Origin of the sequence: Streptomyces sp. NPDC004126 (assembly GCF_050275515.1) — a bacterium.
Lineage (GTDB): Bacteria > Actinomycetota > Actinomycetes > Streptomycetales > Streptomycetaceae > Streptomyces.
Genome location: NZ_JBNNPF010000062.1, coordinates 1 through 41,541 on the forward strand (window position 1 = coordinate 1; position 41,541 = coordinate 41,541).

Annotated in this window: 33 protein-coding genes and 1 pseudogene; 16 read left to right on the plus strand and 18 right to left on the minus strand. The window is 73.8% G+C overall.

All coding sequences use genetic code 11. The features are described from left to right. Positions 1–100 (plus strand): annotated as a pseudogene (locus ACQKM2_RS35365) (IS481 family transposase); the annotation flags it as partial. Here ACQKM2_RS35365 and ACQKM2_RS35370 read toward each other — a convergent pair. Together ACQKM2_RS35370 and ACQKM2_RS35375 are read right to left on the minus strand one after the other, a co-directional pair. After that, positions 97–504, minus strand: a complete 408-nt coding sequence (locus ACQKM2_RS35370; RefSeq protein ID WP_427717083.1) for a contact-dependent growth inhibition system immunity protein — start codon at positions 502–504, stop codon at positions 97–99. The pseudogene ACQKM2_RS35365 and the gene ACQKM2_RS35370 sit on opposite strands and share 4 nt — an antisense overlap. A gap of 24 nt (positions 505–528) precedes the next feature. After that, positions 529–1,512, minus strand: a complete 984-nt coding sequence (locus ACQKM2_RS35375; protein WP_427717085.1) for a GlxA family transcriptional regulator — start codon at positions 1,510–1,512, stop codon at positions 529–531. A gap of 114 nt (positions 1,513–1,626) precedes the next feature. On the opposite strand from ACQKM2_RS35375, the gene ACQKM2_RS35380 reads away from it, so the two are divergent. Then, positions 1,627–2,559: an NADP-dependent oxidoreductase gene (locus ACQKM2_RS35380; protein WP_427717087.1), complete on the plus strand. Its 933-nt coding sequence runs from the start codon at positions 1,627–1,629 to the stop codon at positions 2,557–2,559. A gap of 13 nt (positions 2,560–2,572) precedes the next feature. Here ACQKM2_RS35380 and ACQKM2_RS35385 read toward each other — a convergent pair whose 3' ends face one another. Then, positions 2,573–3,439 carry an alpha/beta fold hydrolase gene (locus tag ACQKM2_RS35385; RefSeq protein ID WP_427717089.1) on the minus strand — a complete coding sequence of 289 codons (867 nt, stop codon included), beginning with the start codon at positions 3,437–3,439 and terminating at the stop codon, positions 2,573–2,575. A 391-nt stretch (positions 3,440–3,830) separates the two neighbouring features. Further along, the gene (locus ACQKM2_RS35390; RefSeq protein ID WP_427717091.1) at positions 3,831–4,523 is read right to left on the minus strand and encodes a metal-dependent transcriptional regulator; all 693 of its coding nucleotides are present in this window, start codon (positions 4,521–4,523) and stop codon (positions 3,831–3,833) included. A gap of 255 nt (positions 4,524–4,778) precedes the next feature. Here ACQKM2_RS35390 and ACQKM2_RS35395 point away from each other — a divergent pair, with 255 nt between their 5' ends. Continuing rightward, positions 4,779–5,534, plus strand: coding sequence for an SIS domain-containing protein (locus tag ACQKM2_RS35395; protein ID WP_427717093.1), 756 nt, complete (start codon positions 4,779–4,781; stop codon positions 5,532–5,534). Between the two features lie 14 nt (positions 5,535–5,548). On the opposite strand, the gene ACQKM2_RS35400 is transcribed toward ACQKM2_RS35395, so the two are convergent. Together ACQKM2_RS35400 and pdxH are read right to left on the minus strand one after the other, a co-directional pair. Then, a complete protein-coding gene (locus ACQKM2_RS35400; protein WP_427717094.1) occupies positions 5,549–6,859 on the minus strand; it encodes a PAS domain-containing protein in 1,311 nt (436 codons plus the stop codon). 458 nt (positions 6,860–7,317) lie between these two features. Then, a complete protein-coding gene (pdxH, locus tag ACQKM2_RS35405; RefSeq protein WP_427717131.1) occupies positions 7,318–7,941 on the minus strand; it encodes a pyridoxamine 5'-phosphate oxidase in 624 nt (207 codons plus the stop codon). A gap of 238 nt (positions 7,942–8,179) precedes the next feature. Here pdxH and ACQKM2_RS35410 point away from each other — a divergent pair, with 238 nt between their 5' ends. Then, the gene (locus ACQKM2_RS35410; RefSeq protein WP_042801415.1) at positions 8,180–9,286 is read left to right on the plus strand and encodes a citrate synthase 2; all 1,107 of its coding nucleotides are present in this window, start codon (positions 8,180–8,182) and stop codon (positions 9,284–9,286) included. A 214-nt stretch (positions 9,287–9,500) separates the two neighbouring features. Here the strand turns inward: ACQKM2_RS35410 and ACQKM2_RS35415 are convergent, their stop codons facing one another. The 7 genes from ACQKM2_RS35415 to ACQKM2_RS35445 all read right to left on the minus strand — a co-directional run bounded on the left by ACQKM2_RS35415 (position 9,501) and on the right by ACQKM2_RS35445 (position 18,834). Continuing rightward, on the minus strand, positions 9,501–10,100 hold the full coding sequence (locus ACQKM2_RS35415) for a TetR/AcrR family transcriptional regulator (RefSeq protein WP_427717096.1): 600 nt from the start codon (positions 10,098–10,100) through the stop codon (positions 9,501–9,503). After that, entirely contained in the window at positions 10,088–10,831 is a 744-nt protein-coding gene (locus tag ACQKM2_RS35420) for an enoyl-CoA hydratase family protein (protein WP_427717098.1), read from the minus strand. Before ACQKM2_RS35420 ends, ACQKM2_RS35415 begins: the two co-directional genes overlap by 13 nt. Before the next feature lie 655 nt (positions 10,832–11,486). After that, complete coding sequence (locus ACQKM2_RS35425) at positions 11,487–12,668, minus strand: acyl-CoA dehydrogenase family protein (RefSeq protein WP_427717100.1); 1,182 nt, start codon at positions 12,666–12,668, stop codon at positions 11,487–11,489. Then, positions 12,665–14,623, minus strand: coding sequence for a biotin carboxylase N-terminal domain-containing protein (locus tag ACQKM2_RS35430; RefSeq protein ID WP_427717101.1), 1,959 nt, complete (start codon positions 14,621–14,623; stop codon positions 12,665–12,667). Before ACQKM2_RS35430 ends, ACQKM2_RS35425 begins: the two co-directional genes overlap by 4 nt. A gap of 7 nt (positions 14,624–14,630) precedes the next feature. Next, complete coding sequence (locus ACQKM2_RS35435) at positions 14,631–16,229, minus strand: acyl-CoA carboxylase subunit beta (RefSeq protein ID WP_427717102.1); 1,599 nt, start codon at positions 16,227–16,229, stop codon at positions 14,631–14,633. Beyond that, the gene (locus ACQKM2_RS35440) at positions 16,226–17,920 is read right to left on the minus strand and encodes an acyclic terpene utilization AtuA family protein (protein ID WP_427717132.1); all 1,695 of its coding nucleotides are present in this window, start codon (positions 17,918–17,920) and stop codon (positions 16,226–16,228) included. Before ACQKM2_RS35440 ends, ACQKM2_RS35435 begins: the two co-directional genes overlap by 4 nt. A 68-nt stretch (positions 17,921–17,988) precedes the next feature. Continuing rightward, positions 17,989–18,834: a TIGR03084 family metal-binding protein gene (locus ACQKM2_RS35445; RefSeq protein WP_427717103.1), complete on the minus strand. Its 846-nt coding sequence runs from the start codon at positions 18,832–18,834 to the stop codon at positions 17,989–17,991. 374 nt (positions 18,835–19,208) lie between these two features. Between ACQKM2_RS35445 and ACQKM2_RS35450 the strand changes: the two genes are divergently transcribed. The 4 genes from ACQKM2_RS35450 (at position 19,209) to nadE (ending at position 23,906) form a co-directional block, all read left to right on the plus strand. After that, positions 19,209–20,864 (plus strand): alpha/beta fold hydrolase, encoded by a 1,656-nt coding sequence (locus ACQKM2_RS35450; protein WP_427717105.1) that lies wholly within the window; start codon positions 19,209–19,211, stop codon positions 20,862–20,864. 194 nt (positions 20,865–21,058) lie between these two features. Continuing rightward, positions 21,059–21,850: an alpha/beta fold hydrolase gene (locus tag ACQKM2_RS35455; protein WP_427717107.1), complete on the plus strand. Its 792-nt coding sequence runs from the start codon at positions 21,059–21,061 to the stop codon at positions 21,848–21,850. A gap of 501 nt (positions 21,851–22,351) precedes the next feature. After that, positions 22,352–23,065 carry a hypothetical protein gene (locus ACQKM2_RS35460; RefSeq protein WP_427717109.1) on the plus strand — a complete coding sequence of 238 codons (714 nt, stop codon included), beginning with the start codon at positions 22,352–22,354 and terminating at the stop codon, positions 23,063–23,065. Positions 23,066–23,084: 19 nt separating this feature from the next. Further along, entirely contained in the window at positions 23,085–23,906 is an 822-nt protein-coding gene (nadE, locus tag ACQKM2_RS35465) for an ammonia-dependent NAD(+) synthetase (RefSeq protein WP_427717111.1), read from the plus strand. A gap of 522 nt (positions 23,907–24,428) precedes the next feature. Here the strand turns inward: nadE and ACQKM2_RS35470 are convergent. Both ACQKM2_RS35470 and ACQKM2_RS35475 read right to left on the minus strand, forming a co-directional pair. Then, positions 24,429–25,379 (minus strand): EamA family transporter, encoded by a 951-nt coding sequence (locus ACQKM2_RS35470; protein ID WP_427717113.1) that lies wholly within the window; start codon positions 25,377–25,379, stop codon positions 24,429–24,431. Between the two features lie 47 nt (positions 25,380–25,426). Further along, positions 25,427–28,168, minus strand: coding sequence for an FAD-binding and (Fe-S)-binding domain-containing protein (locus ACQKM2_RS35475; RefSeq protein ID WP_427717133.1), 2,742 nt, complete (start codon positions 28,166–28,168; stop codon positions 25,427–25,429). Between the two features lie 107 nt (positions 28,169–28,275). Here ACQKM2_RS35475 and ACQKM2_RS35480 point away from each other — a divergent pair, with 107 nt between their 5' ends. From ACQKM2_RS35480 to ACQKM2_RS35500, 5 genes are all read left to right on the plus strand, one after another. Continuing rightward, positions 28,276–28,659, plus strand: coding sequence for a hypothetical protein (locus tag ACQKM2_RS35480; RefSeq protein ID WP_427717115.1), 384 nt, complete (start codon positions 28,276–28,278; stop codon positions 28,657–28,659). A 114-nt stretch (positions 28,660–28,773) separates the two neighbouring features. Then, complete coding sequence (gene serC / locus ACQKM2_RS35485; protein ID WP_427717117.1) at positions 28,774–29,892, plus strand: phosphoserine transaminase; 1,119 nt, start codon at positions 28,774–28,776, stop codon at positions 29,890–29,892. A gap of 323 nt (positions 29,893–30,215) precedes the next feature. Further along, complete coding sequence (locus tag ACQKM2_RS35490; RefSeq protein WP_427717119.1) at positions 30,216–30,995, plus strand: hypothetical protein; 780 nt, start codon at positions 30,216–30,218, stop codon at positions 30,993–30,995. Beyond that, the gene (locus tag ACQKM2_RS35495) at positions 30,988–31,626 is read left to right on the plus strand and encodes a class F sortase (RefSeq protein WP_427717120.1); all 639 of its coding nucleotides are present in this window, start codon (positions 30,988–30,990) and stop codon (positions 31,624–31,626) included. The genes ACQKM2_RS35490 and ACQKM2_RS35495 overlap by 8 nt, the downstream gene beginning before the upstream one ends. A gap of 62 nt (positions 31,627–31,688) precedes the next feature. Continuing rightward, positions 31,689–34,799 (plus strand): sacsin N-terminal ATP-binding-like domain-containing protein, encoded by a 3,111-nt coding sequence (locus tag ACQKM2_RS35500; protein ID WP_427717122.1) that lies wholly within the window; start codon positions 31,689–31,691, stop codon positions 34,797–34,799. Positions 34,800–34,811: 12 nt separating this feature from the next. Here ACQKM2_RS35500 and ACQKM2_RS35505 read toward each other — a convergent pair whose 3' ends face one another. Together ACQKM2_RS35505 and ACQKM2_RS35510 are read right to left on the minus strand one after the other, a co-directional pair. Beyond that, entirely contained in the window at positions 34,812–37,268 is a 2,457-nt protein-coding gene (locus ACQKM2_RS35505) for an HAD-IC family P-type ATPase (protein WP_427717124.1), read from the minus strand. A gap of 97 nt (positions 37,269–37,365) precedes the next feature. Continuing rightward, entirely contained in the window at positions 37,366–37,650 is a 285-nt protein-coding gene (locus tag ACQKM2_RS35510; RefSeq protein WP_427717125.1) for a DUF2530 domain-containing protein, read from the minus strand. Between the two features lie 139 nt (positions 37,651–37,789). On the opposite strand from ACQKM2_RS35510, the gene ACQKM2_RS35515 reads away from it, so the two are divergent. Further along, positions 37,790–39,217: an NCS2 family permease gene (locus ACQKM2_RS35515; RefSeq protein ID WP_427717127.1), complete on the plus strand. Its 1,428-nt coding sequence runs from the start codon at positions 37,790–37,792 to the stop codon at positions 39,215–39,217. Here ACQKM2_RS35515 and ACQKM2_RS35520 read toward each other — a convergent pair. Then, on the minus strand, positions 39,210–39,392 hold the full coding sequence (locus tag ACQKM2_RS35520; protein ID WP_007265601.1) for a hypothetical protein: 183 nt from the start codon (positions 39,390–39,392) through the stop codon (positions 39,210–39,212). The two genes, ACQKM2_RS35515 and ACQKM2_RS35520, sit on opposite strands and share 8 nt — an antisense overlap. Before the next feature lie 150 nt (positions 39,393–39,542). Between ACQKM2_RS35520 and ACQKM2_RS35525 the strand changes: the two genes are divergently transcribed. Next, entirely contained in the window at positions 39,543–39,980 is a 438-nt protein-coding gene (locus ACQKM2_RS35525) for a MarR family winged helix-turn-helix transcriptional regulator (RefSeq protein WP_401248247.1), read from the plus strand. A gap of 25 nt (positions 39,981–40,005) precedes the next feature. Continuing rightward, positions 40,006–41,370, plus strand: a complete 1,365-nt coding sequence (locus tag ACQKM2_RS35530; protein WP_427717130.1) for an MFS transporter — start codon at positions 40,006–40,008, stop codon at positions 41,368–41,370. Positions 41,371–41,541: the final 171 nt, after the last annotated feature.

Here is a 41,541-nt window from a genome sequence, read left to right on the forward strand (position 1 = left end):
AGACTTCCTCCACACCTACAACCACCACCGCTGCCACACAGCACTGGGCGGAAACCCGCCCATCAGCCGCGTGAACAACGCTGCGGGTCAATACAGCTAGCCCGTGAAGGCGGCGCTGGCCTCCGCGGTGTCCCGGGGGAGGTCCGCCAGCGCCGACGCCGGCAGGGCGGTGATCGCCGCCCGGAGGGAGGCGTGCAGGTCCGGGAGCAGTGCCCAGGTGGTGGCGGGGGCACGCAGTACGGCGTGCAGCAGGTCGCCCCCGTAGAAGTGCGCGTCCAGCAGCGGATCCTCCAGCAGCAGGCGCACCGCGAGCGGGAGGACGTACCGCAGGGCCACCTGCTGGGAGACGAGCATGCGCAGGTCCGCCGGGCGGAGTTCCCCCAGCGGGACGGTCCGCAGCGCGTGCACCTTGCGTATCAGAGGCGTCGCGTCTGCGTCCGGGACGCCCCAGCGGGGCGGGTCGAGGTCGTCGAGCGTGCGGCCGAGGTGGAGGAGGCGGTCCATGGCCCGAACGGTAACGGGCACGCGTCAGGGTGTGGCCGCGGCCGCCCTGAAGGACTGGCGGTAGGTCGTCGGGGAGACTCCCAGGGTGGCCGACAGGTGCTGGCGCAGGGACGCCGAGGTGCCGAAGCCCGACTGGGCGGCTACCTGGTCCACCGGGAGGGCGGTGGTTTCCAGGAGGCGGCGGGCGTGGTCCACGCGGCGTTGGGCCAGCCACTGGCCCGGGGGCGTGCCGACCTCTTCCACGAAGCGGCGGCAGAAGGTGCGCACGCTCATGCGGGCGTGTTCCGCCAACTGCGCCAGGGTCAGGGGTTCGTTGAGGTGGCGCAGGGCCCAGGCGCGGGTCGCGGCCGTGGTGGCGGCTTCCGGTTCCGGCATGGGGCGTTCGATGTACTGGGCCTGGCCGCCCTCCCGCCACGGCGGGACCACGCACAGCCGGGCCACCCGGTTGGCGACCTCGCTGCCGTGGTCGCGGCGCACGAGGTGCAGGCACAGGTCGATCCCGGCGGCGACGCCGGCCGCCGTGAGGACCTGGCCGTCGTCGATGAAGAGGACGTTCTCGTCGACCTCGACCTCGGGGAAGGCCTGCTGGAAGTTCCGCGCCTCGTTCCAGTGCGTGGTGGCGCGCCGGCCGTCGAGGAGGCCCGCGGCGGCGAGTACGTACGAGGCCGTGCAGATCGAGACGATGCGGGCGCGGGGCGGGAGGAGGGCGAGGGCGGCGGCCAGTTCGGCGGGCAGCCAGTCGCGGGACCCTTCGACGCCGCAGGTGAACGGGGGGATGACCAGGGTGTCGGCGGTGCGCAGCGCCTCGCTTCCGTGGGCGACGGTGATGGTGAAGTCGGCGCTCGTGGTCACCGGGGCGCCGTCCAGGCTGCAGGTGAGGACCTCGTAGAGCGGTTCGCCGCCCGGACCTTCGGCCGTGCCGAAGATGCGTACCGGGATGGTCAGTTCGAAGGGGTAGACGCCCTCCAGGGCCAGGACCACGACTCGATGTACAGAGGGGGCAGGCATGGCAAGATTCTTTCAGATGGTGGCAGTCTTGCCACTCGTTCGGGTGGGTGGGGTGCGGAAACCTTGATCTTCGAAGGGGCCGACGGAGCCCCGCGGAGAACGGGGGACGGCAGCATGCGCGCAGTGGCTCAGGACGGGTTCGGCGGGCCCGAGGTGCTCGGGGTCGTGGAGGTGGAGCGGCCGGAGCCCGGGCCGGCCGAGGTGCTCGTACGGGTCCACGCGGCCGGGGTGAACCCGACCGACTCGTGGCACCGGGCCACCGGCGGGCTGGCCGGGGAGCCGGTACGGCTCGGCTGGGACGTGTCCGGGGTCGTCGAGGCGGTCGGGATCGGGGTCACCACCCTCGCCCCGGGCGACGAGGTGTTCGGCATGCCGCGCCATCCCGTACCGGCGGGCACGTACGCGGAGTACGTCACCTCCCCCGCCCGGCACCTGGTCCGCAAGCCCGCCGCACTGACCCACGTACAGGCCGCCGCGCTGCCGCTGGCCGCGCTCACCGCCTGGCAGGCGCTGGTGGACACCGCCGGTGTGCGCCCCGGGCAGCGGGTGCTGGTCCACGCCGCGGCGGGCGGGGTCGGGCACCTGGCCGTGCAGATCGCGAAGGCGCGCGGCGCGTACGTGATCGGCACCGCCCGCGCCGCCCACCACGAGTTCCTGCGCGGACTCGGCGCCGATGAGCTCGTCGACTACACGGCCGTCGATTTCGGGGGCGCGGTCGAGCCCGTCGACGTCGTGGTCGACGCCGTCGGCGGGGAGTACGGGCCGCGCTCGCTGCGCGTCCTGCGCCCCGGCGGGATCGTGGTGTCCCTGGCCTCCCCGGCCGAGGCCCGGCTGGCGGAGGCGGCGCGCCCGCTGGGGGTGCGCGCCGTCTTCATGGCCGTGGAGGCCGACCAGGCGGGGATGCGGGAGATCGCCGCGCTGGTGGAGGCCGGGCTGCTGCGGCCGGAGGTCGCCGCGGTGCTGCCGCTGGAGCTGGCCGGCAAGGCGCACGAGCTGAGCGACGGCCGCCGGACGCGCGGCAAGATCGTCCTCACGGTCGGGGACTGACGACGGCTGGTCGCTACGACACGGCGGCCCCTTCCAGGAAGGGCTCCAGGGCGGCGCGCAGGGCGGCCGGCTGGTCGTAGTGGACGTAGTGGCCGGCGTCCGGGATCTCGGCGTACTGGCCGGCCGGGAGGACGCGGACCATCTCCTGGGCCTCGGCGCGGCCCAGCTCGCCGTCCAGGCCGCGGACGACGAGGGTGGGGCAGCGGACCTGGGCCAGCTCCTCCCAGTGCGCGTCGTGCACCCAGGTCTCGCGGACGGTCAGCATCTGGCTGCGGGAGAAGAGCGGGCGCCAGCCGTCCGGCGCCCGGTGCATCACCTCGGCGAAGAAGGCGCCGCGGCCGGGGTCGGGGCGCTCGACCCGGGGGTCGTCCTCGCCGAACCAGCGGCGGGCGGCGTCCTGCGTGGGGAAGGGCAGTGGCCAGCGGCGGAACCATTCCTGCCACTCCTGCTGCGAGGCCTCGCCGAGCGCGGAGGCCCGCATGTCGCAGATGACGAGGGCCTGGACCAGATCGGGGCGCCGGGCGGCGAGCTGCCAGCCGGTGAGGGCGCCCATGGAGTGGCCGATGAGGATGACGGGGCCGAGCCCGAGCTGTTCGATGACGGTCTCGGCGTCGGCGACGAAGGCTTCGCGGCCCAGGCGCGCGTGCCGGTCGGGGCCGGGGGCGGGATGGCCGCTGTGGCCGTGGCCCCGCTGGTCGAGGGCGATGACGCGGCGGTGCTCGCCCAGCCAGCGCGCGGTACCGGCCCAGTGGAGGGCGCGGCCCATCAGACCGTGGAGTAACAGGACCGCCGGTTTCCGTGGCTCGGCGGGCGGGTCCCGGAACTCCCAGGCGGCCAGGCGTACGCCGTCGGCACCTGTGACATCGATGCGCTGTACCACCGAAGATGCACCCCCTTCGCTCCCGGCCAGACTATCGAACCCGCATTCGAAAACGGGCGTCTCGCCGACAACACCGCTCTTTCGAGTGACCTTGCTCAAGGATTGACCGCCGCTGCCGATGGAGATCCTTTCAGCAGGGAGGCGGGCCGCTCGGGGAAGACGGTCCGAAGGGGATGACCTTGAGAGCTCGGGGCTCCAGGTCAGCAAGGGGAGGATCGGTCCCGGCGCCGGAAGGCGCCGGGACCGCCTTGCTTCCGGCCGGCCGGCGGCGCCTGGCCGCCGGCCGTCAACACCCTCGGTACGTCAGCCAGACCGCTTCGGCTTCAGCCTCCGCATCGACCTCGGCATCGACTCCCGCTTCGGCTTCGGCTTCAGCTTCAGCGCTTGGCGCTTAGCGCTTGGCGACGAACACGTGCGAGGCGATCTCCGCGTCCAGCTCCGCCGCCTCGCCGCCGCTGCCGACCAGCACCCCGCCCGGGGACTCCGTCACGCTCACGACCGAACCGGGCTGCACGCCCGCCCGGCGCAGCGTGTACATCAGCTGTGCGTCGGTCTGGATCGGCTCGCCGATCCGGCGCACCACCACCGTCTTGCCCTCGGTGCCCGGGTCCAGGTCGGACAGGCTCAGCATGCCGTCCTCCAGGAACGGGTCCGCCTCGGCCTTCTCCCCCAGCTCCTCCAGGCCCGGGATCGGGTTCCCGTACGGGGACTCGGTCGGGTGGCGCAGCAGCTCCAGCACCCGCCGCTCCACCGCCTCGCTCATCACGTGCTCCCAGCGGCAGGCCTCCGCGTGCACCTGCTCCCACTCCAGGCCGATGACGTCGACGAGCAGGCACTCCGCGAGGCGGTGCTTGCGCATCACGCGCGTCGCGAGCTTGCGGCCCTCGTCCGTCAGCTCCAGGTGCCGGTCGCTGGCCACCGCGACCAGCCCGTCACGCTCCATGCGCGCCACGGTCTGGCTCACCGTCGGGCCGCTCTGGTCCAGCCGCTCGGCGATCCGGGCGCGCATGGGGACCACACCTTCCTCTTCCAGCTCCAGGATGGTGCGGAGATACATCTCCGTGGTGTCGATCAGTCCGGACATTCGTGCCCCTCGGATTGCGTGCGCTGGCCCTGTCCCCAATTCTGACGCATCGGGCCGACAACCGTCCCGCGTCGAGCGCCCCAGAACGTCAAGGCATGTACGGGACATCCCGCCGGAGCACGCCCGCACCCGGATTGACGGCCGTATTGACACGCCCTTGGTCCAGACCGCACGGTGAGCGGCGGACCACGGCGAACCACGGCGGCGCAGCCGCCGCACACCCGACACCCCACACCCTGGAAGGGCCTACGGCGTATGAGCGAGAGCAAGCTGGCCGGGCAGTTCTTCGACGCCGCCATCGGCCTGCTGGAGCGGGTGCGCGACGAGGAGGGCCCCCGGATCAACGAGGCCGGGACCGTGATCGCCGAGGCCGTCGCCTCCGGGAACCGGCTCTTCGCCTTCGGCGCCGGGCACTCCTCCCTGCCCGCGCAGGACGTGGTCTACCGGGCCGGCGGGCTCGCGCTGATGAACTTCCTCGCCGTCCCCGGCACGGCGGGCGTCGACGTCATGCCGGCGACGCTGGGCAGCGCGCTGGAACGTGTCGACGGGCTCGCCGGAGCGGTCCTGGACAGCAGCCCCGCCTCGGCCGGGGACGTCCTCGTCATCATCTCGCTGTCCGGGCGGAACGCCCTGCCGGTCGAGATGGCGATGAACGCGCGCGCGATCGGGCTGAAGGTCATCGGCGTGACGTCGGTGGCGTACGCGACGGGGACGAAGTCTCGGCACGTCTCGGGCACCTTCCTGAAGGACCACTGCGACGTCGTGCTCGACAGCAAGATCGCGGTCGGCGACGCCGAGCTGTCGCTGGACGGCATCGAAGCGCCGTTCGCCCCCGCGTCGACGGTGGTGACGAGCGCGATCATGCAGGCGGTGATGGCGGCCGCCGCCGGGGAACTGGCGGCCCGGGGGATGGAGCCGCCGCTGCTGAGGTCGGGGAACGTGGACGGCGGGCACGAATGGAACGGGCGCGTCATGCAGGAGTACGGGGACCGGATCTTCTTCCGGCACTAGGCCCCCGGCCCGGGTCAGGACGGGCGGCGGGCCAGGTCCAGGTCCGCGGCGACGCGGGCCGCCACCTCCTCCGCGTACAGGGCGTCCGCGCGGTCGAACGCCGGGCGGGACGGGCCGCGGAGGAAGGTCAGCGCGCCCAGGGTGCGGCCCCGGCTGCGCAGGACCGCGCACAGGGCGTGCGTCGCGCCCGGGGGCCACTGGCGGGCACGGGCCCACGCGTCGGCCGCCTCGCCGGCCGGGGCACTGGCCCGGACCGGGCCGATCCGGTCCAGGGCCTGGAGCGCCGGGTGCGCGGCCTCGTACCGCACCGGGATCGCCCCCGGCCCCGGCAGCAGCGGCGCCAGCCCCGACGGGGACACCGCCGAGCGGACCAGGCGCCCGCCCGCGCCCGGCTCCAGTACGTCGAGCAGCGCGTGCTCCGCGAACCCGGCCAGCGCGAAGTCCAGCCGTACGGCGGCCGCCTCCGCCGGGTCCTCGCACTCGGCGGCGGCCCGCCCCGCCCGGTACAGCTGGTTGGCCCGGAACCGCAGCTGCCCGGTGTCCAGCTCGGCCTGCCGGGCCTCGGTGACGTCCTGGAACAGCCAGCCCACCCCCAGCGGGACCGGCTCCTCCGCGAGCGGCGACCCCAGCCGCAGGAACCCGCACCGCCAGCACCGCCGCCGCACCCCCTCCGGGGTCCGCACCGACACCCACAGCTCCAGCGGCGCCGGCGGCGCCCCCTCGGCCAGTACGTGCTGGAGCGCGCCCTCCAGCTCCTCGACGCCCTGCTCCAGCAGGTCCCCGAGCGGCCGCCCGAGCAGCGCGCTGCGCCCGGCTCCGAAGGCGCGGGCGGCGTGCGCGTTGACCACCGCCGGGCGCAGGTCCACGTCGACGAGGACGACCCCCCAGGAGGCGTCGTCCATCAGCGCCTCGCTCAGGGCGATGGAGCGTTCCAGGTCGATCTGGGCGTGGACCTCGCTGAAGGCGCAGTAGACCCCGGCCGGTTTCCCGTCGGCGCCCGGCACCCCGGCGGACTGGGTCCGTACGAGGATCCGCCCGCCGTCCTTGGTCAGCAGGGCGAACTCGTGCACCTGCCGGCCCGGCGCGTCCTGCGCGGACATCAGCCGGTCCTGCACGTCGTCCGCGTCGGCGGCCCGGACCGCCCAGCCGGCGAACCCGCGCCGCCCCACCGCCTCGGCGGCGCTCCAGCCGAGGATCCGCTCGGCCTCGCGGTTCCAGTGGGTGATCACGCCGTCGGCGTCGAACGCGCACAGGGCGGCGTCCATCCCGTCGAGCAGCGCTGCGAGCAGATCGTCGGCGGTGTCACTACGCCCGGAAGCACTCACCTGGCACCCCCTGCAGGTGTTCGCGTGTGCGGCACGTCAGATCATTGAACTGGAACGTGACCCAGGCCACACCCGCTTCCCGGAATCCTCCCGGAAACCTCCCGGAATGTCCGCCGGGAAACCCGCGCATTAAATCGCTTGAGGGCGCCGGGACACCGATCTAGGCTCTGCCGTACACAAGAAGGGAGGTGGTTCCCGAAATGTACGGAAACCGGACGCGTGAGGTGGCTGCGGGCTAAGGGCCCGTCGTCAGCAACGCACCCAGTGCGGTGCCCGGCGGAAGCCGCCCGGCGCCAATCCCAAGCAGTCACCCGACCCGTGGTCTCGCCGGCACGTCCGGCCGGCTCCTCTCACTGCAGGAGAGGAACCCGAGACCGCGGGTCGCCTGCGTTCAGGCCCCGCCGGCCCCGGCCCCCGGGGGCCGCAGGACGCAACCCCCGGCCGCGACCGCGGCCCCCTTACGGGCAGAGGCGCTCGACGCGCCACTTGTCCCCGTCCAGCACGTACCGCAGCCGGTCGTGCAGCCGGTTCTCGTGCCCCTGCCAGAACTCCAGCGCGTCGGGCAGCACCCGCAGCCCGCCCCACTCCGGCGGCACCGGCACCCGCTCCCCCTCCGGATAGCGCGCCGCCAGCTCCGCGTAACGGCGGTCCAGCTCGGCCCGCGAGCCGATCACCGTGGACTGCTCGCTCGCCCACGCCCCCAGCTGCGAACCGTGCGGACGCGACCGGAAATAGGCAGCCGTCTCGTCCCGGCCGATCCGCTCGGCCCGGCCCGTGACGATGACCTGCCGGGCGATCGGGTGCCAGGGGAAGAGCAGCGAGACGTACGGGTTCTCGTCGATCTCCCGCACCTTGCGGGAGCCGTAGTTGGTGAAGAAGACGAAGCCCCGCGAGTCGAACTGCTTCAGCAGCACCGTCCGCGAGCTGGGCCGGCCCTCGGCGGTCGCGGTCGAGACGACCATCGCGTTGGGTTCGAAGAGGTGCGAGTCGGCCGCCTGCTGGAACCACAGGGCGAACTGCGCCATCGGGTCGTCGGCGAGGCCCGCCTCCTCGACGATCTCGGAGCGGTACTGCTTGCGCATGACGGCGGGGTCAATGTCCTGATCGGTCACACGGTCATCCTGCCGCAGTACGCCGCGTGCCGGTGTGCCGTATGTCACGCTTCCGCACGCCCACCGGAACGGACAAAATCTTGGGGCCGGTCCGAGGGTTCCCGCACGGATGACCTTCGGCCGTGCCGGGCATCAACGGGGATGACCGCGTCGGACCGCGAATCACGCCGGGAACCGCGCGTGTTCGCACTACCTGAGGAGCCGCCTGATGTCCGATTTCGTACCCGGACTCGAAGGGGTCGTCGCGTTCGAGACGGAGATCGCCGAGCCGGACAAGGAAGGCGGATCGCTCCGCTACCGGGGGGTGGACATCGAAGACCTGGTCGGCCACGTCTCCTTCGGGAACGTCTGGGGCCTCCTGGTCGACGGTGCGTTCAACCCCGGCCTGCCCGCCGCGGAACCCTTCCCCATCCCGGTGCACTCCGGCGACATCCGCGTCGACGTGCAGTCCGCGCTGGCCATGCTCGCCCCCGTGTGGGGTCTGAAACCCCTCCTCGACATCGACGAGCAGACCGCCCGCGACGACCTCGCCCGGGCCGCCGTCATGGCACTGTCGTACGTCGCCCAGTCCGCCCGCGGCCAGGGCCTGCCCATGGTGCCGCAGCGCGAGATCGACAAGGCCGAGTCCGTCGTCGAGCGGTTCATGATCCGCTGGCGGGGCGAGCCCGACCCCAAGCACGTCAAGGCCGTCGACGCGTACTGGACCTCCGCCGCCGAGCACGGCATGAACGCCTCCACCTTCACGGCGCGCGTCATCGCCTCGACGGGTGCCGACGTCGCCGCCGCCCTGTCGGGTGCCGTGGGCGCCATGTCCGGTCCGCTGCACGGCGGCGCGCCGTCCCGCGTCCTCGGCATGATCGAAGAGATCGAGCGCACCGGCGACGCCGTGGCCTACGTGAAGAAGGCCCTCGACAAGGGCGAGCGGCTGATGGGCTTCGGCCACCGCGTCTACCGCGCCGAGGACCCGCGCGCCCGCGTGCTGCGCCGCACCGCCAAGGAGCTGGACGCCCCGCGCTACGAGGTCGCCGCCGCCCTGGAGAAGGCCGCACTGGAGGAGCTGCACGCCCGCCGCCCCGACCGGGTGCTCGCCACCAACGTGGAGTTCTGGGCCGCGATCATGCTGGACTTCGCGGAGGTCCCGGCGCACATGTTCACCTCCATGTTCAGCTGCGCCCGCACCGCCGGCTGGTCGGCGCACATCCTGGAGCAGAAGCGCACGGGCCGCCTGGTGCGGCCGTCGGCGCGGTACGTGGGCCCGGGCCGCCGGGACCCCCGTGACATCGAGGGCTACGCGGACATCGCCGCCACCGCCTGAGGCCTCCCCGTCGAGGGGGGGCGGCCCCCCCCCCGGGGGGGGGCCCCCCCCCGGGGGGGGGGGGGGGCCCCCCCGGGGGGGGGGCGGGCCGGCGCCCCGCCGCCCCCCTACACGCCGGCCGCGCCCCGCCCCCCCCCCCCCCCCACCCGCCCCCCCCCCCCCGCGCCCCCCCCCCCCCCGGGGGGGGGCGGCGCCCTCGCGCGTTCCGGGCGGTTCACCCCAGGGAGGCGTCGATCAGCTTCGACCACTGGGCGACCACACGGGCCCGGCGGGCCCGGTCGTCGGTCAGGACGTTGGCCAGGCCCAGGCCGCGGGCCATGTCCAGCAGTCCCTGCACGGTCTCCCGTACGCCCGGCAGCGACTCGTCCGCGCCCAGCAGCTCGACGGCGATCCGGTGGGTCTCCCGGCCGACCCGGGCCTCCAGTTCGACGACCTGGGGGCGCAGCTGCTCCTCGTTGGACGCGGCCACCCACAGCTGGAGCGCGGCGCGGAACAGGGCGCCGGTGTACAGGTCGACCAGGGCTTCGACGACCGCGGCGCGCGGGCGCGGGGCGGGGGTGGTCTGGAAGAGCTCCCGCAGGGCGGTGGAGCGTTCCTCGGAGACGTACTCGACCGCGGCGGTGAAGAGGGACTCGCGGGTCGGGAAGTGGTGCTGGGCCGCCCCGCGCGAGACGCCGGCGCGTTCGGCGACGACGGCGACGGTGGAGCCCGCCCAGCCGTGTTCGGCGAGGCAGGACACGGCCGCCTCCAGCAGGTGGCGCCGGGTGACGCGGCTGCGGGCCTGCTTGGGGACGGGGCCGGTCACCGTACCCATGACGGGTCCCGGCGCTCGAAGCGGGCGGTGATGCCCTCGCGGGCCTCGGCGGAGGCGAACAGCCGCGCGGAGAGCTCCGTCAGGCGGGCCCCGTCGCGGTCCAGGGCCTCGCGGACGCCGGCGGCGACCATGGCCTTCGTCTCGGCGAGGGCCTGCGGGGACGCCTTGCGGAGTCCGTCGAGGACGGGGGCGAGGGCGGTGTCGACGTCGTCGGCGGCGTGGAGGGTGAGCAGCCCTATGCGGGCGGCCTCGGCGGCGTCGAAGACCTCGGCGGTCAGGAGGTAGCGGGAGGCGGCGCGGGGGTCGAGGCGCGGCAGCACGGTCATGGAGATGACGGCGGGGGCGAGGCCGAGGTGGGTCTCGGTGAAGGCGTACGAGGACTGCGGCCCGGCGGCGGCGATGTCGCAGGCGCCGAGCAGGCCGAGGCCGCCGGCGCGGACGTGCCCGGTGACGCGGGCGACGACGGGCTTGGGCAGGGCGGTGACCTCGCGGAGCAGGGCGAGGAAGTCGCCGGGGTCGCAGGGGGACTTCAGGTCGGCGCCCGCGCAGAAGGTGTTGCCGGTGTGGGTGAGCAGCACCCCCCGGGTACCGGGGTCGGCGGCCGCCTCGGCCAGGGCCTCGCGGAGCTCGGCGACGAGCCGGGCGGAGAGCGCGTTGCGGTTGGCCGGGGAATCGAGGGTGAGGGTGGTGATGCCGGTCGCCGCCCGGGCGGCGTGCACGAGTGGGGCCATGTCTCCTCCGGAGGGGTCATCGGGCGGACCCGGCCGGCCCCCCTCGGGGGCAGGGTAGCCCTTGCCCTGGCCGGGCGTTTGTCGGGTACGGGGTGCCCTGCCGTTGCCCTGCCGGGCGGGGTTCGGGGGCGGGGTGCCGTGCCGGGCGGTTGGCAGGTGCGGGGTGCCCTACGGGCGGCACTGCAAGGCCGAGCGGCGCCCTGCGGGGCGGGGTCGCCGGGCGGGGGTGCGGGGGCCGGGGGTGGTGCCGGGGTGGGGTGTCGTCCGGGACGGGCTTCGATGTTCGGCGCCTGATCGGGATTGCATTCGTACGGGGTACCTCGCGCCGAATTCATCTCGTTTTAGTCCCGGACGACACCCCACCCCGTCCCCACCCCCGGCCGGCAGATCCAACCCCGCCGGCACCCTCCAGCCTCGCCTGGGGGCACCTCCCAGCGGTAGCTGGGGAAGTTTGAGGCGCGGGGTCAGGGGCGGAGCCCCTGGGAACGGTGGAAGGGAGGGTAGGGGACCAGCCCCGCGCAGCGGTCCACCCACCCGCACCCAACCCACCGGCACCGGCGCCGCCCCGCACCCCGACGGACGGAGTCCGGCGCAGCGGGCCCGAAGCCCGTGAAGCGCCCCGGCGCTGAGCGGTGCGAGGACCGCGTCAAAAAGGTCAGTACGACTTGGGGAGGCCCAGGGTCTGGTGGGAGACGAAGTTGAGGATCATCTCCCGGCTGACCGGGGCGATGCGGGCGACGCGGGACGCCGTGATCAGGGAGGCGAGGCCGTACTCGCGGGTGAGGCCGTTGCCGCCGAGGGTGTGCACCGCCTGGTCCACCGCCCGGACGCACGCCTCCCCCGCCGCGTACTTCGCCATGTTCGCCGCCTCGCCGGCCCCGGGGTCGTCCCCCGCGTCGTACAGCGCGGCCGCCTTCCGCATCATCAGGCCGGCGAGTTCCAGCTCGACGTGCGCCGCCGCCAGGGGGTGGGCGATGGCCTGGTGGGCGCCGATCGGCTCCTTCCAGACCTGGCGGGTCTTCGCGTACTCCACCGCCCGGCCGAGGGCGTACCGGCCCATGCCTATGGCGAAGGCCGCCGTCATGACGCGCTCCGGGTTGAGGCCGGCGAAGAGCTGGAGGAGGCCCGCGTCCTCTCCCCCTACGACTTCGTCGTGGGAGGTGCCCCCACCGACCAGGGCCGAGGGGGGCAGGCGCACGTCGTCCAGGACCAGCTCGAACTGCTTTTCCGCCGCCTGGAGTTCCATGTCGATGACCGAGCGGGAGAAGCCCGGGGCGTCCCTCGGGACGATGAACAGGCAGGGCTTGAGGCGGCCCGTGCGGGCGTCCTCCGTGCGGCCGACGACGAGGGTGGCGTCGGCGATGTCCACCCCGGAGATGAAGACCTTGCGGCCGGTGAGGACCCAGTCGTCGCCGTCGCGCCGGGCGGTGGTGGTGATGCGGTGGGAGTTGGAGCCGGCGTCGGGTTCGGTGATCCCGAAGGCCATGGTGCGGCTGCCGTCCGCGAGGCCGGGGAGCCAGGCGCTCTTCTGGGCGTCGGTGCCGAAGCGGGCGATGACCGTGCCGCAGATGGCCGGCGAGACCACCATCATGAGGAGGGGGCAGCCCGCCGCGCCCAGCTCTTCGAGGACGATGGAGAGTTCGGCGATGCCGCCGCCCCCGCCGCCGTACTCCTCGGGGAGGTTGACGCCGAGGTAGCCGAGCTTGGCGGCGTCGGCCCACAGCTCGTCGGGGTGGCGGCCCTCGCGGGCGACGCGGGCGAGGTAGTCGCGGCCGTAGCGCTGCCCGAGGGCGGACACGGCGGCGCGCAGGGCCTGGTGCTCTTCGGTCTCGATCACTGCTGGTCCTCCTGGACTACGGCGAGCAGGGCGCCGAACTCGACCTGGCGGCCGGTGACGGCGTGGAGCGCGGTGAGCGTGCCGGAGGCGGGGGCGAGGATGCGGTGCTCCATCTTCATGGCCTCCAGCCACAGCAGGGGCTGCCCGGCGGTGACGGTGCTGCCGGGGGCGAGGCCCTCGGCGATGCGGACGACGGTGCCGGGCATGGGGGCGAGCAGGGAGCCCGGTTCGGTGCGGTCCTGGGGATCGGGGAACCGGGGTACGGGCACGAGGGCGTGGGAGCCGAGCACGGAGTCCACGTAGACCGTGTTCGATTTGCGTTTCACGTGGAACATCCGCCGGACTCCGGCGACTTCGAGGGCGACCGTGTCCGCAGTGGCCTCCAGGACGCGGACGTCCGGGTCCTCCACCGGGTCGTAGCGGGCCTCGTACTCGGTACCGGCCACCGTGTAGCGGCGGGCCCGGGGCTGGGAGCGGAGGTTGCGCCAGCCGCCGAGGCGGGCGGCGAGGGGGGCGCCGGGAGCCGGGGCCGCTTCGGCGAGGGCCGCGGCCAGACAGGCGAGCGCGGGGTCCGGGCCGGCTTCGACGAGGGCGTCGAGGTGGCGTTCGTAGAAGCCGGTGTCGAGCCGGGCGGCGGCGAACTCGGGGTGGCGCAGCGAGCGTACGAGGAGGTCGCGGTTGGTGGTCAGGCCGTGGATCCGGGCCCGGGACAGGGCGTCCGCCAGGATCCGGACCGCCTCGGCGCGGGTCGGGGCGTGGGCGACGACCTTGGCGAGCATGGGGTCGTAGTGGACGCCGACGGTGTCCCCGGCGGTGAAGCCGGTGTCGACGCGGACGTGGCCGGGGAGGTCGAGGGTGTGCAGCACCCCGGTCTGCGGGCGCCAGTCGTGCGCCGGGTCCTCCGCGTAGAGCCGGGCCTCGACGGCGTGGCCCGAGGGCGTGGGCGGGGTGAGGGGAAGCGGCCGGCCCTCGGCGATGCGCAGTTGGAGGGCGACCAGGTCGAGGCCGAAGACCGCTTCGGTGACGGGGTGTTCCACCTGGAGGCGGGTGTTCATCTCCAGGAAGTACGGACGGCCGTCGGCGCCGACGAGGAACTCGACGGTGCCCGCGCCCCGGTAGGAGACCGCGCGGGCGGCGGCTACGGCGGCCGTGTGCAGGGTCTCGCGCAGGGTTTCCGGCAGGCCGGGGGCGGGGGCCTCCTCGATGACCTTCTGGTGGCGGCGCTGGAGGGAGCAGTCGCGGGTGCCGAGCGCCCAGACGGTGCCGTGGGCGTCGGCGAGGACCTGCACCTCGACGTGCCGGCCGCGTTCCACGTACGGCTCGGCGAAGACCTCGTCGTCCCCGAAGGCCGAGAGGGCCTCGGCCCGGGCCGCCTCCAGGGACTCCTTGAGGGAGTCCAGGTCGCGTACGACGCGCATCCCGCGGCCGCCGCCGCCCGCCGCCGCCTTGAGCAGAAGCGGCAGGTCGGCGGCCGTGGCCGCGGCCGGGTCGACGGGGTCGAGGAGGGGGACGCCGGCGGCGCGCACGAGCTCCTTGGCCCGGGTCTTGGAGGCCATGGCCTCGATGGCCTCGGGCGGCGGGCCGACCCAGGTCAGGCCGGCGGCCAGGACCTGCCGGGCGAAGCCGGCGTTCTCGGAGAGGAAGCCGTAGCCGGGGTGCACGGCGTCCGCACCGGCCGCGCGGGCCGCCGCGATCAGGAGGTCGCCGCGCAGGTAGGTGTCGGCGGGCGCGGCCCCGGGCAGGCGGACGGCCGCGTCGGCGTGGCGGACGTGCAGGGCGTCGGCGTCGGGGTCGGAGTGCACGGCGACCGTGGACAGGCCCAGGTCGCGGGCCGTGCGGAAGATCCGGACGGCGATCTCGCCCCGGTTGGCGACGAGGAGGGAGGTGATCGAATCGACCGGGGTGGGCGAGGTGGTCGAATCGATCGGGGTGGGCGAGGTGATCGGTGCGGTCATCTGGGGCTCACATCCGGAAGACGCCGAAGCCGCCGCGGGCGCCCTCGACGGGGGCGTTGTGGACGGCCGACAGGCACAGGCCGAGGACGGTACGGGTGTCGCGGGGGTCGATGACGCCGTCGTCGTACAGCCGCCCGGAGAGGAAGAGGGGCAGGGACTCGGACTCGATCTGGGCCTCCACGAAGGCCCGCATCCCGGCGTCCTGTTCCTCGTCATACGGCAGTCCCCGGGCGGCGGCGGACTGGCGGGAGACGATCGACAGCACCCCGGCGAGCTGCTGGGGGCCCATGACGGCGGACTTGGCGCTGGGCCAGGCGAAGAGGAACCGGGGTTCGTAGGCGCGTCCGCACATGCCGTAGTGGCCGGCGCCGTAGCTCGCGCCGATGAGGACGGACAGGTGCGGGACGCGGGAGTTGGAGACCGCGTTGATCATCATCGAGCCGTGTTTGACGATGCCGCCCTGCTCGTACTCCTTGCCCACCATGTAGCCGGTGGTGTTGTGGAGGAAGAGGAGGGGGATGTCGCGCTGGTTGGCGAGCTGGATGAACTGGGCGGCCTTCTGCGACTCGGCGCTGAACAGCACGCCCTGCGCGTTGGCGAGGATGCCGACCGGGTAGCCGTGCAGGGTGGCCCAGCCGGTGACCAGGCTGGTGCCGTAAAGGGGCTTGAACTCGTCGAAGTCGGAGGCGTCGACGATGCGGGCGATGACCTCGCGCGGGTCGAAGGGGGTCTTCAGGTCCGGCGGGACGATCCCGAGGAGCTCCTCCGGGTCGTACAGCGGCTCCTCGGCCCGGGGCGGCTCGGCGTACGGCTTGCGGTGGTTGAGCCGGGCCACGATGCGGCGGGCCTGGCGGATGGCGTCGTACTCGTCGAGGGCGTAGTGGTCGGCGAGGCCGGACACGCGGGCGTGCATGTCGGCGCCGCCGAGGGACTCGTCGTCGCTCTCCTCGCCGGTGGCCATCTTGACCAGGGGCGGACCGCCGAGGAACACCTTGGAACGGTCCTTGATCATGACGGTGTGGTCGGACATCCCGGGGATGTACGCGCCGCCGGCCGTGGAGTTGCCGAAGACGACGGCGACGGTCGGGATGCCGGCGGCGGAGAGCCGGGTCAGATCGCGGAAGACCGCCCCGCCCGGGATGAAGATCTCCTTCTGGGAGGGCAGGTCCGCGCCGCCGGACTCGACGAGGCTGATGCACGGCAGCCGGTTCCGGAGGGCGATCTCGTTGGCCCGCAGGGCCTTCTTCAGCGTCCAGGGGTTGCTGGCGCCGCCGCGGACGGTGGGGTCGTTGGCGGTGATCAGGCACTCGACGCCCTCGACGGTGCCGATGCCGGTGACCATCGAGGCGCCGACCGGGTAGTCGCTGCCCCAGGCGGCCAGCGGGGACAGCTCCAGGAAAGGGGTGTCGGGGTCGAGGAGCAGCTCGATCCGCTCGCGCGGCAGCAGCTTGCCGCGGTCCCGGTGCCGGGCGGTGTACTTCTCCCCGCCGCCGGCGAGGGCCTTGGCGTGCTCGGCGTCCAGCTCCGCGAGCCGCTCCAGGGCGGCGGTACGGGCCTGCGCGTGCTCGGCGGCGTGCGGGTCGACGGTGGTTCCGAGGCGGGTCATCGGGTCCCCTCAGGAGCGGGTGTCGGGGTGGCGGGGAGGCCCCCGCCACCGCGGGGGAGGAGGTGGGCCGGGATGTCGAGGTGGCGGGCGCGCAGCCATTCGCCGAGGGCCTTGGCCTGCGGGTCGAAGCGGTGTCCGGAGGCGACGCCGTCTCCGAGGACGCCGGGGACGGTGAAGTTCAGGGCGCGGAGGTTCGGCAGCTCGTGGCGGGTGACGGCCAGCTCACGCGTCTCGGGCAGCAGCTCCTGGAACGCCGCCACGGTGAGGGTGCGGTGCAGCCACCGCCAGGCCTCCTCGTCCTCCACCCACACCCCGACGTTGGCGTCGCCGCCCTTGTCCCCGCTCCGCGCCCCCGCCACCGCCCCGAGGGGCGCCCGGACGGTGGGGGCGGGCACGGCGGGCGGAACCGGCGCGGGGTCCGGCGCGGGGTCCCCGGCCGGGGCCGGCGCCGGGTCCAGGCCGAGGGCCGGCGCCGGGTCCGGCGGGGGCGGGACCGGCAGGCGGGTGCCGTCCTCCAGGACCGCCGCGTGCGGCACGGAGCCGGCCGGGACCAGGGCCGAGTCGAACACCCCGTAGGGCTGGGCCGGTCCCGGCGGGGCCGTCACGTGGAAGCCCGGATAGCTGCCGAGGGCCAGCTCCACCGCGGCCGAGGTCAGCGCCCGCCCCACCCGGTCCGGGGACGGATCGCGGACCACCAGCCGCAGCAGGGCGCTCGCCTCCTCCTCCGTTCCCGCGTCGGCGTGGTCCGTGCGGGCGAGGGTCCAGCGGACGGACTCCACCTCGCGCAGCGCCCCCGCCAGCTGCGCCCGCACCAGGGCGGCCTTCGCGTCGATGTCGAGGCCCGTCAGGACGAACACCACCTCGTTGCGCCAGCCGCCGACGCGGCTGACGCCGACCTTCAGGGTGGCGGGCGGGGCCTCCCCCCGGACCCCGCTGATCCGGACCCGGTCCTCGCCGTCCGGGGCCAGGCGGACCGTGTCCAGGCGGGCGGTGACGTCGGGGCCGAGGTAGCGCACGCCCTGGGTCTCGTACAGCAGCTGGGCGGTGACCGTGCCCGGTGTGACGGCGCCGCCGGTGCCGGGGTGCTTGGTGACGACCGCCGAGCCGTCCTCGAAGACCTCCGCGAGCGGGAAGCCGGGCCGCCGGACGTCGTGGGCGGTGAAGAAGGAGTAGTTGCCCCCGGTGGCCTGCGTACCGCATTCCAGGACGTGGCCCGCGACCACCGCACCCGCCAGCCGGTCGTGGTCCTGCGGGCCCCAGTCGAACCACCAGGCGGCCGGCCCGCTGACCAGCGCCGCGTCCGTGACCCGGCCGGTCACCACCACGTCCGCTCCGGCCCGCAGGCAGGCGGTGATCCCGGCGCCGCCCAGGTAGGCGTTGGCGGTGAGCGCGTCCTGCCCGTACGGCATCAGGTCGTCGCCCTCGACGTGCGCGACGGAGACGGGCACCCCCACCTTCGCCGCCAGCGCCCGCACCGCCGCCGCCAGCCCGGCCGGGTTCAGCCCGCCGGCGTTCGTCACGATCCGCACGCCCCGGTCGTGCGCCAGCCCGAGGCCCTCCTCCAGCTGCTTCAGGAAGGTCTTCGCATAGCCGAGGTCCGGGTTCTTCAGGCGGTCCCGGCCGAGGATCAGCATGGTGAGCTCGGCGAGGTAGTCGCCGGTCAGCACGTCCAGCGGGCCGCCCGTCAGCATCTCGCGCACGGCGTCGAACCGGTCCCCGTAGAAGCCGGACGCGTTGCCGACGCGCAGCGCCCGCCGCGTCACCGCCCGCCGCCCCGCGCGTCGCGGCCCTGCGCGTCGCCGCCCCGCGCGTCGCGGCCCTGGCCCGCCGGGCCGGCGAAGGCCTGGGCGATGTCGAGCCAGCGGTCGGCGTCGGGCCCGGTCGCGGTGAGGGCGAGGTCGGCGCGGTGGGCGCGCTGGGTGACCAGCAGGCAGAAGTCCAGCGCCGGCCCGGTGATCCGCTGCGGGGCGTCCGCCGGTCCGTACGCCCACACCCCGACCCCGTCCGGAGCGGTCAGCTCCACCCGGAACTCCCCCTCCGGCGCGGGCAGTCCCCGTACCGCGTACGCGTAGTCGCGCGCCCGGACCCCGATCCGCGCGACGTGCCGCAGCCGGGCCGTGGGCGTGCGCGGCACGCCGAGCGCGTCGGCCACGTCCTGGCCGTGGGCCCAGGTCTCCATGAGCCGGGCGCTCGCCATCGACGCGGCCTTCATCGGCGGCCCGTACCAGGGGAACCGGGCGTCCGGCGAGGCCGCCGCGAGCGCCGCGTCGAGCGCCGCCCGGCCCTCGCGCCACCGGGCGAGCAGCTCCGCGGGCTCCAGCGCGGCGCCCTCCTCCGCGCCTTCGTCGACGAACGACTCGGGGGCCTTCAAGGCCTCCTCCACCATCCGCGCGAAGCCCTCCGCATCGGTGAGGGCGAGCAGCGCGGCCCGGTCGGTCCAGTGCAGGTGGGCGATCTGGTGGGCGACGCTCCAGCCGGGCGCGGGCGTCGGTCGGGCCCAGACCTGCGCGGGCAACTCCCCCACGATCGAGTCGAGTTCGCCGCCCTCCTCGCGGAGGTCGGCGAGGAGACCGGCGAAGACGGTGGCGGCGGACGGATCGGGCACGGAGTGCTCCCCTCTCGGCGTGGGGGGAAGCCTGGCAGCCTCCGCTAAAACAATCAAGCATGCTTGCATTATTTTTGCGAGCCGCGTCCGATTCCCGCCACTCCCGTCAACCAGGCGCTTCAGGCGGCCACTTGAGCGGTTCCGGCCATCAGGCAAGGCCCGGCAGAGGACGCGGCCGGAACGCGCCGCACCCCGCCCGAGACGAACAGGGGCGGTTCCGGCCGTACGCCGTCAACGCGCCCTGCACGCGCCCGCCGTGCGCCGATACTGGGGGCTTCCCCGCCCGCGCCGCCGCCGAGCCGGGCTCCGCACCACACCGCACCCCCTCCCTCCACGCGCCCCGCCACGCCACTCGACGACGAGGACGGTCCGCCGTGCATCCCGCTGCCCCAGCCGCGTCCCACTCCCTCTATCCCGAGCTCGACGCCACCGCCCTCACCGCCTTCGCCACCGCCCTGGAGAGCGGCGACCCCGCCGGCCTGCCGCCCGCGCGCGCCGCGGACGTGCGGGCCGCCCGGGCCGCGGCCACCTTCAGCCGGGGCAAGGTGACCGGCGCCTGCGGGGACCTGCTCGACGCCGCGTTCTGGCGGCACGCCGGACCCGGGCCGCGCGCGGTCCTCGTACTGCCCTCGCCGTGGACGGCCCTGGGCTGGACCGCGTACGCCGTCCAGGCCGCCGCGCTCGCGGCCCGCGGCTACGACGTGCTCGCCTACACCGTCCGCGGGTTCGGCCGATCCGACGGCCAGTCCGACTTCGCCGGCCCGCTGGACGTCGCCGACGGCAGACGAGCCCTGGACCACCTCCTGGAACGCGCCGCCGGCCCGGTCACCAGGATCGGCTTCCTCGGCGTCTCGTACGGCGCCGGCATCGGCCTGCTCGTCGCCGCGCACGACCCCCGCGTCGACGCGGTGGCGGCCCTCAGCGCCTGGGGCGACCTCGGCGAGGTCCTGTACGAGAACTCCACCCGCCGCGCCGCCGCCGTACAGGCCCTGCTCGCGTCGGCCGGACGGGCCCGGCTCAGCCCGGAGACGGAGCGGGCCCTGGAGGACGTCCTCGCCGACCGGGACGCCGAGGGCGCCCTGCGGTGGGCCCAGCAGCGCTCTCCGTCCGCGCACGTCAAGGAGTTCAACCGCAGGCGGGTGGCGGTCTTCCTCGCGCACGCCTGGCACGAGACGCTCTTCCCCGCCAACCAGACGCTGGCGCTGTTCGGCGAACTCACCGGCCCCAAGCGGCTCGACCTGTCGGTCGGCGACCACTGCGGCCCCGAGAGCGCGGGGCTGCTGGGGCTGCCGAGCCCGGTGTGGACGGACGCGCACCGCTGGCTCGACCACCACCTGTGCAGCGCCGCCAACGGGGTGGAGGAGGAGGGCGAGGTGCGCTCCGAGGTGATGTGGAGCCGCGCCCTGGAACCCTCCGCCGCCCTGCCGGTCCCGGGCGGGAGCGTCCGCCGGCTGTACCTCACCGGCGGCGCGCCGCCGGCCGGGTTCGGGGGGCTGGCCGGGGAGCCCGAGCACGGCTGGACGGCGGGCGTGCTGTGCGGGGTGGACACCCCGGCCGGCGCGGCCGACGCGGTGGTGCGGTCCGGCTACGCCGAGATGGCGGGCCTCCCGAAGCCGTACCCGGGCGGCGAGATCGGCGCCGCCGCGGCCGCGGCCGTCACCGCCGCCTGGGCCGCGGACCCGGCCGAGGAGACCCTCCGCGTACGGGGCGTCCCCCGCCTGCGCGTGACGTACCGCGCCGCGAACTCCGGGTCCACCTTCGTCGCGTACCTCCTGGACCTGGCCCCGGACGGCTCGGCCCGGCTGATCACGCACGCGCCGTTCAGCGACCTGCACTCCCCGCCGGACAGCCTGGTCGGCGCGGACATCGACCTCCAGGCCGCGGCGTACGACGTCCCGCGCGGACACCGGCTCCTGCTGGTGGCGGCCGCCCGGGACCCCCTCTACGGGGACGCCAACCTGCCGCGCGCGACGCTGTCGTTCACCTCGCCGGAGCCGACACCGTCGTACCTGGAGGTGCCGGTGGGATGAGGGGGTCGCAGGATCAGGATCCCGGATCCCGGATCCCGGATCCCGGATCCCGGATCCCGGATCCCGGATCCCGGATCCCGGATCCCGGATCCCGGATCCATACAACCGTTCCATACAAACGTATTGAACAACCGTATGGATCCTGGTTATGGTTCTTCACGTCAAGGCGCGAACGAACCGCGAAGGGAAACACCATGACCGCGAACGACACCACCACCCGCTCGGAACTCACCATCGACGGCCGCCGGTTGTCGTACCTCGACTTCGGCGGCACCGGCCGCCCGCTGGTCGCCCTGCACGGGCACCTGGCCGAGGGGAGCACGTTCGCCGACCTCGCCCGCGCCCTCGGCCCCGAGTGGCGGGTGATCGCCCCGGACCAGCGCGGCCAGGGCGAATCCGACCGCGCCGCCGACTACACGCGGGAGGGGTACCTCTCCGACATCGGCGCCCTCCTGGACCACCTGGGGCTGGAGCGCGTCGTCCTGCTCGGCCACTCCCTCGGCGCCGTCAACGCCTACCAGTTCGCCGCGCGGCACCCCGAGCGCGTGAGCGCCCTCGTCAACGCCGAGGGCCCCGCCGCGCTCGGGCTCGACGGCTCCAACCCCCTGGCGTTCCTGCTGCAGCTCCCGTACGACGCCCCGACCCGCGAGGCCCTGGTCGCGGGCCTCGGGCCGGCCGCGCCGTACTTCTCCGACCGGCTCCGGGAGAACCCCGACGGCACCTGGCGCCTGCCCTTCCACCCCCTGGAGATGCACGACTCCGAGCACCACGTCCACGGCGACCACTGGGCCGACTGGACGGCCTCCACCTGCCCGGCACTGCTCGTACGCGGCACGCAGGGCGTCATCCCGGCCGACCAGGCCCGCGCCATGACGGAACGCCGCCCCGGCACCACCCTGACGGAACTCGACACCGACCACTTCATCCACACCGCCGCCCCGACCGCCTTCGCGGCGGCGGTGTCCCGGTTCCTGGAGGGGGTGTGAGGGGCGGGATCCCCTGGGGCGGTCGTCGGAGAGGGTTTGGGGGTTTCCCGTCAGTCCCATCGTCCTTCCGCTTCGGCCCGGTCCCTCAAGGGCGCTCCCTCCGGTCGCGTCGCTTCGCGATGGCCTTCGGCCACCCTTGACCGACCGGTCCGAACCGGAAAGCCGAAAGACTGCCGGGAAACCCCCAAAAGGAACGGTCACAGGGGGAGACGAGCCAGAAGCGGCCCCGTCAGCGACGAGACGAGGGGCCGGGCGCCGGCTCGCCATGCCTACGGCTCCCAAGATGTCGCAGCTCCGGGCCGGGAAGCCCCCAAGCGCAGCAGATCGCTACGCGCTCCTCCCGTCTCAGCGTCCGACCACCGCCTTGGGCTGATGCCGGCACCAGAGGCCGAAAAGACCAGCCCAGGGAGCCGACGGACGCGACAGATCGCTACGCGCTCCTCATTTCTCAGCGTCCGGCGACCGTCTGGGGCTGGTCCGATAGGGGGCCATCATGAGGACGTGTTGCACGTACTGGAGTCCCCCGGGGGACTGACCGACAGGGCGCGGCGTTTCCTGGCCGCGCGGGCCCGCGCCGTTCCGTTCCCGAACATCGAGAACCCGGGCGACGTCGAGGTCGCCGAGCGGCTCGCCCGCTTTCCGGGTGTGGACGAGGGCCTGGTCCTCGCCGGTCTCCGCCGCGCGCAGGCCCGCTACGGCGGGCTGGTCTACCGGACTTCGGCGTGGTCGTTCGAGGAGGAGATCCGGTTCGAGCCGTGGCCCGCCTACAAGGCGAGCGCGGAACACGGGCCGCTGGGGCAGTTCATCGGTCACGGCGTGGCGCACCCCTACTCCGTGACGCTGCGAGGTGACGGCACGGTGGTGTACCGGTTCGGCCGGGACGTGGCGGTGTTCCCGGATCCCGACGCCCTCATCGAGGCGGACGCCCTGTACTGGGAGTGCGAGAGCTGGATTCCCGTGGTCGAGCCGAAGCCCGGGCAGTCTCCGGCCGGGGTGTGGGAGGCGGCGTCCAGGCTGCCCCTGATCCGGGAGGGCCACACGGAGTGGTGGTGGGAGTCCGACGGTTTCCGGGTGCACCTGTGGCGGACGTTCGCGGAGCTCTTCGAGCAGGAGCGTCTGGTGAAGTGGGGGGTCTGGGCGCGGGACGAGGCAGGGGTGCGGGCCGCCCGACGGTTCCTCGCGGGCCTTCCCGTTAGGGTGGACGGCACATCGTGAACCGGAACAAGGAGCAGACGTGAGCGGCATCGCCCTGCAGCAGGAGATCGCCCGGGAACTCCAGGTCGCCGAGACCTTCGAGGCCGAGCGGGAGATCGAGCGCCGGGTGGCCTTCCTCACCGAGCGGCTGACCTCCACGGGTCTGCGCTCCCTCGTACTGGGCATCAGCGGCGGCGTCGACTCGACCACCTCGGGCCGGCTCTGCCAGCTCGCCGTCGAGCGGGCCCGCGAGGCGGGGCACGAGGCGCAGTTCTACGCGATGCGGCTGCCCTACGGCGTCCAGGCCGACGAGCACGACGCGCAGCTCGCCCTGTCCTTCATCCAGGCCGACCACGTCCTGACCGTGGACATCAAGCCCGCCAGCGACGCGGCGCTCGACGCGTCGGCAACCGCAGGCGTGACCTTCCGCGACGCGCACCACCGGGACTTCGTGCACGGCAACATCAAGGCCCGCCAGCGCATGATCGCCCAGTACGCCGTGGCCGGCGCGCACGCGGGTCTTGTGGTCGGCACCGACCACGCCGCCGAGGCCATCTCCGGGTTCTTCACCAAGTTCGGCGACGGCGCAGCGGACCTGGTCCCGCTGACCGGCCTGACCAAGCGCCGGGTCCGCGCCATCGCCGACGCCCTGGGCGCCCCCGCCGAGCTGGTGTGGAAGACCCCCACGGCCGACCTGGAGACCCTCGACCCGGGCAAGGCCGACGAGGACGCCCTCGGCGTCACCTACGACGACATCGACGACTTCCTCGAAGGCAAGCCGGTGGACGCGCGCGCCTACGAGACGATCGTCAACCGCTACCGCCTCACCGAGCACAAGCGCCAGCTCCCCATCGCCCCCTGAACATCAGCCCCGGACGGCCGTCCGACGCTGAGACGAGAGGAGCGCGTAGCGATCTGACGCGCCCCTCGGCTCCCTGGGCTGCTCTTTTCGGCCTCTCGTGCCGGTATCAGCCCCAGACGGTCGTCGGACGCTGAGGAATGAGGAGCGCGTAGCGATCTGACGCGCCCGCCCGCTCCCTGGGCTGCTCTGTTCGGCCTCTCGTGCGGGTAGCCGCGCACCCGGCCCGGAATCGCAGATGAGGGGCCCGTATGCCCGGTGGGCCGGCGCCCGGCCCCTCGCCTCATCTCCGACAGGCCCGCTCCTGGAGTGTCTCCCCCTGTGACCGTTCCTTTTGGGGGTTTCCCGGCAGTCTTTCGGCATTCCGGGGCGGGACGGCCTGTCAAGGGTCGCCGAAGGCGATCGCGAAGCGACGCGACCGAAGGGAGCGCCCTTGACAGGACGGCCCGAACCGGAAGGACGATGGGACTGACGGGAAACCCCCAAACCCTCCCCGACTACCGCCCCAGGGGATCCCGCTCCCCCTCAGCCGGCGTCCCTCGGCTCCCTCGGTTCCCTCTGCGACCGGACCGCGCCCATGCTGGCCGCGATCACCAGGGCGATCGCGAGCGCGTCCAGCGGTGACATCGCCTGGCTCAGGACCAGGAAGCCCGCGGTCGCCGCGATGGCCGGTTCCAGGCTCATCAGGATCGCGAAGGTCGGGGCCGGGAGCCGGCGCAGGGCGAGGAGCTCCAGCGTGTACGGGAGCACCGACGACAGCACCGCGACGCCGAGGCCCAGTGCCAGCGTGCTCGGGGTGAGGAGGTCGGAGCCGGCCTCCACCACGCCCAGCGGGAGCGAGATAACCGCGGCCACCGCCATCGCCAGGGCCAGGCCGTCGGCCTGCGGGAAGCGGCGCCCGGTACGGGCGCTGAAGACGATGTACGCCGCCCACATCGCGCCCGCGCCCACCGCGAGGCCGGCGCCGAGCAGGTCGAGGCCGCCGAGGCCTCCTCCGCCGTGGCCGGCCAGCAGGGCGACACCGGCCAGGGCCAGGGCGGCCCACAGCAGGTTCACCAGGCGGCGCGAGACGATCACGGACAGGGCCAGCGGACCGAGCACCTCCAGGGTGACGGCGGGGCCGAGCGGGATGCGGTCGATGGACTGGTAGAAGAGGCCGTTCATGCCGGCCATGGCCACGCCGAAGGCGATGACCGTCCCCCAGTCGGAACGCCCGTACCCGCGCACCTTGGGACGGCACAGGACGAGGAGCACCAGCGCGGCGGCCGCGAGCCGCAGCGTGACGACGCCCGCCGCGCCCACCCTCGGCATGACCATCACCGCGAAGGCGGCCCCGAACTGCACCGACACCCCGGCTGAGACCACCAGCGCGACCGGCCCGAGCCGGGAGGCCCGGGCGGGGGCGGAAACCGGACCGGAGACCGGACCGGAAGCCGGAACGGCGGTCGTCGGGGACGAAGAGGATGGTGCGGGCATGAATCCAGACTAAGGGGTACGTAAGGCCCATCAGCGAGTGTTCTGCCTTACAACCCCTCCGCCAGGAGTTCCGCCAGGTGCCGTGCCCGGTGCCCGCCCAGCTGCGCGATCTGGGTGCGGCACGAGAACCCGTCCGCCAGCACCGCCGCGTCCGGCGCGGCCGTGCGCAGCGACGGCAGCAGCTGCTCCTCGGCGCACGCCACCGAGACGGCGTGGTGGCCGGGCTCGAAGCCGAAGTTGCCCGCGAGGCCGCAGCAGCCGCCGCTGAGCTCCCCCGTCAGCCCGGCGCGTGCGCGCAGCCGCCGGTCGGCGGCGTCGCCGAGGACGGCGTGCTGGTGGCAGTGGGTCTGCCCGGCGACGGGCCGGTCCAGGCGGGGCGGGGTCCAGTGGGGGGCGTGCTCCTCCAGGGTCTCCGCGAAGGTGCGGACGGCTGCGGCGAGGCGGTGGGCTCGGGGGTCGTCGGGGAGGAGGGCCGGGAGGTCGGTGCGCAGGGCCGCCGCGCAGCTGGGTTCGAGGACCAGCACGGGTCCTCGTACGCCGTCCAGGTCGCCCAGGGTGTCCAGGGTGCGCCGGAGCACCCTGCGGGCGCGGTCCAGCCGGCCGGTGGAGACGTAGGTCAGCCCGCAGCACACCCGGCCCCCGGCAGGGACGGTGACGCCGAGGCCGGCCGCCGTCAGCACCCGGACTGCGGCGCGGCCGGCCTCGGGGGCCAGGTACTCCGTGAAGGTGTCGGGCCACAGGGTCACGGTCACGGCGGTCCCGCTCCCGGTCGGGGCAGCGGCCCCCCGCGCGCCCCACCACCGCGTGAACGGCACCCCCGCCACCGCCGGCAGTCCCCGCTCCCGGGCCAGCCCGGGCACCCGCAGCACGCGGCCCGCCGCGTTGACGGGCCCGGCTGCCCGCAGCGCGGCGATCAGCCGGAGCCACGCGGGAAGGCCGCCCAGGGTGTAGTGCGAGAGCGGCCGGAGGCGGCCGGACCAGTGGCGGTGCAGGAACTCCGCCTTGTACGCGGCGACGTCCACGCCGACCGGGCAGTCGCTGCGGCAGCCCTTGCAGCCGAGGCAGAGGTCGAGGGCCTCGGCGACCTCCGCCGAGCGCCACCCGTCGGTGATGACCTCCCCGGCCAGCATCTCGTGCAGCAGCCTGGCCCGGCCGCGCGTGGAGTGCCGTTCCTCGCCCGTGACCCGGTACGACGGGCACATCACCCCGGCCCCGCCCGGCTCGGCGGACCGGCACTTGGCGACGCCGACGCAGCGGGCCACCTCCGCCCCGAGCGGCGCGCCGGCCGGGACCACCGCGAAGCGGAGGTTCTCGTCCAGCCGGGCCGGCCGGACCAGGATTCCGGGGTTCATGCCGGCCGCCGGGTCCCACAGGTCCTTGTACGCCCCGAAGAGCTCCACGACCCGCGGCCCGTACATCCGCGGCAGCAGCTCCGCGCGGGCCTGTCCGTCGCCGTGCTCCCCCGACAGGGAGCCGCCGTGGGCGACGACCAGGTCGGCCAGTTCCTCCGAGAAGGCCCGGAAGCGGGCCACGCCCGCCGCCGAGACCAGGTCGAAGTCGATCCGTACGTGGACGCAGCCCTCGCCGAAGTGCCCGTACGGGGTCCCGTGCAGCCCGTGCTGCGCCAGCAGGGCCCGGAACTCCCGCAGGTACGCGCCGAGCCGCGCGGGCGGGACCGCGCAGTCCTCCCACCCCGGCCAGGCCATCGCGCCGGACGGGGTCCGGGTCGCGGTGCCCGCCGCGTCCTCCCTGATCCGCCACAGGGCGCGCTGCGCGGCCGGGTCGGTCACCAGTGCCGCGTCGAGCGCGTCGGCGTCCCGCAGCAGGCGCCGGCCCGCGGCCTCGTCCGGCATCTCCACGAACAGCCAGGCCCGGCCCCTGGGCAGGCCGGCGGCGCCGCGCACCAGGTCCTCGGCCATGCCCTCGACCGTGAGCGGCCCGTGTCCGAGGAGCCCGGCGGCGGCGTCCGCGGCAGCGCTCTCGTCGGGGTAGCCGAGCACCGCGAGGACGGGCGCGGGCGGCAGCTCCACCAGGCGCACCACCGCCTCCGTGACCACGCCGAGGGTGCCTTCGCTGCCGCAGAAGGCCCGTGCGACCCGCACCCCGCGTTCGGGGAGCAGGGCGTCGAGCCCGCCGTAGCCGGAGATGCGGCGGGAGAAGGAGCCGTCGGCGAGGCCGGTGCGGAGTACGGCGAGGTTGCCCTCGACGAGTTCCCGCAGTCCGGCCGGCGCCCCCGTCCAGCCGGTGCCGATCCGGTGGGCGGCGCCGCCGTAGCGGACGACCTCCAGCTCCGTGACGTTGTCGGCGGTGGTGCCCCAGGCGACGGAGTGGGCCCCGCACGCGTTGTTGCCGATCATCCCGCCGAGGGTGCAGCGGGAGTGCGTGGACGGGTCGGGCCCGAAGGTGAGGCCGTACGGGCGCACGGCGTCGCGCAGCCGGTCGAGCACCAGCCCGGGTTGGACGACGGCGGTGCGGGCCTCGGGGTCCACGGACACCAGGGCGTTCATGTGCCGGGTGAGGTCGAGCACGACCCCGGTGCCCGTCGCCTGCCCGGCGATGGAGGTGCCGCCGCCGCGCGGTACGACGGGCACCCCGGCTTCGGCGCAGATCCGCAGCGCGGCCGCCACGTCCCCGGCGTCGCGCGGGGCGACGACCCCGACGGGCACCCGCCGGTAGTTCGAGGCGTCCATGGTCGCGAGGGCCCGCGCGGCGGCGCCGAAGTCCACCTCCCCGCGCAGCTCTGCCCGCAAGGTCCGCTGGAGTTCCCCGGTTGACGTCACGGCGCCCACCTTGCCACCGGCGGCCCGCCACCCCCGTCCCGGCACGGCGCCGGTTCCGTAGAGTGGCCTGCCCGGCCGGCTCGCCTGCCTACCCGGCCTGACGAGGGGGATCCGACGTGACCAGCAGTATCGACGGCAGTACCAGAGGCAGTGGCAACAGCACCAACAGCGCCGCGGTGGGCCGGAACACACCCGCCCGGATCAGCTTCTGGTCCGCCGCCTGCGGCATGGGCCTGATCGCCGGCATCTTCCTGACGCCGTTGCTGTGGATCGGCTTCGGCCGCTTCTACACCTTCTTCATGGCGGTGTTCGGGCTCGTCGCGATCCCCGCGGGGCACCTGGGCCGGCGCCGCGCCAAACGCCTCGGCGGCCGCGACAAGGGCGCGGCCCTGTTCGGCATCCTGGCCGGCTGGCTGCTGCTCCTGGTCAGCCTGCTGATCGTGCTCGCGTACGCCGGACTGTTCGTGGGGGTCGCGTTCCTCGTGGACGCCGTGGACTGAACCACCGGGCACGGAAGAGGACGGACGAGGACGGAAGAGGACGGACGAGGCCGGTCCGTCTCACCCGGTGGACGCGCCTCCGACGCCCGGTCCGGGACCCGATACGCTCCGCTCGTGGCTGAGATCCAGATTCCCGCTGACATCAAGCCCGCCGACGGTCGCTTCGGCGCGGGCCCCTCCAAGGTGCGGACCGAGGCGCTGGACGCCCTCGCCGCCACCGGTACCTCCCTGCTCGGCACCTCGCACCGCCAGGCCCCGGTCAAGAACCTGGTCGGCTCGGTGCGCCAGGGCCTCCGGGACCTCTTCTCCCTGCCCGAGGGTTACGAGGTGATCCTGGGCAACGGCGGCTCCACCGCTTTCTGGGACGTCGCGACCGCCGGCCTGATCGAGCGGAAGTCCCAGCACCTGACGTTCGGCGAGTTCTCGTCGAAGTTCGCCAAGGCGGCGAAGCTCGCGCCGTGGCTGGACGAGCCGTCCGTGATCTCGTCGGAGCCGGGCACGCATCCGGAGCCGGTCGCCGAGGCGGGCGTGGACGTGTACGCGTACACGCACAACGAGACCTCGACGGGTGTCGCGGCGCCGGTGAAGCGCGTCGCGGGCGCGGACGCCGGGTCGCTCGTCCTGGTGGACGCGACCTCGGGCGCGGGCGGCCTCCCGGTGGACATCACCGAGACGGACGTCTACTACTTCGCCCCGCAGAAGTCCTTCGCCTCGGACGGCGGCCTGTGGCTGGCCGCGTTCTCCCCGGCCGCCCTGGAGCGGGCCGCGCGCGTGCACGCGTCGGGCCGGCACATCCCGGAGTTCTTCTCGCTGCCGACGGCGATCGACAACTCGCTGAAGAACCAGACGTACAACACCCCGGCGCTGTCCACCCTCTTCCTGCTGGACCAGCAGCTGCGGTGGATGAACTCGCAGGGTGGTCTGGAGTTCACGACGGGCCGTACGGCGGCCAGCGCGCGGAACCTGTACGGCTGGGCGGAGGCGTCGAAGTACGCGAACCCGTTCGTGCAGGACGCCGACAAGCGTTCCGCGGTCATCGGCACGATCGACTTCTCGGACGACGTCGACGCGGCGGCGGTGGCGAAGGTGCTGCGCGCCAACGGCATCGTGGACACCGAGCCGTACCGCAAGCTGGGCCGCAACCAGCTGCGCATCGCGATGTTCCCGGCGATCGACCCGGCGGACGTGCAGGCGCTGACGGCCTGCATCGACTACGTGATCGAGCAGCTCTGACCTGACGGGCCCGCCGCCCGTCGTCCCGTACCCGTGGAGCCCCCGTCGCCTTACCGGCGCCGGGGGCTCCGGCCGTTCCCGGGGGCTCCCCACTCCACCCCGGCCCCTCCCCCCCCCCGGGACTTTCGTCCCAAAATTCGGGGCAAAAACCCAGCAAACGGACCCCCATCACCCCGCCCCCCACCTGCGCATCCACCCCTCGGGACCTTCGGCCCGCCCCTCCGGGCGCCGCCCGGACCCCGAAACCAAACACCCCGAATGCCCCTCTTGTCCGGTGTGCCGGGAACGATCCCCGGCCGGCCCGTTCCGTTCAGGAGGAACCCATGCGCAAGGCACTCACCCTCACCGCCGTAGCCCTCACCACGTCCCTGGCCCTCGGCGGCGCCACCACCGCTTTCGCCGCCGGCACCCCCACCCCCGCCGCCTCCCCCACCGCGAGCACGCACCCCGCCGCGTCCGCCCGCGTGGAGGTGCCCTCCTCGCCCGTGAAGCCCGGCGACGCCATCAGCGTCACCGTGACCGCCCCCGCCGGCTCCAAGAACCTCGCCGTCTCCTCCGCCGCCCTCGGCGGCGTCTCGCTCACCCCGGGCAAGGACGGCAGCTGGAGCGGCACCGCCCAGGTCGCCGACGTCAAGGACGGCTCCTACGGCGTCTCCCTCACCGGCAGCGCCCCCGACGGCACCAAGCTCCAGGCCACCGCCCAGCTCACCGTGAAGAAGGGCGACGCCCCGAAGCCGCCCACCCCGGTCTCCTCCACGCTCCGCCTCTCCACCGACTTCGGCCGGCCCGGCGACAAGGTCACCGTCACCGTGAAGACCACCGCCAAGGACGCCTACGTGAAGTCCGCCGCCTTCGCCGGCGGCCGCGTCGACCTGAAGAACGACGGCCACGGCACCTTCACCGGCACCGCGACCGTCGCCAAGGACGTCAAGACCGGCTACTACGGGGTCGACGCCTTCGCCGGCGGCAAGAAGTTCGACACCGCCAAGTTCTCCGTCGAGGCCAAGGGCAACCCGGACGTGAAGCCGGTCCCGCTGAAGCCCTCCGAGCACAAGACCCCCAAGGGCTCCGTGAACACCGGCCAGGCCCCCGCCGATGCCTGAGACCGCCCCCACCCGCCGCCGGGGCGGCCGCGCACGCCGCGCCGCCGCCCTGGCGGGGGTCCCGGCCCTCGCCCTGGCCCTGGCCACCGGCTGCTCGGCCGGCGCCGAAGCGCACGGCACCGCCCCCGCCCCCCGCACGGCGGCCTCCGCCCTCCCCGGCTCCGTCCTCCCCCCGTCCGTCCCCGACCGGATCGAGATCCCCGGCATCAAGGTCGACGCCCCGCTCGACACCGTCGGACTCGACGCCCAGGGCGTCATGCAGGAACCGGACTTCGCCAAACCGAAGGACGCCGCCTGGTACGAGCAGGGCCCCACCCCCGGCGAGGCCGGCGCGGCCGCGATCGTCGGGCACATGGACACCCCCGAGGCCCCCAAGGCCGTCTTCTACAACCTCAAGACCCTCAAGAAGGGCCAGGAGATCGAGGTCCACCGCACCGACGGCACCACCGCCGTCTTCGCCGTCGACTCCGTCGACACCTTCAAGAAGGACGCCTTCCCCACCGACAAGGTCTACGGCGACACCCACGGCAAGGCCGAACTGCGCCTGATCACCTGCGGCGGCAACCTCACCGCCGACCGCCACTGGGACTCCAACGTCGTCGTGTTCGCCCACCTCACGGGCAAGGCGTAGCCCCCCACGCGATACCTTCAGCACTCCAGAGGAGTACGCGGTACAGCGTGGAGGCATGCGGCGTGAACGTACGAGTGACGGCGGCCGAGAGCGGCGTGGACCCCTTCAGCACCGCCCGGCTGCGGCGGGGGGTGCTCGACGCGTGGGGCGCGGGCCCGGCCCGGTTCCGCGAGGACGCCAACGCCGAGGAGGACCTCGCGCTCGGCGGCTACCGGGACCGGCTCGTCGTCGAACTGGCCCAGAACGCCGCCGACGCCGCCGCCCGCGCCAAGGTCCCCGGCCGGCTGCGCCTGACCCTGCACCCCGCCGGACCCGACGGCCCCGCCGTGCTGGCCGCCGCCAACACCGGGGCCCCGCTCGACGCGACGGGCGTCGAGTCCCTGAGCACCCTGCGCGCCTCCGCCAAGCGGGAGAACGACCAGGGCTCGGTGGGCCGCTTCGGCGTCGGCTTCGCCGCCGTACTGGCCGTCACCGACGAGCCTGCGGTCCTCGGCCGCCACGGCGGCGTCCGCTGGTCCCTCGCCGAGGCCCGCGAACTGGCCCGGGAGACCGCGGCCTTCAGCCCGGGCCTCGGCGACGAACTCCGCCGCCGCGACGGCCACGTACCGCTGCTGCGGCTGCCGCTGCCCGCCGAGGGCACCGCCCCCGAGGGCTACGACACCGTCGTCGTCCTCCCGCTGCGCGACGCGGCCGCCGAGGACCTCACCGAACGCCTGCTGGCCGGCATCGACGACGCCCTGCTGCTGACCCTGCCCGGGCTGCGCGAGGTCGTCGTCGAAACCCCCTCCGCCGGGCACCGCGTCCTCTTCCGCCGCATGGACGGCCCGTACACCGTCATCGAGGACTCCGCCTCCGGCACCCACCGCTGGCGCACCGTCCGCCACACCGGCCCCATCGACCCCGCCCTCCTCGCGGACCGGCCCGTCGAGGAGCGCCTGCGCCCCGACTGGACGGTCACCTGGGCCGTCCCCGCCGACCCCGACGGCGCCCCCGTCCGCCCCCGCACCGCGCCCGTCGTGCACGCCCCGACCCCCACCGACGAGCCCCTCGGCGTCCCCGCCCTGCTCATCGCCTCCCTGCCGCTGGACACCGCCCGCCGCCACCCGGCGCCCGGTCCGCTGACCGACTTCCTCGTGGAGCGCGCCGCCGACGCCTACGCCGAACTCCTGGGCGCCTGGGAGCCGGTGAGCACCGCCCTGGTCGACCTCGTGCCCGGCCCGCTCGGCGGGAGCCCGCTCGACGGCGCCCTGCGCGCCGCCGTCCTCCAGCGGCTGCCCCGCACCGCGTTCCTCGCCCCGGCCGCCCCCACCGAGGAACTGCCCTCGCTGCGGCCCTTCGAGGCCGAGGTCGTGGAGGGCGCCGGCGCCGACACCGTACGGGTCCTCGCGGAGGTCCTCCCGACGCTGCTGCCCGCCGGGCTGGAACGCCGCCCCGAGCTGCGCACCCTGGGCGTGGGCAGGCTGCCGCTCGGCGACGCCATCGAGCGGATCGCCGGCATCGAGCGCACCCCGGACTGGTGGCACCGCCTGTACGACACCCTGGCCGGCGTGGACCCCGACCGGCTGTCGGGCCTGCCCGTGCCGCTCGCCGACGGCCGCACCACCATCGGCCCGCGCCACGTCCTGCTGCCCGGCCCGGACACCCCCGCCGACCTGGCCCGGCTCGGCCTGAAGGTGGCCCACCCGGAGGCCGCGCACCCGCTGCTGGAGAAGCTGGGCGCGCTCCCCGCCACCGCGCGCGCCGTCCTGACGACCCCGCAGGTCCGCGCGGCCGTGGCGGCCTCCCTGGACGCGGGCGAGGTCTGGGACGAGGACGCGCCGGATCCGGAGGAGCTCGCCGACACCGTCCTGGCCCTGGTCCGCGCGGCCGGCCTGGCCCCGGGCGAGGAGCCCTGGCTGGGCGCGCTGGCGCTGCCCGACGAGGACGGGGAGCTCGCCCCGGCCGGGGAGCTGCTGCTCGCCGGGAGCCCGCTGGCGTCGGTGCTGCGCGAGGACGAGGTCCCGTACCTGGACGCCGAGTTCGCGGCGCGCTGGGACGCGGACACGCTGGCCGCGTGCGGGGTGCTGACCGCGTTCCAGCTGGTCCGCGCCACCGACGTGGTCCTCGACCCGGATGAACTGGAGCCCCGCGAGGGCGACTTCGTCGAGCCCGACGACGCGGGTGTGCTGGACGCCGTGGACGTGTGGTGCGAGGACCTCCTCGACCAGTTCCCCGACACCCCGGTGCCGCCGGTGGCGACGGAGCTGGTCGCCGTCCGGGACCTGGACCTCGTCGACGACGACCGCTGGCCGCAGGCCCTGGCGATGCTGGCGCAGCCGCCGCTGCGCGACGCCCTGACGCAGCCGGTGCGGATCCTGCTGCCGGACGGCACCACGCAGTCGGTGCGCTCGTACACCGCCTGGTGGCTGCGCGACCACCCGGTGCTGGACGGCCGCCGTCCGGCCGGGCTGCGGGCGGCGGGCGGCGATCCGCTGCTGGCGGGCCTGTACACCCCGGCGGACGCGACGGGCTTCGAGGACGAGCAGGTGCTGCGGGCCCTGGGCGTACGCACCTCCGTGCGCGCGCTGCTGGAGGAGCCCGGCGGCGCGGCCGAGCTGCTGGGCCGGCTCGCCGACCCGGACCGCGAGGTCACCGGGCACCAGCTGCACGGGCTGTACGGGGCGCTGGCCGATCTGGACCCGGAGCAGGTGACGCTGCCGGACGAGCTGCGGGCGGTGGTGGACGGCGAGGTGGTCGTGGTGGACGCGGCCGACGCGGTCGTCGCGGACGCCCCCGACCTCCTCCCCCTCACGGCGGGCCTCCCCCTGCTCCCGGTCTCCCCGGCCCGCGCGGCGGACCTGGCCGACCTGTTCCAGGTGCGCCGCCTGTCGGAGACGGTCCCGGCGGAGGTGACCACGCCGGGCGAGGAGCACGAGGTGCCGGAGTCGGTGCGGGTCCTGCTGGGCCCGAAGACCCCGGCGACGTACGTGGAGCACGAGGAGCTGGTGGCGGGCGGCACGGAGCTGGACTGGCGGCTCACCCCGGACGGGGTGCTGCACGCGGCGACCCTGGAGGGCGTGGCGGCGGGCCTGGCCTGGTCGGCGTCCCAGTGGCCGCGCCGCTTCGAGGTGGCGGCCCTGCTGGAGGACCCGTCGCGGACGGCGGAGCTGGCCCGGGACCGCTGGTTCGACTAGCGCTCGGGCCGTCTAGGCCGGGAAGCGCCGGTCCACCCACCGGAAGGTGAACTCGATCGCGGCGGAGGCGGCCGCCGCGATCGCGACGGCGATCCACGGCATGGTCACGCCCTCCAGCTTGAGCTGGAAGAAGTCCTGGAGCCAGGGCACGACGAGGACGACGAGGAAGGCCGCGCCCATCGCGCCGACCAGGGCGACGCGCCACCACGTGTAGGGGCGGGCGATGATCGCCAGCACCCACATGGAGGTCAGGAACAGGGTGAGCGTCGCCGCGCTGGTCTCGGCCTTGAGGGCGTCGGGTCCGCCGTAGTGGGCGCGGGCGATCAGGTAGGTGACGAAGGTGGCGACGGCGGCGATGGTGCCGCCGGGGATCGCGTAGCGCATGACCCGCTTCACGAAGTGCGGCTTGGCGCGCTCCTTGTTGGGGGCGAGCGCCAGGAAGAAGGCGGGGATGCCGATGGTGAGGGTGGACAGCAGGGTGAGGTGGCGCGGCAGGAAGGGGTATTCGACCTGCGAGCACACCACCAGGACGGCCAGCAGCACCGAGTAGACCGTCTTGGTGAGGAAGAGGGTCGCGACGCGGGTGATGTTGCCGATGACGCGGCGGCCTTCGGCGACCACCGAGGGGAGGGTGGCGAAGCTGTTGTTCAGCAGCACGATCTGGGCGACGGCCCGGGTGGCCTCGGAGCCGGAGCCCATGCTGACGCCGATGTCGGCGTCCTTGAGGGCGAGGACGTCGTTGACGCCGTCGCCGGTCATGGCGACGGTGTGGCCGTTGGACTGGAGGGCGCCGACCATGTCCCGCTTCTGCTGCGGGGTGACGCGGCCGAAGACGGAGTTGCCGTCGAGGACCTCGGCCATCTCGGCCTGGTCGGCGGGCAGCTCGCGGGCGTCGACGGTGTTGTGCGCGCCGGGCAGGCCGAGTTTGCCGGCGACGGCGCCGACGGAGACGGCGTTGTCGCCGGAGATGACCTTCGCCTTGACGTTCTGCTCGTCGAAGTAGCGCAGGGTGTCGGCGGCGTCGGGGCGCAGCCGCTGTTCGAGGACGACGAGGGCGGTGGGGCGTACGCCGGTGGCGACGGCGGGGTCGTCGAGTTCGCGGGCGGAGCGGGCCAGCAGCAGGACCCGCAGGCCCTGTTCGTTGAGGCCGTTGATCTCGTCGAGGGCGGGGTCGCCGGCGGGGAGGAGCACGTCGGGGGCGCCGAGCAGCCAGGTGTTGTTCTCGCCGTCGCCCTCGCTGAAGCTGGCGCCGCTGTACTTGCGGGCGGAGGAGAAGGGCAGGGACTCGGTGCAGCGCCATTCGGCGCTGTCGGGGTAGGCGTCGATGATGGCCTGGAGGCTGGCGTTGGGGCGGGGGTCGGATTCGCCGAGGGCGCCGAGGACCTTTTTGACGTAGGCGGCTTCCGTGCCGCCGAGGGGGCGGAGCTCGGTGACGTCCATGCCGCCTTCGGTGAGGGTGCCGGTCTTGTCGAGGCAGACGACGTCGACGCGGGCGAGGCCCTCGATGGCGGGGAGTTCCTGGACGAGGCACTGTTTGCGGCCGAGCCGGATGACGCCGATGGCGAAGGCGACGGAGGTGAGGAGGACGAGCCCTTCGGGGATCATCGGGACGATGCCGCCGACGGTGCGGGCGATGGAGTCCTTGAGGTTGGAGTCCTTGACGACGAGCTGGCTGATGATGAGGCCGATAGAGGTCGGGATCATCATCCAGGTGACGTACTTGAGGATCGTGGAGATGCCGGTGCGCAGCTCGGAGTGGACGAGGGTGAAGCGGGAGGCCTCTTCGGCGAGCTGGGCGGCGTAGGCCTCGCGGCCGACCTTGGTGGCGGTGAAGGCGCCGCCGCCGGCGACGACGAAGGAGCCGGACATGACCTGGTCGCCGGGCTTCTTGAGGACGGGGTCGGCCTCGCCGGTGAGGAGGGATTCGTCGATCTCCAGTCCGTCGGCCTCGCCGACGAGGCCGTCGACGACGACCTTGTCGCCGGGTCCGAGTTCGATGACGTCGTCGAGGACGATCTCGGAGGTGGAGACCTCGGCGGTGGTGCCGTCGCGGCGGACGCTGGGTTTGGCCTCGCCGATGACGGCGAGGCCGTCGAGGGTCTTCTTGGCGCGGAGTTCCTGGATGATGCCGATGCCGGTGTTCGCGATGATCACGAAGCCGAAGAGGCTGTCCTGGATGGGCGCGACGATCAGCATGATCACCCAGAGGACGCCGATGATGGCGTTGAAGCGGGTGAAGACGTTGGCCCGGACGATGTCGGCGGTGGAGCGGGAGGAGCGGACGGGGACGTCGTTGACGTCGCCGCGCGCGACGCGTTCGGCGACCTCGGCGGTGCTGAGGCCGGCCGGCTTGAACCGGGGGGCGGGGGGTTTCACGGGGTGTACCGGGTCGAGCTCGGCGCCCGCGTCGATGGCGGCGCCGCCGGCCCGTTCCGGCCCGTCCTGGTCGATCCTCGCCCGCTGCGTCATGTTTTCGACGGTAAGGGCGGTTCGAACGCTTCACCCCCCGAGCGGTCGGAAGATCCGACTTCAGGATGACCCGAATCGTCCCGAGGTCGCCCCGCGGTCACCCCTGGGCGGCGGGCCCCGGCTCCCCCTCGGCGGCAGCGGCGGCGTGACGCTTGAGGGCCGCGTCACGGCCGCGGACGTACCAGATCCCGATCAGGCCGAGCCCGCCGCCGGCGGCGCAGGTCCACACCCACCACAGCAGGTCGCGGTCGGCGAACCAGCCGTAGAAGGGCAGCTGGACGAGGAACATGGCGAACCAGAGGATCGTGCCGCCGGTGATGGTGGCGACAACCGGGCCCTCCAGGGGCTCGGGCGCCTCGTGCTTCGCAGTCCACTTCGCCATGGAGCCCAGTCTAGGTGGCCCGATTTCGGGTCTACGCGCGGAGATGGACGGCCCTTCGTTCATGTGTTCATACTGAAACGGTTTGTCTACGACCGGATTCGTTCGTATGAACCGCCCAATAGACCCGTTTGAGGACCGCATGAGCACCTCGGCACCCGCCGCGGCCCCCACCACCGGCCTGGACCGGTACTTCAAGATCTCCGAGCGCGGCTCGAGCGTCGCCCGCGAGGTCCGGGGCGGCTTCGCCACCTTCTTCGCGATGGCCTACATCATCGTGCTGAACCCGATCATCCTGGGCAGCGCGAAGGACATGTACGGGCACCAGCTCGACGGCGGCCAGCTCGTCACCGCGACCGTCCTGACGGCCGCCTTCTCCACGCTCCTCATGGGCGTCATCGGCAACGTCCCGATCGCCCTGGCCGCCGGCCTCGGCGTCAACACCGTCGTGGCCCTCCAGCTGGCCCCGCGCATGAGCTGGCCCGACGCCATGGGCATGGTCGTCCTCGCCGGCTTCGTGGTGATGCTGCTGGTCGCCACCGGCCTGCGCGAGCGCGTCATGAACGCCGTCCCGCAGGGCCTGCGCAAGGGCATCGCGATCGGCATCGGCCTGTTCATCATGCTGATCGGCCTGGTCGACTCCGGCTTCGTCACCCGCATCCCGGACGCCGCCCACACCACGGTCCCGCTCCAGCTCGGCGGCAACGGCCACCTGCACGGCTGGCCCGTCCTGATCTTCGTCGTCGGCGTGCTGCTCACCCTCGCGCTGCTGATCCGCAAGACGCCCGGCGCGATCCTGATCTCCATCGTCGCGATGACCGTCGTCGCGGTCGCCGTGCAGCTGATCGCCGACCTGCCCGCCACGGCCTGGGGCCTGACCGTGCCGCAGTGGCCCGGCAACCCGGTGGCCGCGCCCGACTTCGGGCTCGTCGGCCAGGTGAGCCTCTTCGGCGGCTTCGGCAAGGTCGGCGTCCTCACCGGCATCCTGTTCGTCTTCACCGTGCTGCTGTCCTGCTTCTTCGACGCGATGGGCACCATCCTCGGCGTCGGCGACGAGGCCAAGCTGACGAAGCCCGACGGCACCTTCCCGGGCATCAACCGGGTCCTGCTGATCGACGGCCTGGCCGTCGCCTCCGGCGGCGCCACCTCGTCCTCCGCCACCACCTGCTTCGTGGAGTCCACGGCGGGCGTCGGCGAGGGCGCCCGCACGGGCCTGGCCAACGTGGTGACCGGCGCCCTCTTCACCGTCTCGCTCTTCCTGACCCCGCTCGCCACGATGGTCCCCTCCCAGGCCGCCACCCCCGCCCTCGTCGCGGTCGGCTTCCTGATCCTGGCGGGCTCGGTCCGGGACATCGACTGGAGCGACTTCACCATCGCCGTCCCGGCCTTCCTGGCCATGGTGATGATGCCGTTCACCTACTCGATCACCAACGGCATCGGCATCGGCTTCATCAGCTTCGCCGTGCTGCGGCTGGCGACGGGCCGGGGCCGCGAGGTCCCGGCCGCCATGTACGCCGTCTCGGCGGTCTTCGTCTTCTACTACGCGATGCCGGCCCTCGGCCTCACGTGAGCCCGTAGAACTTCTCCGTCTCGTCGACGGCGGCCTTGAACCGCTCGTCGAAGTCATCGCGAATGAGCGTCCGGACGACATAGTCCTGGACGCTCATTCCGCGTTTGGCGGCATGGTGCCGGAGCCGTTCCAGCAGCTCCCCGTCTATGCGCATGCTCAGCACATGTGTCCCCATGCCCGAAAGGGTCGGGCCAGAGAGTGCGCACGCGTGTCACTTTCCGCCGCGCACTCACCCGTACGAGTGAGACGGCAGGCCCGGACAGGGATCCACGGGGCCCCCGTAACCCATTTTTCCTTAGGCAGAGTAATGAGTTATTCTAAAGACATGCATGACCTCTCCCATGGCGACGACGCCGCCGCCGTGAACGATCTGCGCTCCGCCGTGATGCGGCTGGGCCGGCGCCTGAAGCACCAGCGCGTCGACGAATCGCTCAGCCCGACCGAGATGTCGGTGCTCGGCACCCTCGCCCGCTGCGGCCAGGCCACCCCCGGTGAGCTGGCCCGGCGCGAGCACGTCCAGCCCCCGTCGATGACACGCATCGTCGCGCTGCTGGAAGCCAAGGGACTGGTCACGCTGGAGCCGCACCCCGAGGACCGCCGCCAGAAGGTGGTCCGCCAGACCGAGGAGGCCGAGACGATGCTCGAAGAGAGCCGTCGGAAGCGCAACGCCTTCCTGGCCGGGCTCGCGGCCGAGCTCACCGAGGACGAATGGGCCAAGCTCCGCGCGGCCGCACCCGTCCTGGAGAAGCTCGCCCACCTATAGGAACCACGCCAGGAGGCGAACGCTTTTGAGTACGGGAACCGGAGCAGACTCCGCACCCGGCCATACATCCACCACTACCACCGCAGCGAGCAGGAACCCGGGGGCACCGCCCGGCGGTAGCCGGGGGATGTTCAGCTCGCTGAAGATCCGGAACTACCGGCTCTTCGCCACCGGCCAGGTCGTCTCGAACACGGGCACCTGGATGCAGCGCATCGCGCAGGACTGGCTGGTCCTCTCCCTGACCGGCTCCGCGTCCGCCGTCGGCGTCACCATCGCCCTGCAGTTCCTGCCGATGCTGCTCTTCGGGCTCTACGGAGGCGTACTCGCCGACCGGCTGCCCAAGCGGCCGCTGCTGATCGCCACCCAGAGCGCGATGGGCCTCACCGGCGTCGCACTCGCCGCGCTGACGCTGGCCGGCAACGTCCAGGTCTGGCACGTCTACCTCGCCGCCTTCCTGATCGGCCTGGTCACCGTCGTGGACAACCCGGCCCGGCAGACGTTCGTCTCCGAGATGGTCGGCCCCGCGCAGCTCGCCAACGCCGTCAGCCTGAACTCCGCGAACTTCCAGTCCGCGCGGCTGGTCGGCCCGGCGATCGCCGGCGTGCTCATCACCGCCGTCGGCTCCGGCTGGGCCTTCCTGCTGAACGGCCTGTCCTTCGCGGCGCCCATCGCGGGCCTGCTGCTGATGCGCACGCGCGAACTGCACCCCGTCACCCCGCAGCCGCGCGCCAAGGGGCAGCTCCGCGAAGGCCTGCGCTACGTCGCGGGCAAGCCCGAGCTGGTCTGGCCGATCGTGCTGGTCGGCTTCATCGGCACGTTCGGGTTCAACTTCCCGATCTGGCTGTCGGCCTTCACCGACGACGTCTTCCACGGCGACGCGGGCACCTACGGGCTGTTCAACACCCTCATCGCGGCCGGCTCCCTGGCCGGCGCCCTGCTGGCGGCCCGCCGCGGACACTCCCGCCTGCGGCTGCTGGTGACGGCGGCGGTGCTCTTCTCGGTCCTGCTGCTGGTCACCGCGTTCGCGCCGGGCTTCTGGCTGTTCGCGGTGCTGCTGGTGCCGATCGGGATGTTCGGCCTGACCGTCAACGTCGTGGCGAACTCCAGCGTGCAGATGGCCACCGACCCCGAGATGCGGGGGCGGGTGATGGCCCTGTTCATGATGGTGTTCACCGGCGGCACCCCGGTCGGCGCGCCGCTGGTCGGCTGGATCACGGACACCTACGGAGCCCGGCTCGGCATGGCCGCGGGCGGCCTGGTCTCCCTCGCCGCCGCGGTGGCCGTGGGCCTGGTCCTGTCCCGCGTCGGCAACCTCCGGCTCCGCCTCAACCGCCACGGCGTCGTCTTCGTCCCGACCGTGGCGCGGCGCGAGCTGGCCCCGGCGGCGTAGCCCCTGGCCGGGCGGGGGGCCCTGCGGGGCCGGCCCCTCCCCGCCCTTCGCCCGTTCCCCGGGGCTCCGCCCCGGACCCCCGCGCCTCAAACGCCGGCGGGGCTGGAATTTCGCTGCGCGAAATCCAGCCCGCGCGGCGTTTGAGCGCTCCGGGCGCGCAGCGTCCGGTAC

Excerpts from the sequence above, each read along its gene's own strand:
- ACQKM2_RS35515 (WP_427717127.1), top strand. The coding sequence starts at position 37,790 with ATGAGCACCTCGGCACCCGCCGCGGCCCCCACCACCGGCCTGGACCGG.
- ACQKM2_RS35430 (WP_427717101.1), bottom strand. The coding sequence starts at position 14,623 with ATGACCGCACCGATCACCTCGCCCACCCCGATCGATTCGACCACCTCG.
- ACQKM2_RS35470 (WP_427717113.1), bottom strand. The coding sequence starts at position 25,379 with ATGCCCGCACCATCCTCTTCGTCCCCGACGACCGCCGTTCCGGCTTCC.
- ACQKM2_RS35390 (WP_427717091.1), bottom strand. The coding sequence starts at position 4,523 with ATGTCCGGACTGATCGACACCACGGAGATGTATCTCCGCACCATCCTG.
- ACQKM2_RS35395 (WP_427717093.1), top strand. The coding sequence starts at position 4,779 with ATGAGCGAGAGCAAGCTGGCCGGGCAGTTCTTCGACGCCGCCATCGGC.
- ACQKM2_RS35435 (WP_427717102.1), bottom strand. The coding sequence starts at position 16,229 with ATGACCCGCCTCGGAACCACCGTCGACCCGCACGCCGCCGAGCACGCG.
- ACQKM2_RS35490 (WP_427717119.1), top strand. The coding sequence starts at position 30,216 with ATGCGCAAGGCACTCACCCTCACCGCCGTAGCCCTCACCACGTCCCTG.
- ACQKM2_RS35375 (WP_427717085.1), bottom strand. The coding sequence starts at position 1,512 with ATGCCTGCCCCCTCTGTACATCGAGTCGTGGTCCTGGCCCTGGAGGGC.
- ACQKM2_RS35415 (WP_427717096.1), bottom strand. The coding sequence starts at position 10,100 with ATGGGTACGGTGACCGGCCCCGTCCCCAAGCAGGCCCGCAGCCGCGTC.
- ACQKM2_RS35525 (WP_401248247.1), top strand. The coding sequence starts at position 39,543 with ATGCATGACCTCTCCCATGGCGACGACGCCGCCGCCGTGAACGATCTG.
- ACQKM2_RS35495 (WP_427717120.1), top strand. The coding sequence starts at position 30,988 with ATGCCTGAGACCGCCCCCACCCGCCGCCGGGGCGGCCGCGCACGCCGC.
- ACQKM2_RS35510 (WP_427717125.1), bottom strand. The coding sequence starts at position 37,650 with ATGGCGAAGTGGACTGCGAAGCACGAGGCGCCCGAGCCCCTGGAGGGC.
- ACQKM2_RS35410 (WP_042801415.1), top strand. The coding sequence starts at position 8,180 with ATGTCCGATTTCGTACCCGGACTCGAAGGGGTCGTCGCGTTCGAGACG.
- ACQKM2_RS35505 (WP_427717124.1), bottom strand. The coding sequence starts at position 37,268 with ATGACGCAGCGGGCGAGGATCGACCAGGACGGGCCGGAACGGGCCGGC.
- ACQKM2_RS35520 (WP_007265601.1), bottom strand. The coding sequence starts at position 39,392 with ATGGGGACACATGTGCTGAGCATGCGCATAGACGGGGAGCTGCTGGAA.
- ACQKM2_RS35455 (WP_427717107.1), top strand. The coding sequence starts at position 21,059 with ATGACCGCGAACGACACCACCACCCGCTCGGAACTCACCATCGACGGC.
- ACQKM2_RS35370 (WP_427717083.1), bottom strand. The coding sequence starts at position 504 with ATGGACCGCCTCCTCCACCTCGGCCGCACGCTCGACGACCTCGACCCG.
- ACQKM2_RS35440 (WP_427717132.1), bottom strand. The coding sequence starts at position 17,920 with ATGCTGACGGGCGGCCCGCTGGACGTGCTGACCGGCGACTACCTCGCC.
- ACQKM2_RS35380 (WP_427717087.1), top strand. The coding sequence starts at position 1,627 with ATGCGCGCAGTGGCTCAGGACGGGTTCGGCGGGCCCGAGGTGCTCGGG.
- ACQKM2_RS35420 (WP_427717098.1), bottom strand. The coding sequence starts at position 10,831 with ATGGCCCCACTCGTGCACGCCGCCCGGGCGGCGACCGGCATCACCACC.
- pdxH (WP_427717131.1), bottom strand. The coding sequence starts at position 7,941 with ATGCGCAAGCAGTACCGCTCCGAGATCGTCGAGGAGGCGGGCCTCGCC.